The 53,322-nt window shown below is 64.1% G+C and carries 63 protein-coding genes; 35 read left to right on the top strand and 28 right to left on the bottom strand.

Going from position 1 to position 53,322, the window contains the following annotated elements; genetic code table 11:
* Positions 1–239: 239 nt before the first annotated feature.
* Positions 240–1,412, bottom strand: coding sequence for a cell division protein ZapE (zapE, locus tag AC5I5I_RS10660; RefSeq protein ID WP_495972719.1), 1,173 nt, complete (start codon positions 1,410–1,412; stop codon positions 240–242).
* Between the two features lie 262 nt (positions 1,413–1,674).
* On the opposite strand from zapE, the gene AC5I5I_RS10655 reads away from it, so the two are divergent.
* Both AC5I5I_RS10655 and AC5I5I_RS10650 read left to right on the top strand, forming a co-directional pair.
* Positions 1,675–2,256 carry a GNAT family N-acetyltransferase gene (locus AC5I5I_RS10655; protein ID WP_495972717.1) on the top strand — a complete coding sequence of 194 codons (582 nt, stop codon included), beginning with the start codon at positions 1,675–1,677 and terminating at the stop codon, positions 2,254–2,256.
* A 64-nt stretch (positions 2,257–2,320) separates the two neighbouring features.
* Positions 2,321–2,734: a hypothetical protein gene (locus AC5I5I_RS10650; protein ID WP_495972715.1), complete on the top strand. Its 414-nt coding sequence runs from the start codon at positions 2,321–2,323 to the stop codon at positions 2,732–2,734.
* Between the two features lie 30 nt (positions 2,735–2,764).
* Here AC5I5I_RS10650 and thpR read toward each other — a convergent pair whose 3' ends face one another.
* Positions 2,765–3,322 carry an RNA 2',3'-cyclic phosphodiesterase gene (gene thpR / locus AC5I5I_RS10645; protein WP_495972713.1) on the bottom strand — a complete coding sequence of 186 codons (558 nt, stop codon included), beginning with the start codon at positions 3,320–3,322 and terminating at the stop codon, positions 2,765–2,767.
* A 103-nt stretch (positions 3,323–3,425) separates the two neighbouring features.
* Positions 3,426–4,100, bottom strand: a complete 675-nt coding sequence (locus AC5I5I_RS10640) for an arylesterase (RefSeq protein WP_495972711.1) — start codon at positions 4,098–4,100, stop codon at positions 3,426–3,428.
* 63 nt (positions 4,101–4,163) lie between these two features.
* Here AC5I5I_RS10640 and AC5I5I_RS10635 point away from each other — a divergent pair, with 63 nt between their 5' ends.
* From AC5I5I_RS10635 to AC5I5I_RS10615, 5 genes are all read left to right on the top strand, one after another.
* Positions 4,164–4,892: an ABC transporter ATP-binding protein gene (locus tag AC5I5I_RS10635; protein WP_495972709.1), complete on the top strand. Its 729-nt coding sequence runs from the start codon at positions 4,164–4,166 to the stop codon at positions 4,890–4,892.
* A gap of 25 nt (positions 4,893–4,917) precedes the next feature.
* Positions 4,918–7,488, top strand: a complete 2,571-nt coding sequence (locus tag AC5I5I_RS10630) for an ABC transporter permease (RefSeq protein ID WP_495972707.1) — start codon at positions 4,918–4,920, stop codon at positions 7,486–7,488.
* A gap of 162 nt (positions 7,489–7,650) precedes the next feature.
* Positions 7,651–8,469: a Bax inhibitor-1/YccA family protein gene (locus AC5I5I_RS10625; protein ID WP_495972705.1), complete on the top strand. Its 819-nt coding sequence runs from the start codon at positions 7,651–7,653 to the stop codon at positions 8,467–8,469.
* Positions 8,470–8,665: 196 nt separating this feature from the next.
* Entirely contained in the window at positions 8,666–9,436 is a 771-nt protein-coding gene (locus AC5I5I_RS10620) for a Bax inhibitor-1/YccA family protein (protein WP_495972703.1), read from the top strand.
* Positions 9,437–9,537: 101 nt separating this feature from the next.
* Positions 9,538–10,080 (top strand): GNAT family N-acetyltransferase, encoded by a 543-nt coding sequence (locus AC5I5I_RS10615; RefSeq protein WP_495972701.1) that lies wholly within the window; start codon positions 9,538–9,540, stop codon positions 10,078–10,080.
* On the opposite strand, the gene AC5I5I_RS10610 is transcribed toward AC5I5I_RS10615, so the two are convergent.
* The 3 genes from AC5I5I_RS10610 to acnA form a co-directional block, all read right to left on the bottom strand.
* A complete protein-coding gene (locus AC5I5I_RS10610) occupies positions 10,061–10,432 on the bottom strand; it encodes a DUF2794 domain-containing protein (protein ID WP_495972699.1) in 372 nt (123 codons plus the stop codon). The genes AC5I5I_RS10615 and AC5I5I_RS10610 overlap by 20 nt on opposite strands.
* 389 nt (positions 10,433–10,821) lie before the next feature.
* Positions 10,822–11,568: a DUF1223 domain-containing protein gene (locus AC5I5I_RS10605; protein ID WP_495972697.1), complete on the bottom strand. Its 747-nt coding sequence runs from the start codon at positions 11,566–11,568 to the stop codon at positions 10,822–10,824.
* A gap of 193 nt (positions 11,569–11,761) precedes the next feature.
* Positions 11,762–14,467, bottom strand: coding sequence for an aconitate hydratase AcnA (acnA, locus tag AC5I5I_RS10600; RefSeq protein WP_495972695.1), 2,706 nt, complete (start codon positions 14,465–14,467; stop codon positions 11,762–11,764).
* Positions 14,468–14,703: 236 nt separating this feature from the next.
* Here acnA and ccmA point away from each other — a divergent pair, with 236 nt between their 5' ends.
* From ccmA to AC5I5I_RS10575, 5 genes are all read left to right on the top strand, one after another.
* Complete coding sequence (gene ccmA / locus AC5I5I_RS10595; RefSeq protein ID WP_495972773.1) at positions 14,704–15,306, top strand: heme ABC exporter ATP-binding protein CcmA; 603 nt, start codon at positions 14,704–14,706, stop codon at positions 15,304–15,306.
* Positions 15,303–15,971, top strand: coding sequence for a heme exporter protein CcmB (ccmB, locus tag AC5I5I_RS10590; RefSeq protein WP_495972693.1), 669 nt, complete (start codon positions 15,303–15,305; stop codon positions 15,969–15,971). The genes ccmA and ccmB overlap by 4 nt, the downstream gene beginning before the upstream one ends.
* A 155-nt stretch (positions 15,972–16,126) precedes the next feature.
* Positions 16,127–16,861: a heme ABC transporter permease gene (locus AC5I5I_RS10585; RefSeq protein ID WP_495972691.1), complete on the top strand. Its 735-nt coding sequence runs from the start codon at positions 16,127–16,129 to the stop codon at positions 16,859–16,861.
* Positions 16,862–16,869: 8 nt separating this feature from the next.
* Positions 16,870–17,091, top strand: coding sequence for a heme exporter protein CcmD (ccmD, locus tag AC5I5I_RS10580; protein WP_495758426.1), 222 nt, complete (start codon positions 16,870–16,872; stop codon positions 17,089–17,091).
* Positions 17,088–17,681 carry a DsbE family thiol:disulfide interchange protein gene (locus AC5I5I_RS10575; RefSeq protein WP_495758425.1) on the top strand — a complete coding sequence of 198 codons (594 nt, stop codon included), beginning with the start codon at positions 17,088–17,090 and terminating at the stop codon, positions 17,679–17,681. Before ccmD ends, AC5I5I_RS10575 begins: the two co-directional genes overlap by 4 nt.
* A 14-nt stretch (positions 17,682–17,695) precedes the next feature.
* On the opposite strand, the gene AC5I5I_RS10570 is transcribed toward AC5I5I_RS10575, so the two are convergent.
* The 3 genes from AC5I5I_RS10570 to ftsY are packed head-to-tail and all read right to left on the bottom strand — an operon-like array spanning position 17,696 to position 19,925.
* Positions 17,696–18,382 carry a DJ-1/PfpI family protein gene (locus tag AC5I5I_RS10570; RefSeq protein ID WP_495758424.1) on the bottom strand — a complete coding sequence of 229 codons (687 nt, stop codon included), beginning with the start codon at positions 18,380–18,382 and terminating at the stop codon, positions 17,696–17,698.
* 23 nt (positions 18,383–18,405) lie between these two features.
* Positions 18,406–18,975 (bottom strand): septation protein A, encoded by a 570-nt coding sequence (locus AC5I5I_RS10565; protein WP_495758423.1) that lies wholly within the window; start codon positions 18,973–18,975, stop codon positions 18,406–18,408.
* Between the two features lie 5 nt (positions 18,976–18,980).
* Entirely contained in the window at positions 18,981–19,925 is a 945-nt protein-coding gene (gene ftsY / locus AC5I5I_RS10560) for a signal recognition particle-docking protein FtsY (RefSeq protein WP_495972688.1), read from the bottom strand.
* 25 nt (positions 19,926–19,950) lie between these two features.
* Here ftsY and AC5I5I_RS10555 point away from each other — a divergent pair, with 25 nt between their 5' ends.
* Positions 19,951–20,697, top strand: coding sequence for an RluA family pseudouridine synthase (locus AC5I5I_RS10555; protein WP_495972686.1), 747 nt, complete (start codon positions 19,951–19,953; stop codon positions 20,695–20,697).
* On the opposite strand, the gene AC5I5I_RS10550 is transcribed toward AC5I5I_RS10555, so the two are convergent.
* The 3 genes from AC5I5I_RS10550 to dapF are packed head-to-tail and all read right to left on the bottom strand — an operon-like array spanning position 20,675 to position 23,242.
* Positions 20,675–21,091, bottom strand: coding sequence for a MaoC family dehydratase (locus AC5I5I_RS10550; protein ID WP_495972684.1), 417 nt, complete (start codon positions 21,089–21,091; stop codon positions 20,675–20,677). The genes AC5I5I_RS10555 and AC5I5I_RS10550 overlap by 23 nt on opposite strands.
* A 4-nt stretch (positions 21,092–21,095) precedes the next feature.
* Positions 21,096–22,367: a tRNA (N(6)-L-threonylcarbamoyladenosine(37)-C(2))-methylthiotransferase MtaB gene (gene mtaB / locus AC5I5I_RS10545; RefSeq protein WP_495972682.1), complete on the bottom strand. Its 1,272-nt coding sequence runs from the start codon at positions 22,365–22,367 to the stop codon at positions 21,096–21,098.
* Complete coding sequence (dapF, locus tag AC5I5I_RS10540; protein WP_495972680.1) at positions 22,364–23,242, bottom strand: diaminopimelate epimerase; 879 nt, start codon at positions 23,240–23,242, stop codon at positions 22,364–22,366. Before dapF ends, mtaB begins: the two co-directional genes overlap by 4 nt.
* A gap of 171 nt (positions 23,243–23,413) precedes the next feature.
* Between dapF and AC5I5I_RS10535 the strand changes: the two genes are divergently transcribed.
* The 7 genes from AC5I5I_RS10535 to leuC all read left to right on the top strand — a co-directional run bounded on the left by AC5I5I_RS10535 (position 23,414) and on the right by leuC (position 29,851).
* The gene (locus AC5I5I_RS10535) at positions 23,414–24,037 is read left to right on the top strand and encodes a GyrI-like domain-containing protein (protein WP_495972678.1); all 624 of its coding nucleotides are present in this window, start codon (positions 23,414–23,416) and stop codon (positions 24,035–24,037) included.
* A 160-nt stretch (positions 24,038–24,197) separates the two neighbouring features.
* A complete protein-coding gene (gene ffh / locus AC5I5I_RS10530; protein ID WP_495972676.1) occupies positions 24,198–25,733 on the top strand; it encodes a signal recognition particle protein in 1,536 nt (511 codons plus the stop codon).
* Positions 25,734–25,786: 53 nt separating this feature from the next.
* The gene (rpsP, locus tag AC5I5I_RS10525; RefSeq protein WP_495972674.1) at positions 25,787–26,143 is read left to right on the top strand and encodes a 30S ribosomal protein S16; all 357 of its coding nucleotides are present in this window, start codon (positions 25,787–25,789) and stop codon (positions 26,141–26,143) included.
* A 6-nt stretch (positions 26,144–26,149) separates the two neighbouring features.
* A complete protein-coding gene (gene rimM / locus AC5I5I_RS10520; RefSeq protein ID WP_495972672.1) occupies positions 26,150–26,755 on the top strand; it encodes a ribosome maturation factor RimM in 606 nt (201 codons plus the stop codon).
* A gap of 87 nt (positions 26,756–26,842) precedes the next feature.
* Positions 26,843–27,574 carry a tRNA (guanosine(37)-N1)-methyltransferase TrmD gene (trmD, locus tag AC5I5I_RS10515; protein ID WP_495972670.1) on the top strand — a complete coding sequence of 244 codons (732 nt, stop codon included), beginning with the start codon at positions 26,843–26,845 and terminating at the stop codon, positions 27,572–27,574.
* A 150-nt stretch (positions 27,575–27,724) separates the two neighbouring features.
* Positions 27,725–28,132: a 50S ribosomal protein L19 gene (gene rplS, locus AC5I5I_RS10510; protein WP_495972669.1), complete on the top strand. Its 408-nt coding sequence runs from the start codon at positions 27,725–27,727 to the stop codon at positions 28,130–28,132.
* 315 nt (positions 28,133–28,447) lie between these two features.
* A complete protein-coding gene (gene leuC / locus AC5I5I_RS10505) occupies positions 28,448–29,851 on the top strand; it encodes a 3-isopropylmalate dehydratase large subunit (protein ID WP_495972667.1) in 1,404 nt (467 codons plus the stop codon).
* Between the two features lie 80 nt (positions 29,852–29,931).
* Here leuC and AC5I5I_RS10500 read toward each other — a convergent pair whose 3' ends face one another.
* From AC5I5I_RS10500 to AC5I5I_RS10485, 4 genes are all read right to left on the bottom strand, one after another.
* The gene (locus AC5I5I_RS10500) at positions 29,932–30,348 is read right to left on the bottom strand and encodes a hypothetical protein (protein ID WP_495972665.1); all 417 of its coding nucleotides are present in this window, start codon (positions 30,346–30,348) and stop codon (positions 29,932–29,934) included.
* Positions 30,349–30,494: 146 nt separating this feature from the next.
* Complete coding sequence (locus AC5I5I_RS10495) at positions 30,495–30,803, bottom strand: hypothetical protein (RefSeq protein ID WP_495972663.1); 309 nt, start codon at positions 30,801–30,803, stop codon at positions 30,495–30,497.
* A gap of 181 nt (positions 30,804–30,984) precedes the next feature.
* On the bottom strand, positions 30,985–31,230 hold the full coding sequence (locus AC5I5I_RS10490; protein WP_495972661.1) for a hypothetical protein: 246 nt from the start codon (positions 31,228–31,230) through the stop codon (positions 30,985–30,987).
* Between the two features lie 103 nt (positions 31,231–31,333).
* Positions 31,334–31,642, bottom strand: coding sequence for a hypothetical protein (locus tag AC5I5I_RS10485; RefSeq protein WP_495972659.1), 309 nt, complete (start codon positions 31,640–31,642; stop codon positions 31,334–31,336).
* A gap of 75 nt (positions 31,643–31,717) precedes the next feature.
* Between AC5I5I_RS10485 and AC5I5I_RS10480 the strand changes: the two genes are divergently transcribed.
* The 4 genes from AC5I5I_RS10480 (at position 31,718) to leuD (ending at position 33,574) form a co-directional block, all read left to right on the top strand.
* Entirely contained in the window at positions 31,718–31,954 is a 237-nt protein-coding gene (locus AC5I5I_RS10480) for a hypothetical protein (protein WP_495972657.1), read from the top strand.
* Positions 31,944–32,384, top strand: coding sequence for a metallopeptidase family protein (locus AC5I5I_RS10475; RefSeq protein WP_495972655.1), 441 nt, complete (start codon positions 31,944–31,946; stop codon positions 32,382–32,384). Before AC5I5I_RS10480 ends, AC5I5I_RS10475 begins: the two co-directional genes overlap by 11 nt.
* A 36-nt stretch (positions 32,385–32,420) precedes the next feature.
* On the top strand, positions 32,421–32,819 hold the full coding sequence (locus AC5I5I_RS10470; protein ID WP_495972653.1) for a GlcG/HbpS family heme-binding protein: 399 nt from the start codon (positions 32,421–32,423) through the stop codon (positions 32,817–32,819).
* A 149-nt stretch (positions 32,820–32,968) separates the two neighbouring features.
* Positions 32,969–33,574, top strand: coding sequence for a 3-isopropylmalate dehydratase small subunit (gene leuD, locus AC5I5I_RS10465; protein WP_495972651.1), 606 nt, complete (start codon positions 32,969–32,971; stop codon positions 33,572–33,574).
* A gap of 132 nt (positions 33,575–33,706) precedes the next feature.
* Here leuD and AC5I5I_RS10460 read toward each other — a convergent pair whose 3' ends face one another.
* Both AC5I5I_RS10460 and AC5I5I_RS10455 read right to left on the bottom strand, forming a co-directional pair.
* On the bottom strand, positions 33,707–34,321 hold the full coding sequence (locus AC5I5I_RS10460) for a LysE family translocator (RefSeq protein ID WP_495972649.1): 615 nt from the start codon (positions 34,319–34,321) through the stop codon (positions 33,707–33,709).
* Positions 34,322–34,325: 4 nt separating this feature from the next.
* The gene (locus tag AC5I5I_RS10455) at positions 34,326–35,204 is read right to left on the bottom strand and encodes an HpcH/HpaI aldolase/citrate lyase family protein (protein ID WP_495972647.1); all 879 of its coding nucleotides are present in this window, start codon (positions 35,202–35,204) and stop codon (positions 34,326–34,328) included.
* Between the two features lie 76 nt (positions 35,205–35,280).
* Here AC5I5I_RS10455 and AC5I5I_RS10450 point away from each other — a divergent pair, with 76 nt between their 5' ends.
* The 4 genes from AC5I5I_RS10450 (at position 35,281) to AC5I5I_RS10435 (ending at position 38,183) form a co-directional block, all read left to right on the top strand.
* Positions 35,281–36,054: a DUF429 domain-containing protein gene (locus AC5I5I_RS10450; protein WP_495972645.1), complete on the top strand. Its 774-nt coding sequence runs from the start codon at positions 35,281–35,283 to the stop codon at positions 36,052–36,054.
* A gap of 46 nt (positions 36,055–36,100) precedes the next feature.
* Positions 36,101–37,087, top strand: a complete 987-nt coding sequence (locus tag AC5I5I_RS10445) for a sodium-dependent bicarbonate transport family permease (protein ID WP_495972644.1) — start codon at positions 36,101–36,103, stop codon at positions 37,085–37,087.
* Between the two features lie 14 nt (positions 37,088–37,101).
* Positions 37,102–37,413, top strand: coding sequence for a DUF190 domain-containing protein (locus AC5I5I_RS10440; protein WP_495972642.1), 312 nt, complete (start codon positions 37,102–37,104; stop codon positions 37,411–37,413).
* A gap of 62 nt (positions 37,414–37,475) precedes the next feature.
* A complete protein-coding gene (locus tag AC5I5I_RS10435) occupies positions 37,476–38,183 on the top strand; it encodes a carbonic anhydrase (protein WP_495972640.1) in 708 nt (235 codons plus the stop codon).
* Between the two features lie 125 nt (positions 38,184–38,308).
* Here AC5I5I_RS10435 and AC5I5I_RS10430 read toward each other — a convergent pair whose 3' ends face one another.
* A complete protein-coding gene (locus tag AC5I5I_RS10430; protein WP_495972638.1) occupies positions 38,309–39,343 on the bottom strand; it encodes an aspartate-semialdehyde dehydrogenase in 1,035 nt (344 codons plus the stop codon).
* A 292-nt stretch (positions 39,344–39,635) separates the two neighbouring features.
* Between AC5I5I_RS10430 and AC5I5I_RS10425 the strand changes: the two genes are divergently transcribed.
* Positions 39,636–40,556, top strand: coding sequence for a hypothetical protein (locus AC5I5I_RS10425; protein WP_495972636.1), 921 nt, complete (start codon positions 39,636–39,638; stop codon positions 40,554–40,556).
* Between the two features lie 31 nt (positions 40,557–40,587).
* Here the strand turns inward: AC5I5I_RS10425 and AC5I5I_RS10420 are convergent, their stop codons facing one another.
* The 3 genes from AC5I5I_RS10420 to AC5I5I_RS10410 form a co-directional block, all read right to left on the bottom strand.
* On the bottom strand, positions 40,588–41,685 hold the full coding sequence (locus tag AC5I5I_RS10420; protein ID WP_495972634.1) for a sulfite oxidase: 1,098 nt from the start codon (positions 41,683–41,685) through the stop codon (positions 40,588–40,590).
* A 102-nt stretch (positions 41,686–41,787) separates the two neighbouring features.
* On the bottom strand, positions 41,788–42,195 hold the full coding sequence (locus AC5I5I_RS10415) for a hypothetical protein (RefSeq protein WP_495972632.1): 408 nt from the start codon (positions 42,193–42,195) through the stop codon (positions 41,788–41,790).
* A 4-nt stretch (positions 42,196–42,199) separates the two neighbouring features.
* Positions 42,200–43,549, bottom strand: a complete 1,350-nt coding sequence (locus AC5I5I_RS10410; protein ID WP_495972630.1) for a sulfite oxidase — start codon at positions 43,547–43,549, stop codon at positions 42,200–42,202.
* A 215-nt stretch (positions 43,550–43,764) separates the two neighbouring features.
* Between AC5I5I_RS10410 and AC5I5I_RS10405 the strand changes: the two genes are divergently transcribed.
* Positions 43,765–44,130 carry a hypothetical protein gene (locus tag AC5I5I_RS10405; RefSeq protein WP_495972628.1) on the top strand — a complete coding sequence of 122 codons (366 nt, stop codon included), beginning with the start codon at positions 43,765–43,767 and terminating at the stop codon, positions 44,128–44,130.
* Positions 44,131–44,218: 88 nt separating this feature from the next.
* On the opposite strand, the gene AC5I5I_RS10400 is transcribed toward AC5I5I_RS10405, so the two are convergent.
* From AC5I5I_RS10400 to leuB, 3 genes are all read right to left on the bottom strand, one after another.
* Positions 44,219–44,653, bottom strand: a complete 435-nt coding sequence (locus AC5I5I_RS10400; RefSeq protein WP_495972626.1) for a hypothetical protein — start codon at positions 44,651–44,653, stop codon at positions 44,219–44,221.
* Between the two features lie 118 nt (positions 44,654–44,771).
* Positions 44,772–46,244: a caspase family protein gene (locus AC5I5I_RS10395; RefSeq protein WP_495972624.1), complete on the bottom strand. Its 1,473-nt coding sequence runs from the start codon at positions 46,242–46,244 to the stop codon at positions 44,772–44,774.
* Positions 46,245–46,331: 87 nt separating this feature from the next.
* On the bottom strand, positions 46,332–47,444 hold the full coding sequence (leuB, locus tag AC5I5I_RS10390) for a 3-isopropylmalate dehydrogenase (protein WP_495758316.1): 1,113 nt from the start codon (positions 47,442–47,444) through the stop codon (positions 46,332–46,334).
* Positions 47,445–47,571: 127 nt separating this feature from the next.
* Here leuB and AC5I5I_RS10385 point away from each other — a divergent pair, with 127 nt between their 5' ends.
* Entirely contained in the window at positions 47,572–47,889 is a 318-nt protein-coding gene (locus AC5I5I_RS10385; RefSeq protein WP_495758315.1) for a hypothetical protein, read from the top strand.
* A gap of 35 nt (positions 47,890–47,924) precedes the next feature.
* On the opposite strand, the gene AC5I5I_RS10380 is transcribed toward AC5I5I_RS10385, so the two are convergent.
* Both AC5I5I_RS10380 and AC5I5I_RS10375 read right to left on the bottom strand, forming a co-directional pair.
* The gene (locus tag AC5I5I_RS10380; protein ID WP_495972621.1) at positions 47,925–48,419 is read right to left on the bottom strand and encodes a DUF421 domain-containing protein; all 495 of its coding nucleotides are present in this window, start codon (positions 48,417–48,419) and stop codon (positions 47,925–47,927) included.
* Positions 48,420–48,543: 124 nt separating this feature from the next.
* Positions 48,544–49,074 (bottom strand): fasciclin domain-containing protein, encoded by a 531-nt coding sequence (locus AC5I5I_RS10375; protein ID WP_495972771.1) that lies wholly within the window; start codon positions 49,072–49,074, stop codon positions 48,544–48,546.
* A 332-nt stretch (positions 49,075–49,406) separates the two neighbouring features.
* Between AC5I5I_RS10375 and AC5I5I_RS10370 the strand changes: the two genes are divergently transcribed.
* A complete protein-coding gene (locus tag AC5I5I_RS10370) occupies positions 49,407–50,456 on the top strand; it encodes a MaoC family dehydratase (RefSeq protein WP_495972619.1) in 1,050 nt (349 codons plus the stop codon).
* Between the two features lie 20 nt (positions 50,457–50,476).
* Here AC5I5I_RS10370 and AC5I5I_RS10365 read toward each other — a convergent pair whose 3' ends face one another.
* Entirely contained in the window at positions 50,477–51,361 is an 885-nt protein-coding gene (locus AC5I5I_RS10365) for a LysR family transcriptional regulator (RefSeq protein WP_495972617.1), read from the bottom strand.
* Between the two features lie 240 nt (positions 51,362–51,601).
* Between AC5I5I_RS10365 and sdhC the strand changes: the two genes are divergently transcribed.
* From sdhC to AC5I5I_RS10350, 3 genes are all read left to right on the top strand, one after another.
* The gene (gene sdhC / locus AC5I5I_RS10360; protein ID WP_495972615.1) at positions 51,602–52,018 is read left to right on the top strand and encodes a succinate dehydrogenase, cytochrome b556 subunit; all 417 of its coding nucleotides are present in this window, start codon (positions 51,602–51,604) and stop codon (positions 52,016–52,018) included.
* 14 nt (positions 52,019–52,032) lie between these two features.
* Complete coding sequence (sdhD, locus tag AC5I5I_RS10355) at positions 52,033–52,404, top strand: succinate dehydrogenase, hydrophobic membrane anchor protein (protein ID WP_495972769.1); 372 nt, start codon at positions 52,033–52,035, stop codon at positions 52,402–52,404.
* Positions 52,405–52,408: 4 nt separating this feature from the next.
* Positions 52,409–53,322 (top strand): FAD-binding protein (locus AC5I5I_RS10350; RefSeq protein ID WP_495972613.1); only part of this gene is annotated, 914 nt, incomplete at its 3' end.

Here is a 53,322-nt window from a genome sequence, read left to right as displayed (position 1 = left end):
ACTGCGACCGGGCGGTGGTTAACGTGTCCTGCCATCGGCGACAAGCTTGCGAAAGGCGAAGGTCGCATGGATCAGCCTCACTGCTGATATACATTATTCCAGTGAGGTGGGCCGTTGCCAAGGGCGAAGACGCCCAACCATACACAATTCGACATTGCAGCGCACAAGGGGGTGCCGCGGCAGCGAGATCGCGAGAGCCGGGATGAGGCCTTTTCCCTTTCGCCCGTGGGCGAGGGACGTCACGTATCGATGATCCGCCCGCCGCGCGTATCGGCATCGCGGCGCGGTCCGTGCGGAAGCGCCAGGTAGCTCTGCGAACCCATCTCGATCAGGCGCGAGACCGTGCGCTGGAATTCGAATAGTTCGAGCCCCTGGTCGGCGACATACAGTTCGTGCGGTTGCGCCTGCGCGGATGCAATCAGCTTCACCGCATTGTCGTAGAGCGAGTCGATCAGGATGATGAACCGCTTGGCCTCGTTGCGCTGGGCAAAGCGCATCACCGGAATGCGCTCGATCACGAGCGTATGGTATTCATGCGCGAGCCGCAGGAAATCCGCCGAGCCGAGCGGCAGCACACACAAATCCGGAAACGAGAAGCGCGCCGCACCCATCGCCGCCTGCGGCACATGCAGCTTGCGGCCCTTCACGACGAGATCCTGCGGTGAACCGCCCTGCCCGAGCGTGATGCGCGACCACGCTTCGTCGATCTCGCGATCGGCACGCTCGTCCGCCGGCACATACCAGACCCGGCCTTTGACCAGCTTTTCCAGCCTGAAATCGGTGCGCGCATCGAGCCGCACCACATCCATCTTCTCGTCCAGCAGCCTTATGAAGGGGAGAAAAAGCGCCCGATTCAAGCCGTCCTTGTAGAGATCGTCCGGCGCCACATTCGACGTCGCCACCACCACCATGCCGCGGCTGAAGAACTGCGTGAACAGCCGGCCGAGAATCATCGCATCGGCGATGTCGGTGACATGGAATTCATCGAAACACAGCAGTTCGGCGTCGTCGGCGATCGCATTCGCGGTCAGCACGATCGCGTCTTCGTCGGGTATCTCGCCGGCTTTCGCTTTCTGGCGAAAATCGTAGATGCGCTCATGCACCTCGGACATGAACTCATGGAAGTGCACGCGACGCTTGTTCGATATCCGGCTCGATTCGTAGAACAGGTCCATCAGCATGGTCTTGCCGCGCCCGACCTTGCCGTAGATGTAGAGACCCTTCAGCGGCGATTTCTTCACGCGACTGCCGAACAGCCAGCCGAGCGAGGATGATTTCGACGCGCGCCGCTGTTCGACGAGCCGCTGTTCCAGCGACCCGAGCTTCTCGACCGCCGCGGCCTGCGCTGCGTCGGGCGAGATGGCGCCGTCCGCGATCAGGGCGGCGTAGCGGTCGCTGATGGATGAAATCATGAGGATCGGCGGGCGAGGCGGAAATGAAGCCGAGGCATAGCCGCCGCAGCGCAGGCGCCGCAAGACCGCGTGGGCGCGGTTAACGAAGGTTTAACGGCGGCAGCCAGCCGATGCATGGCTGCTGCCGAAAAATGCAGCTTGGCCCTGTCTTAAAAATGCTGCATCGCAACATTATCTTTCGAATCGCCGCCTTGGCCGCTACCGGCCGCGCGGCGCGTCTCTGGGGAGGGACGAGGAGGGTCTCGCTAAGTCAGGAGACCGAATGACCGTACTCGACCCGCTCCCCGATGGGGGCCTGATCCGCAAATTGTGGATCGGGGAAGCTTATAAATATCGCGACCACCTGCTGCGGCTCGATCCCGAGAGCCGCCATCGCCGGTTCGGCGGCGGCGTGTCGGACACCTATATCCGCAACTTCGTCGACACCACGATGTGGCTGGACGCGATCGTGCACGGCTTCTTCGTCGACGGACAGATGCACGGCGCGGCCGAACTGCGCCCGATCGGCGGGCGGTTCACCAAGCAAGCCGAAGCCGCCTTCAGCGTGGAAAACGAATGGCAGAGCCACGGCGTCGGCTCCGCGCTGCTGGAGCGCACCCTGCTGACCGCGCGCAACCGGGGCATCGCTCATCTGCATATGGCCTGCCTTGCCGACAATCGCAGGATGCAGCAGCTGGCGCGGAAATTCGACGCCGAACTGAGTTTCGATTTCGGCGAAGTGGTCGCCGAAGTGGAGGCGCCGCATCCGACGCCGCTGTCCGTGGTGCGTGAGATGGTGTCCGACGGCCAGAGTTTCGCAACCGCGATCCTCGACGCGCAATCCCGCCTTTTGAAATCAACCTGACGTTAACCAGCCGGTATCCGTTCCCGGCGCAAGCTGTCGCCCTCTCAAGGGAAAAGGGCGCAGCATGACCAGCAACGGCTATGACATCAGGGTGCTGCCCGCCTGCAGCATGGAAGACCATCACGCGCATCTGCTGCGTCTAGATTATCTCGACCGCTGCCTGTTCTTCGCGAACGGCAACGACGATCATGCGGTCGACGCGCATTGCCTGCGGCTCTTGTCCTCGCAGGCGATCGTGATCGGCGCCTATGAGCAGGGGCGCCTGCGCGCCAGTGTCGAGATCATCCCGGACCGCGGATGCAAGCGCGCCGCGGCGACATTGATCGCGGAACCCGATTATCAGACCGACGATCTCGCCCAGGTGATGATGAAGCGCGCCAGCGACGAAGCGAGGAAGCACGGCCTCGACCGTCTCGATATGGTCGCCATGACCGGCGAGCCGCATACCATCCGGTCGCAGATGGCAAGGTTCGGCTGACACCCGGCGGTCGTTGCCGGGCCTGACCAGTCAAACCGCCCGCTTCGCCGGCATCGCCACGAGCGGATAGGCTTCTTCGACCACATACGGCCCGCCGCCGACCGAGTCGCGCGACGAATACAGCACGAAGCGCTCCACGCTAAACGGCGCCGAGCGGAACGATGCCCGTTCGGTCAGATAATCCGCGACCTGCCGGCTCGACGAATCGCGCAATCGGGCGAGCGTCACATGCGGCGTGAATTTGCGGCCCTCGGGCGCGAGGCCGACCCGCTGCATCAACCGCTCGATCTCGGCCTGCAGATCCATCAGCGCCTGCGACGGCGCGACATTGGCATATACCGATCGCGGCTTGCGGCCGCCGAACGCGGCCAACCCGTCGAGCCGCAATTCGAACGGCGTTCGATCCACGCCATCGAGGATCGAAGCCACGTCGTTCGCCACACTGGCGTCGATGTCGCCGATGAAGCGCAGCGTGATGTGATAATTCTCGGGATCGATCCAGCGCGCACCCGGAAGTCCGCCGCGCAGGAAGGACAGCATCTGCCCGACATTCGCGGGAATCTCGATCGCGGTGAAAAGGCGCGGCATCGAGAACCTCCCATTTCCGTCACGTGCTGGACGTGACAATCGCGTGACAAAACGCAGCAGGGCTGCGCACAACAAGAACGGATTCGCCGAAGCGGCGCAAGCGTTAGCTTGGCGCCCGCGTTTTCGCGCGCGCGATCAGCTCTTCGACTTTCGGCAGTATCCCATCGACAATGATCTGCACGCCGGCTCCGTTCGGATGAACGCCATCGCGCAAGGCAAGCTTGGGATCGGCGGCGACGCCCTCCAGAAAGAACGGATAGAACACCACGTCATATTTCTGCGCGAGCGCCGGAAAGATCGCTTCATATTCGCGGACATACTCGGCGCCCATGTTGGGGGCGGCGCGCATGCCGCTCAGCAGCACCGGAATATTGCGCGCCTTCAGTTTCGCAAGAATGTCGTCCAGCGCCTGCCGCGTTACCTTGGGCTCGACCCCGCGCAGCATGTCGTTCGCGCCGAGTTCGACGATCACCGCATCGGTTCCGTCGGCGATCGACCAGTCGACCCGCGACAATCCGCCCGACGCGGTGTCGCCGGAGACCCCGGCATTCTCGACCTCGACATTGTGGCCCTTGGCCTTCAGCGCGCGTTCGAGCGCCGCGGGGAAGGCGTCCTGCGCGGACAGGCCGTAGCCGGCGGTGAGCGAATCGCCGAAAGCCACGATCTTCAGAGGCGATCCTTTTGCAGGCGTCTGCGCGGCAACCGGCGTCGCGAGTGTGGCAGCGAAACCAGCCAGCGCGAGTGCCGTAACTTTGAGCCTATGGACTAAACTCGTCATCGCACCATATGGACCTGATCGGACCCGGATCCTGCCATATCGTCCTGCGAAGCAAAGATTTCAATGCAGCAACACCAAGCGCCTGCCGGAACCGCCGTCACCCTGTCCGGCGTCAATCTGTCGCTCGGCAGCGGTGCAGCCCGGGTTCACATTCTCAAGGATATCGATCTGACCATCGGCCGCGGCGAGGCAATCGGCCTGGTCGGGCCCTCGGGCTCGGGCAAATCGACGCTGCTGATGGTGCTCGCCGGCCTGGAGCGCGCCGATACCGGATCGATCGTGGTCGCCGGCGAAGACCTGCGCCGCCTGAACGAGGATGCGCTGGCGCGCTTTCGCGGCCGCAATGTCGGCATCGTCTTCCAGTCCTTTCATCTGATCCCGACCATGACGGCGCTCGAGAATGTGGCGGTGCCGCTCGAACTTGCCGGTGTGCCGGACGCCCATGACCGCGCCGCCGCCGAGTTGGCCGGCGTGGGACTGAAGGAGCGGCTGTCGCATTATCCCGCGCAACTGTCCGGCGGCGAACAGCAGCGCGTGGCGCTTGCGCGCGCGCTGGCTCCCAATCCCGCAATCCTGGTCGCCGACGAACCGACCGGCAATCTCGACGAGAAGACCGGGTCGCAAGTGGTCGAGCTTTTGTTCAAGGGTCACGTCGATCGCGGCATGACCCTGATCCTGGTCACGCATGATCCCTCGCTCGCGCGCCGCTGCCGGCGTGTCGTGCGGCTGCGGTCCGGCCGCATCGAAAACGATGCCGCGCCGGAAGCAGTGCGCGAGGCCGCAAGCGCATGAGCCTGACCTTGATGAGGCCGAACCCGTGAGTCTGGTTGCGACTCCAGCGCGGCAGAGCGGCTGGTCGTTGCCGCTGCGATTTGCCATGCGCGAATTGCGCGGCGGGTTGCGCGGATTCTACGTTCTGATCTTCTGCATCGGACTGGGCGTGATGGCGATCGCGGGCGTCGGCTCGCTGGCCGAAAGCCTTGCCGGTGGGCTTGCGCGTGAAGGCCGCACCATTCTCGGCGGCGATGTATCCTTCGCGCTGTTTCATCGCGAAGCCAATGCAGAGGAACGCGCTCTGCTGGCGCGCTACGGCCGCGTGTCCGATGCAGCAACCTTGCGCGCGATGGCCCGCGCCTCCGGCAACCGCCAGGCGCTGGTCGAGATCAAGGCGGTGGACGGCGCCTACCCGCTTTACGGCACACCGGTGCTGGAGCCTGCGATGCCGCTTTCCGACGCGCTCGCCACTCGCGGTGGTGTGTTCGGCGCGGCCGTCGATATCGCGCTGCTGACGCGTCTCGATCTCAAGGTCGGCGACCGTATCGAGGTCGGCAAGGCGCCGATCGAAATCCGCGCGGTGTTGCGCGGCGAACCGGACAAGCTGGCCGGCGGCATTGGCTTTGGCCCACGCCTGCTGGTGAACATCGACGCGCTGCGCGCCACCGATCTGCTGCAGCCCGGCAGCCTGGTACGCTGGCATTACCGCGTTGCGCTCGACGGCAATGACGCGAGCGATGCCGCTGTCAAAACGCTGACCGCCGACGCCGAGAAACAATTTCCCGATGCCGGATGGGAAATCCGCTCGCGCGACAATGCCTCCCCGCAGCTCGAACGCAATATCGAGCGCTTCACCCAATTCCTGACGCTGGTCGGTTTGACCGCGCTTCTGGTCGGCGGCGTCGGTGTTGCCAATGCCGTGCGCAGCCATCTCGAACGGCGCCGCGATACCATCGCCACCATGAAGTCGCTGGGGGCGACCGGCGGCCGCATCTTCGCGATCTATCTGGTGCAGGTGATGGCGATCGCCGCCATCGGCACCGCCGCCGGACTCGCCATCGGGGCCGCGCTGCCATTCGTGATCGCCTGGACGTTCGGCGCGATCCTGCCGCTGCCGGTCGACCCGGCTCTGCAATGGACGCAGCTCGCGCTCGCCGCGATGTTCGGATTGCTGACCGCGCTGGCCTTCGCGCTGTGGCCGCTCGGCCGCGCGCATGACATCCCGGTCTCGGCGCTGTTCCGGGAAGCGGTCAGCGGCCGATGGAGCCTGCCGCGCAGGTCCTATCTCGTCGCCGCCACGGCGGTAACGCTGGCTCTGGCTGCGCTCTCGATACTGCTTGCTTATGACAAGCGGATCGCCACGTTTTTCGTAGTCGCATCGGCCGCGACGTTCCTCGTTCTTTACGTGATCGCCTGGTTGATCATGCGGCTTGCGGCGAAGCTGCCGCACTCGAAGATCACCGCGCTACGGCTCGCGGTCGCAAATATCCACCGCCCGGGCGCGCTGACGACGTCGGTCGTGCTTTCGCTTGGCCTAGGTCTCGCGGTGCTGGTGATCGTTGTCCAGATCGACGGCAATCTGCGACGGCAATTCCAGGACGCCTTGCCGGAACGTTCGCCGGCTTTCTTTTTCGTCGACATTCAGAACGCCGATGCCGCCCGCTTTGACGACTTCATCCGCAAGACCGTGCCCGATGCCACACTCGGACGCGAGCCGATGCTGCGCGGACGCATCGTCGCGGCCAACGGCGTCAAGGCCGAGGAATTGAAGGCGTCCCCACAGGCCGCCTGGGCGCTGCAGAGCGACCGCGGCATTACCTATGCGGCCGACGTCCCGAAAGGCTCGCGGGTGATCGAAGGCGAGTGGTGGCCGGCCGATTATCAGGGCCCTCCCCTACTCTCGATGGAAAAGCGTATCGCTGACGGTCTCGGCCTGAAGATCGGGGATACGCTAACCGTCAACGTGCTCGGCCGCAACATCACCGCCAAGATCGCCAATCTGCGGATGGTCGACTGGCAGAGCCTCGGCATCAACTTCGTGCTGGTCTATTCGCCGAACGCGTTTCGCGGCGCGCCGCACACCCATATCGCCACCCTGACGTTCCCGGGCGACACCACGGCGCAGCAGGACGCCGCGATCCTGCGCGAGATGGCGACGGCGTTTCCGGCGGTGACCACGGTGCGGGTCAAGGATGCGATCCAGGCGGTGGGATCGGTTGTTTCAAATCTTGTGCTGGCGATCCGGGGCGCCAGCGTGATTACCCTGATCTCGGCGGCGCTAGTGCTGGCGGGCGCGCTAGCGGCGAGCCACCACAACCGGGTTTACGACGCCATCATCCTCAAAACGCTGGGCGCCACCCGCGGCCGGCTGATTTCGGCCTATGCCCTGGAATATACCCTGCTGGGGCTGGCGACCGGGCTGTTCGGCGTCCTGGCCGGGTCGGTGGCGGCCTGGCTGGTCGTCACCCGGATCATGAACCTGTCATTTGTCTGGCTGCCGGGCCCGGCGCTGGCGGCCGCGGCCGGCGCGCTGGCGGTCACGGTGGTATTCGGGCTGGCCGGCACCTTCAGCGCACTTGGGCAGAAGCCCGCATCGGTATTGCGAAACCTGTAGCTTTGCGACATCTAGCCGCGTCGGTTGGTCTGATCTGCGACGTTCGCGACAGAGTATTTTTACCGCAATCCCCTGTATCATCAGGAAAGCTTCGCCATATGAGCGACTGACGTCGCGCGATAGGGCGATGAATTTTGGGGCGACAACTCAGGGAGTTCGATGATGTCGGACTTTGATCGAAACGCGGCCACCTATGACAGGGCCGCCGGGCGCGCAACAACCGCGGTCATTGACCAAGGTCTGCGCTCCTACATGCTGCACGTCTACAATTACATGGTGCTCGGCCTGGCCATCACCGGCTTTGCCGCGCTCGGCATCTACATGCTGTCGGTTACCGGCGACGCCGCGGCGGCCGCCAAGGTGATGCGAAACGGCGCGGAGCTGCCGGCTGCCATCCGTGGCGGCCTGTTCCTGACGCCGATCGGCTACACCATCTTCGTCAGTCCGCTGAAGTGGGTCATCATGCTGTCGCCGCTGGCGCTGGTATTCGCGCTCAGCTTCGGCATGGAGCGGATGCGTCCGGCCACGGCGCAGATGCTGTTCTGGGTGTTCGCGGCGCTGATGGGCATCTCGCTCGGCTCGATCTTCATGGTCTATACGCAGACCTCGATCACCCGGGTGTTCTTCATCACCGCGGCGACCTTCGGCGCACTCAGCCTGTGGGGCTACACCACGCAGCGGGATATTTCCGGCTGGGGCTCGTTCCTGTTCATGGGCCTGATCGGCGTGATCCTTGCCTCGCTGGTGAACCTGATCTGGCCGAACGGCATGCTGCAGTTCGTGATTTCGGTCGTCGGCGTCCTGGTGTTCGCAGGCCTCACCGCCTACGACACCCAGCGCCTGAAGAACGAGTATGTCTACGGGCAGATGGAAGGCGAGGCACGGGAGCGGTCGGCCATCATGGGCGCGCTGTCGCTGTACCTCAACTTCATCAATCTCTTCACGCTGCTGCTGCAACTGCTCGGACAGCGCGAGGAATAGCGGCCCGTCGGCTGCGCCGACCGATACCACGTTACAAAGAGTTAAGGGGCCCGGACGATTCCGGGCCCTTTTTCGTTGCAAAGGCCAAGCGCCGCTGGAAACCGGGGCCAAGGTTCCTTATGTTCGCGGCGAGTGTGGCCGCCCGCCGGGTGGCCTGCCGGCCCGGCGGTATCCGGGCTTTTGAAAGGGTTTTCCCATGTCCGATTTCGATCGGAATGCCGCCGCCACCCGCGGTGGCTATGCGGACCGCACGGTCGCCTATGATGCCGGCCTGCGCGCGCACATGATCCGCGTCTACAACTACATGGCCTCGGCAGTCGCACTGACCGGTGTCGTGGCGTACCTCACCTTCCAGATGGTCGGCGGCAATTCCATCTCCGTCGTTGGCGGAAAGATCAGCGGGCTCACCCCGCTCGGTCAGTTCCTGTTCGGCGGCCCGTTCATGTGGGTGCTGATGCTGGCGCCGCTCGCGATGGTGCTGGTGCTGAGCTTCGGGATCCAGCGGCTGTCCGCCGGCACCGCGGCGCTGCTGTTCTATGTCTATGCCGGCATCCTCGGCGTGTCGCTGGCGACGATCTTCATCGTCTACACCGCGAACTCGATCGCCAACGTGTTCTTCATCTCGGCGGCGGCATTCGGTGCGCTCAGCCTGTATGGCTACACGACCAAGCGCGACCTCTCGCCGATCGGCTCGTTCCTGATCATGGGCTTGTTCGGGGTGATCATCGCCTCGCTGGTGAATATCTGGCTGAAGTCGGACGCGATGTCGTTCATCATCTCGATCGTCGGCGTGCTGGTGTTCGCCGGGCTGACCGCCTGGGACACCCAGAAGATCAAGGAGATGTACTCAGCCTCCGACGACGCGCAATCGGCCGGCCGCAAGGCCGTGATGGGCGCGCTGTCGCTCTATCTGGACTTCATCAACCTGTTCCTGATGCTGTTGCGCCTGTTCGGTGGCCGCCGCTAAGGCGGACAGCACAAACCGAAACGCAAAACGCCCCGGCTCCTGCCGGGGCGTTTTCGTTTTTGCTATGCTGACCTGAACCCGGTTCGACCTCCGCCGCAACCATGTCGCCGATCACAATCCGGCCGGTTCAACCGGACGATATCCAGGGCATCACCGCGATCTATGCGCATGCCGTCACGCACGGCACCGCGTCATTCGAGACCGAGCCGCCAAGCGAGTCCGAGATGGACCATCGCCGCAGGACGCTGGAAAACGGCGGCTTTCCGTATGTCGTCGCCGACATTGCCGGCCGGATCGCCGGCTATGCCTATGCCGGACCCTACCGGACGCGGATCGCCTATCGCTACACAGTCGAGGACAGCGTCTATATCCATCAGGATGCTCAGCGGAAGGGGATCGGCCGCATGCTGCTGACCGAGCTGCTGACCCGGGCCGAGGCGCGGGGTTTTCGTCAGATGATCGCGGTGATCGGCGATTCGGCGCAAACCGCCTCTATCGCGTTGCACCGTTCTCTCGGCTTCACAGCCGTCGGCACCTTCACCGATATCGGCTTCAAGCACGGTCGCTGGCTGGACTCGGTTCTAATGCAGCGCGCGCTGGGAGACGGTGCCAGCACGCCTCCCGTCACCCCGCAACCAGACTGAGCTTCTTGTCGAACACCCGCAGGACGCGGTCGAGTTCGTGCCCGCGCCGCATGATCAGCCCGGTGGCCGAGATCACGCTGAAAGCGCCCTGCCGGCGCGACAGCTTCGGGTTTTTCTCGATACGATAGATCGGAACTTCGGACGAGCGCCGGAACACCGAGAACACCGCGCGGTCCTTCATGAAATCGATGGCGTAATCGCGCCACTCACCGTCCGCGACCATGCGCCCGTACACCTGCAGGATCCGGTCGAGTTCGCGGCGGTCGAACCTGACCTCTGCGGGAGCCGATGCCGTCGCGCCGGGCACGCCCCCCGATCGCGCGCTGGGTTCGGTATCGCCCGTCAGACTCATGGGCGCCTCCTTCCTTCTGTGACAGGATGATGATTGCCGCTGGCGCGCGTGACCGCAAGACCCGCATCCGGAAGCCGGCGCGTGTCAGCGAATAAATTTGCGCAAGCCTTTCAATCGATGCGCTGAGAAGCCGCAGTCACGGCTTCGTGCAGGGAACCACAATAAGGCCCAAATTCGGTCCAGCGCCCGCCCCTAAGGATAGCGATCTTGGATACTCAAGACCCGATCCGGAACGAGCTCCGGATCCTCAGCCCCCCAGCCCCCCGGGGTTCCAACGGATCGGGTCGTTTGTATCGCGTACGTTTTGAGTACCGCGTACGGTTCAATCCCCAACGCTTCAAGGCCGGCTTCGCGCCGGCCTTTTTTTCGCGCTGCCTGCTGACAGATCGTTATTGCAGAGACGCCGTGGTCGCGCCGTGGACTCCACCCGGCGCATCGGGCTTGCCGGCCTGCACCAGGATCGCGACCGCATCGAATTTCCCCTTCGCGAGGATCTCGGACACGGATTTGGACAGGACCAGTTCTTCGCCCTTCCAGTCGCCGAGCTTGATCCAGCCACGCACGACATTGGTATAGGTCACGCTCTGCCCGCGGTTCTCACCGCGCCCGATATGCACGGCAACTGTCTTGGCCAGCGGACATAACCAGACTTCGCCGGACTGCCCCGGCTGACTTGCCGCCGGGATCGATACCTGAAGCTTGCCATCGGCAACGGTCGCCTTCACCGGCAGTTGCTGACGCTGTGCATTGGTGCGTGCCTGCTTGATGGCGCGCTCAATGGCACCCTTGTCGCTGCCAAGCACATGCGTGGTGCCGTTGATCACGACCTGCGGCGTATAGATCGCACGGTCGCCGCGTACGCCCGCATAACCGCGTTGCCGCTTGACGTGTCCCGGCAGCGCCAGCGTGTCCTTCCAGCCGAGATAGTCCCAATAATCCACGGACAGACTCATCGGCAGGATCGACGGATCCTGGGAGAGCTCGCTGAGCAACTTGTCGGCGGCAGGGCAGGAGGAGCATCCCTGGCTCGTAAACAGCTCGACCACCACCTTCGAGTCACCTGCGGCAACCGGCGTACCGGTCATCCAGGCCGCGCAAACGGCAACGACGACAGCAAGGGAATTGCGCTGGATCATGCTGACTTTCTGGTTTCTTGGCCGGCTTGTTCTTGGCCGCACGTGCCCCGCACTGGCAATTTGATGATGCGCCCACTTAACCGGCTGGGGCGCCATCCGCCACTCAATTTGGAGTGACATCGTTAAGGAGAAATTCCGTTGCCGGAACAGTGAATAGAGCGGTCCGGCGCCCGATGGCGCCGGACCTTGCCCGTCAGGCCGCGAGCTGCCGCAGCACGTATTGCAGAATGCCGCCGTTTTTGAAGTATTCGAGCTCGTCCAGCGTGTCGATGCGGCAAATCAGCGGCACGGTTTTCACACTGCCGTCAGCCATCTTAATTTCTGCGGTCACCTTCTGGCGCGGCCGCAAATCTTCAAGCCCGCGGATCGTGACGGTCTCGCTGCCCTTCAGTCCAAGCGTCTGCCATGACGTCCCCTCTTCGAACACGAGTGGGAGAACGCCCATGCCAACCAGATTGGACCGATGGATGCGCTCGAAGGACTGCGTGATCACCGCCCGGATGCCGAGCAGAACGGTGCCCTTCGCCGCCCAGTCACGCGAGGAACCGGTGCCATATTCCTTGCCGGCGAAGACAACGAGCGGGACCTTCTCCTGCTTGTAGCGCATGGCGGCGTCGTAGATCGGCATCTGCTCGCCGTCGGGATAATGAATCGTCACGCCGCCTTCGACACCCGGCACCATCTGGTTCTTGATGCGGATATTGGCGAAGGTGCCGCGCATCATCACCTCGTGATTGCCGCGGCGGGTGCCGTACTGGTTGAAGTCGATCGGCTTCACGTTGTGATCGATGAGGTACTTGCCGGCCGGCGAGGCCTGCTTGATCGAACCGGCCGGGGAGATGTGATCGGTCGTGATCGAGTCGAGGAAGAGCCCGAGGATATGCGCGTTCATCACATCGGTCAGCGGCGTCGGACGCGGCTGCAATCCGACGAAATACGGCGGATTCTGCACATAGGTGGAGTTGTTGTCCCACGCATAGGTCAGGCCGCCTGGCACGTCGATCTTGCGCCAGTTGGCGTCGCCCTTGAACACGTTGGCGTATTTCTTCGCGAACACTTTCTTGGTGACGTTCTTGCGGATGAACGTGTCGATCTCCTTGGTGGTCGGCCAGATGTCCTTGAGCATGACCTTCTTGCCGGCCTTGTCGAAGCCGATCGGCTCCTTGGCAAGATCCTTCTGCATCGAGCCGGCGATGGCATAGGCGACGACCAGCGGCGGCGAGGCGAGATAATTGGCGCGCACATCCGCATTCACGCGGCCTTCGAAGTTGCGGTTGCCGGACAGCACAGCCGCCGCAACCAGATCGTTGTCGTTGATGGCTTTCGAAATCTCCTCCGGCAGCGGGCCTGAATTGCCGATGCAGGTGGTGCAGCCATAGCCGACGAGATTGAAGCCGAGCTTGTCGAGGTCCTTCTGCAGTCCCGAGCTTGCGAGATATTCGCCGACGACCTGGGAGCCAGGCGCGAGCGAGGTCTTCACCCAGGGCTTCGACGTCAGACCCTTGGCCGCCGCCTTCCGGGCCAAAAGACCCGCGCCGATCATCACGCTCGGGTTGGACGTGTTGGTGCAGGACGTGATCGCGGCGATCACCACGTCGCCGTTGCCGAGATCGTGCTCGCGGCCGTTCACCGGCACGCGGGTCGAGAGATCGCCGGCCTTCTTGAATTCCTTGTCCATCGCCGCCGCGAATTCGGTCTGCACGGCTTTCAGCGGCACGCGATCCTGCGGACGCTTCGGTCCGGCGAGCGAGGGCTCGACCTTGCCGAGATCGAGTTTCAGCACATCCGTGAAGGCCGGGTCCTTGGTCTCGGGCGTGAGATACATCCCCTGCGCCTTGGAATAAGCGGCGACCAGCTTGACCCGCTCTTCGTTGCGGTTGGTATCGCGCAGATACTTCACGGTCTGTCCGTCGACCGGGAAGAAGCCGCAGGTCGCACCATATTCCGGCGCCATGTTGCCGATGGTGGCGCGATCCGCGATCGACAAATCGAGAACGCCGGGGCCGAAGAATTCCACGAACTTTCCGACTACGCCGCGCTTGCGCAGCATCTCAACCACGGTCAGCACGAGGTCGGTGGCGGTCACGCCTTCCTTCAACTTGCCGGTCAGCTTGAAGCCGACCACTTCCGGCAGCAGCATCGACAGCGGCTGACCCAGCATCGCGGCTTCCGCCTCGATGCCGCCGACGCCCCAGCCCAGCACCGCCATGCCGTTGACCATGGTGGTGTGCGAGTCGGTGCCGACCAGTGTGTCGGGATAGGCGATTTCGGCTGTGACCGGCTTGCCGCCGACCTTCAGCTTGCTCTTCTTGCCGGTCCAGACAACCTGGGAGAGATATTCGAGATTGACCTGGTGGCAGATGCCGGTGCCGGGCGGCACCACGCGGAAATTGTCGAACGCCTTCTGCGCCCATTTCAGGAATTTGTAGCGTTCCTGGTTCTGCTTGTATTCCTCATCGACATTCAGCTTGAACGCGGAATTGTTGCCGAAGAAATTCACGATCACCGAATGGTCGATGACCAGATCGACCGGCACCAGCGGGTTGATCTTCTGCGGGTCGCCGCCGAGCAGATTCATCGCATCGCGCATCGCCGCGAGATCGACCACCGCCGGCACGCCGGTGAAGTCCTGCATCAGCACGCGCGCCGGGCGGAAGGCGATTTCCCGGTCGGAGGATTTGGACTTGAGCCAGGCCGCCACCGCCAGGATGTCCTCCTTGGTGACCGTCCGACCGTCCTCGTTGCGCAGCAGATTTTCCAGCAGCACCTTCATCGAGAAGGGCAGCCGGGAAATTCCCTTCAGCCCGTTCTTTTCGGCGACGGGCAGGCTGTAATAGGCGTAGGTCTTGGCGCCGACTTTCAGGGTTCGGGCACAATTGAAACTGTCGAGCGAGGTCATGGATGGATCTTCCGTTTGGCGTTCCAGCTCTCACGAATCGGAGCTAACGTGCTGGGAACACGAAGCTTTTTCCGGGCGCGCCGGCGCGGCACCAAGGATTGGCGAGAAGCGGTCTAATCTGCGAGCTTATAAATTCTTTTTCGGCGATCTGCCATATGAACCCAAGGCTTCAACAACAATGCGGCGCATGTGTCGCGCCCTCGCCGCAGCCGGATGTCGCATAAGTGGCTGATACGATGATCCTTTCGGCGGAGGCCCTGTGCTGCCAGCGGGGCGGACGCTCGATTTTCGAAGGGCTCGGATTTTCCGTCGCGGGCGGCGAAGCGCTGCTGGTGACCGGGCGAAACGGCGCCGGCAAGTCGTCGCTGCTGCGGATGATCGCAGGCCTGCTGCGAATCGCCGGCGGCACCCTGTCGCTTGCCGGCGGCGATGCCGAGCGCAGCATCGGCGAACAAGCGCATTATCTCGGGCACAGCGACGCGCTGAAGCCGGCGCTCACGGTCGAGGAAAATCTCGTCTTCTGGACCGCATGGCTCGGCGGTGGCGGAGAGCCGCACGAATCGCTGGCCGCAGTCGGGCTCGATAGCCTGTCCGGGTTGCCGGCGGCCTATCTCTCGGCCGGGCAGAAACGCCGCCTCTCGATCGCGCGTTTGGTCGCGGTCAAACGTCCGCTTTGGCTGCTCGACGAGCCGACGTCCGCGCTCGATACCGCGTCGCAGGCGGTGCTGCTCGAGCTGATGCGCGGGCACCTGGCGGGCGGCGGGATGATCATCGCCGCCACGCATCTTCCGCTCGGGATCGAAGGCGCACGCGAGCTTCGGCTGGAGCGCGCCGCATGAGCGCGCTCAGGGCCCTGTTCATGCGCGACATCCGGATCGCGATCCGGATCGGCGGCGGCGCGATGATAGGCGTCCTGTTCTTTATGACAGTTGTGACGCTGATGCCGTTCGCGATCGGTCCCGATCTCGCGCTGCTGCAGCGCATCGGGCCGGCGATCCTGTGGCTGGGCGCATTGCTGGCCAGCCTGCTGGCGCTCGACCGGCTGCTCTCGGCCGATCAGGAGGATGGATCGCTCGACCTGCTGGTGATGGGGACGGCGCCGCTCGAACTCGCGGTCGCAGTCAAGGCGCTGGCCCATTGGCTCACCACCGCGCTGCCGCTGGTCGTGGTGTCGCCGCTGCTGTCGCTGTTTCTCAATCTCGATCTCGCAGCGACCGGTGCGGTCGCCGCCACGTTGCTGGTCGGAACCCCGGCGCTGACCTTCATCGGGCTGATCGGGGCTGGCCTGACCGTGACGCTCCGCCGCGGCGGCCTGCTGCTGCCGGTGCTGATCCTGCCGCTGGCGGTGCCGGTGCTGATTTTCGGGGTATCGGCCTCGAATGCCGCAGTGATCGGCCCGGTACCGTTTGGCACGCCGTTCACGATCCTCTGCGCGCTGACGCTGATGTCGCTGGTGGTCGGGCCGTTCGCCGCGGCGGCGGCGCTGCGTGCGGGGCAGGAATAACGTTCCCGACCGCGAGCGATCACGAATCCGTGTTCGGAGGCAGCGTCCGGTCCTGCCACTGCGACACAGGGTGGCAGGGCCCGGTGTGACACAGTTTGGCAGGACGCCGGACAGGTCATGACGGCCGATTGGATTGTGTATAAATAGCGGACACCATGGCCCTGATCGACCTCGCCAATCCGACCCGCTTCCTGTCGCTGTCCGGGCGTATCCTGCCCTGGCTCGCGGCGGCGACTGCGCTTTGTTTCGCTTGGGGTTTCTGGCTCGCCGCCGGTGCGCCGGACGATTACCAGCAGGGCGCGACGGTCAAGATCATGTTCATCCACGTGCCGTCCGCCTGGCTCGCCATGATGGGGTGGATGGTGATGAGCGTTGCGGCGCTCGGCACGCTGGTGTGGCGGCATCCGCTGGCGGACATGGCCGGCAAGGCCGCAGCCCCGATCGGCGCCGCCTTCACCCTCATCTGCCTGATCACCGGCTCGCTCTGGGGCCGGCCGATGTGGGGCACCTATTGGGTGTGGGACGCACGGCTGACGTCGGTCTTCGTGCTGTTCCTGATGTATCTCGGCGTCATCGTGCTTTGGCGCACCGTCGAGGATCCGACCCGCGCGGGCCGCGCCGCTGCGATCCTGACGCTGGTTGGCGCCATCAACATTCCGATCATCAAGTTTTCGGTCGATTGGTGGAACACACTGCACCAGCCGGCATCGGTGGTGAAGATGAGCGGCCCCGCCATTCATCCGACCATTCTCATGCCGCTGCTGGTGATGGCGCTGGCATTCACGCTTTTGTTTTTCACGCTGCATTTTGGGGCAATGCGCAATGAAATCCTCAAGCGCCGCGTCCGCTCGATGCAGTTGATGCAGGCGGAAGCCGCACCCGGACGATGAGCTGAGCAATGATCATGGATCTCGGACCGCACGCCACGTTCATCATCGCTTCCTACGCCGCGAGCGCCATTATTCTGGCGATCCTGATCGGCTGGATCGTGATCGAGAATCGCACGCTGAAACGCACCCTGGCGGATCTCGAATCACGCGGCATCAGGCGCCGCTCCGACGAGTCGAAGTCCGGATCGAAGCCCGACGCCCGCAAGCCCGTGGCACATTCCCTCGCATGAGCACGGCATCCGAACCCGCCAGCGGCGGGATGCGCCGCAAGCTTCTTGTCGCGCTGCCGCTGATCCTGTTCCTCGCACTCGCGGCCTTGTTTCTTTACCGCCTCGGCGCCGGCGATCCCTCGCGCATTCCCTCCGCGCTGATCGGCCGCGAAGCGCCGGTTGGCGAACTTCCGCCAGTGCTCGGGCTGGTGTCGGACGGCAAGCCGGTCCCCACGCTCAACGGGGCGGACTTCAAGGGCAATGTCACGCTCGTGAATGTGTGGGCGTCGTGGTGCGTGCCCTGCCACGACGAGGTGCCGCAACTCGAGGAACTGGCGAAGGACAAACGCATTCGCCTGGTCGGCATCAATTACAAGGATCAGCCGGACAATGCGCGCCGCTTCATCGGCCGCTATGGCAACCCGTTCGCCGCGGTCGGCGCCGATCCGAATGGACGCGCGGCGATCGAATGGGGCGTCTATGGCGTGCCGGAAACATTCGTTGTCGGCCGCGACGGCCGCATCTCATACAAGCTGGTCGGGCCGATCACCGAGCAGAATCTGAAAGCGGTCCTGATGCCCGCGATCGAGAAGGCGCTGGCAGCGAATTAACTCTGGTGGGTTGTTCAGCCCTGTCTCGCCTTGAGCGCTTGCGCAGCTTGCACCACCAATGCTTCGCGCCTTTCGCGTCGGGGCCGGCCCATCTCCCTCGCCGCGGCGACAATATGCGGCGGTGAGGTAAAAGGCGTCCCGCCGGCGAATGGCGGCGCCGGATCGTATTCGATCATGAGCTGGATCTGCTGCGCGACGTCCTGCCCCTTTACATCGGCGACGACCTTGAACGCCGCGTCGATCCCGGAGGTCACGCCACCCGACGTGTAGAATTTGCCATCGACGGTCATGCGCTCGTCGGAAGGAATCGCACCAAAATGCGCGAGCAGATCGCGCGCTTGCCAATGCCCACCGGCACGGCGACCCGTGAGCATTCCGGCGGCTGCGAGCAGGAACGAGCCCGTGCAAATGCCGAACACGTATTTGGCGCGTTCGGCTTCGCGACGGACATAAGCCAGCCATGTCTCGTCCAGCATCGCGGTGTCGATCCCGGTGCCGCCGGGAATGACAAGGATATCGCTCGGCTTCGCGGTGTCGCGGGTCTGGGTCGGCAGCAGGGTGAGCCCGCGATCGGTGCGCACCGGGTCCATCGACGCCGCCACGAGATCGAGCGTCCAGCCCGGCACAAGCGCCAGCACCTGATGCGGGCCGGTGATGTCGAGCTGCACCATATCCGGCACGATGACGATGTTGACCTGCATGATGCGGCTCCTTTCGCGGGCGATCAGCCCTGCGCCTCGTCCGGCTTGGCGTATTTCTGCAAGACGGGAAACTGCGCCAGCGCGTACACAAGCGTCAGCGGGATAAAGCCGAACGTCTTGAAGGCGACCCAGAAGTCCGTGGTCTGAGTCCGCCACACGATCTCGTTCACGATCGCCATTGCGACGAAGAACACGATCCAGCGGATGGTGAGAATACGCCAGCCTTCTTCGGTGAGGTGGAAGGCGGAATCGAATGCGATTTCCAGAAACGGTTGCTTCAGGATCAGGCCTGCGGTCAGCACACCGGCGAACAGCAGATAGATGATCGTGGTCTTGAGTTTGACGAAGGTCGGGTCGTGCAACCAGATCGTGAGCCCGCCGAACACCAGCACAACGGCGCCCGTCACCAGCGTCATCACCGGGAAGCGCCGGATGAGCGCATAGGAGACCGCGACCGATAGCACGAAAGCGGCCATGAAAGCCGCCGTCGCCCAGAAAATTCCGGCGCGTCCGTTCACGACAAAGAACAGGATCAGCGGCCCGAAATCGAGCGCGAGCTTCACAAACGGATTGAGCTGGGCTTTCTGTTCCATGACCTTCAGTCCTCAATCCCCGCCATCGCCCGCGCAAAATCTCGCGCCGTGAACGGCTGCAGATCGTCGACCCCTTCGCCGACGCCGATGAAATGAACCGGCATTTTGAATTTTTCGGCGATCGCGACAAGGATGCCGCCGCGCGCGGTGCCGTCGAGTTTGGTCATCACCAGGCCGGTGACATTCGCGCTCTTGCCGAAGGCCTCGACCTGCGAAATCGCATTCTGTCCGACGGTCGCGTCGAGCACCAGCAACACGGCATGCGGCGCGGTGGCGTCGACCTTCTTCATCACGCGGATTACCTTCTCCAGCTCCTCCATCAGCTCGGTGCGATTCTGCAGCCGCCCGGCGGTGTCGATCAGCAGCACGTCGACGCCTTCGGCCCTGGCGGCGGTGACCGCATCGAAAGCGATGCCGGCGGCGTCCGCCCCCTGCTCCCGCGCAATAACCTTGGCGCCGACCCGGCCGCCCCAGATTTTCAGTTGTTCGATCGCCGCCGCGCGAAAGGTGTCACCGGCGGCCAGCATCACCGTGCGGCCTTCGGCCGCGAATTTCGACGCAAGCTTGCCGATGGTCGTGGTCTTCCCCGAACCGTTCACGCCGGCGACCAGAATGACGAACGGCTTCGCACCCTCGATCTTCAGCGGCTTCGCGACCGGCAGCAGCACTTTCTCGACTTCTTCGGCGATAATGGACTTGAGACCCTCGGCATCGAGATTCTGCGCGTAGCGGCCCTGCCCGATCACGTCGCTGATCCGCGCCGCGGTCGCGAGCCCGAGATCGGCGCCGATCATCGCCTCCTCGATCGCATCAAGCGAGGCATTGTCGAGCCGGCGCTTGGTGACGAGGCCGGTGATCGCGGTTCCGAGCGAGCCGGAACTCCGCTTCAGGCCGGAGCTGAGCTTCTTCCACCAGCTGGTGGGTTGTTCTTCTGTGCTGCTGTCATTCATGGGCGGCCGTGATAGCGGTTTACGCATGACACCGGAAGAGATGGTAACGCGGCTTCTGTACCGCGACGGGCTGATGCTGGTGCTCGACAAGCCGGCCGGGCTGCCGGTGCATCGTGGGCCGAAAGGTGCTGCAAGCAAGGCGGCCGGCATCGCGGGCGCGTTACAGGACCATTTCGACGCGTTGCGCTTCGGCCTGCCGCGGGCGCCCGAACTCGCACACCGGCTCGACCGGGAGACCGCCGGCTGCCTGGTCCTGGGCCGACACCGCAAGGCATTGGCGACGCTCGGCGATCTGTTCAAGGAGGGCAAGGTCGGCAAGACCTATTGGGCGGTGGTCGAGGGCGGTCCGGAAGCGGATCAGGGGACGATCGACCTCCCATTGGGCCGCAGGGACCAATCCCGCGGCTGGTGGATGAAGGTCGACCCGGCGGGACAGCCGAGCCTCACAACCTGGACGGTGATGGGGCGCGCGGCTGCGCCCGGAGCCCAACCCCTGACCTGGCTCGCGCTCGAACCGGTCACCGGCCGCACCCACCAACTCCGCGTCCACTGTCAGGCGATGGGCTGGCCGATCCTTGGCGACAGCATATACGGCACCGCGCCGCGTTCCGGAGGACCGGGACTACATCTGCTGTCGCGCGAAATCGTGGTCCCGCTCTACAAGAACCGCGATCCGGTTCGCGTCACCGCACCCGTGCCGCCGCAGATGCGCGACGCGTTGATGGCGTGCGGATGGAAAGAGGAAACGGCTACAGCTTGTCCGCCAGCATGACGCGGCCGGTAGCGGCGACAGCAAGTTCGCCCTTTTCGTTGGTCACGCGACCTTTCATGTCGACCACATCACGGCCCGCAGCGGTCGCATTTACCTCGACGACCTCCCAGGTCAGCGTGATCGTCTCATCGGCATAAACCGCCTTGTGAAAACGGATCGAGAAATCGAGCCCCACCGCTTCGCTGCGCGCGGTGAAATAGGTCGCAGGCAATGCCATCAGATGTGCGGCCATCTGCGTGCCGCTGACGATGAGTTTCTTGTAGCGGCTATTCGCGGCCGCATCCTCGTCGAGATGCAGCGGATTGAAATCCCGCGCGGCGCGCGAGAATGCCTTCGCCTCGCCGGGCGTCATGGTCAGTGTTTCGGAAAAGGTCTCACCGACACGCGCTCGCATGACGTCACGCCGCAATCAGATGGCGGCCGTCATGCGCGGAAATGCTCACGTCGACAATGCTGCCCACCGGCGCGCCGCCGCCAAAGCGCACTGGCGTGAACTGCGCGGTTCGCGCGATACCGCCGCGCTCGATCAGCACGCTGCGGATGTGACCGACTTCGCCGTCGAGATGGCGACGCAACGCGACCGCAGCCTTCTCACGCAGCCTGCGAGCGCGGTCCTTCACCATCTCGCGCGGAACCGGAGGCATGCGCGCAGCCGGCGTTCCCGGCCGCGGCGAGAATGGAAACACGTGCAAATGGGTGACGCCGCATTCGTCCACGATATCAAGTGAACGCGCAAACATCGCTTCGGTTTCGGTCGGAAAGCCGGCGATGATGTCGGCCCCGAACACCACATCGGGCCGCAACCGCCGCACCTGATCGCAAAATGCAATCGCGTCGCCGCGCAGATGCCGTCGCTTCATCCGCTTCAGGATCATGTCATCACCCGCCTGCAACGACAGATGCAGATGCGGCATCAGCCGCTGCTCCGCCGCCAGCGCATCGAGCAGATCGGAATCCGCTTCGACGGAATCGATCGAAGAGAGACGCAGCCGCTCGAGCTCCGGCACATGCTTCAGGATCTGCTTCACCAGTACGCCAAGCTTCGGCGCGCCGGGTAGCGTCTGGCCATAGCTGGTGATGTCGACTCCGGTGAGAACGATTTCGCGATAGCCGTTTTCGACCAGCTTGCGGACCTGCGTGACGATCTCTCCCATCGGCACCGAGCGCGAATTGCCGCGGCCATACGGGATGATGCAGAAGGTGCAGCGATGGTCGCAGCCATTCTGGATCTGTACCGTCGCCCGCGCGCGTCCCTCGATCCCGTCGATCAGGTGAAGTGCCGTTTCGCGCGCGGCCATGATATCGTTGACGACGATTTTTTCTTCCGCGTCGATCCCGAAGGCGCCGCGCGCGAAGGCCGCCTGCGTCTCGCGCCAGGCCGAAAGGTCGAACTTCTCGGTGTTGCCGACGACGCGATCGACCTCCGGCATCGCGGCGAAGGTCGCAGGTTCGGTCTGCGCCGCGCAGCCGGTCACCACGATGCGCGAATCGGGCTTCTCACGGCGAAGCCTGCGGATAGTCTGGCGGGCCTGCCGCACCGCTTCCGCCGTCACCGCGCAGGTATTCACCACCACCGCATCGGTCAGCCCGGCCTCATGCGCCTTGTTGCGCATGATTTCGGATTCATGCGTGTTCAGGCGGCAGCCGAAGGTGACGATCTCCACGCTCATGCGGGCGCCTTTGCCGCGAACAGCGCCGGATCGAAGGTGCCGTCGTATTCGAACGCGACGCCGCCGGTCATCAACACATGGTCGTCGCGCTCGCGCCACTCGATCATCAGTTCGCCGCCCGGCAGCGACATGCGGACCTTGCGGTCCGTTCGCTTGAGGCGGGCGGCGGCGACGGCGGTCGCGCACGCCGCCGAGCCGCAAGCTTTCGTCAGGCCGGCGCCGCGCTCCCACGTGCGCATGACTATATGTTGTGGCGACTTGATCGCGGCCAACGTGATGTTGGCGCGTTCGGGAAAAACCGGATGGTTTTCGAGCAGCGGACCCAGCTTTTCAAGCTCGTAGACGTATGGATCCTCGACCCAGAACACCGCGTGAGGATTGCCCATATTGACCACCGAGGGCGTGTGCAGGACCGGAGCATCGATCGGCCCGATCTGCAATTCGATCCCCCGCGTGTCGCGGAACTCCTCGGCCAGCGGAATCTCCTGCCAGCCGAAGCGCGGCTTGCCCATGTCGACGGTGAAGGTGCCCGGCTCCGGCCCGCGCCAGCAATTGATTAGCCCGGCTTTGGTCTCGAAGGTCAGCGCGTCCTTGCCGGTTTCCTCAAACATGATCGAGGCGACGCAGCGCATGCCGTTACCGCAGGCGCCGGATTCCGAACCGTCATTGTTGAAGATGCGCACGAAGCTCTCGGTTCCGGCCGCGCGCGGCGGATAGAGCGCCATCAGCTGGTCGTAGGGCGCGCCGGCGGGCGAAGCGACCGCCCGCGCATCCTCGGCCGTGATCGGCTGCGCCTGCGCGCGCATGTCGACCACGACGATCTCGTTGCCGATGCCGTTCATCTTGACGAAGGGTTTGTTGGCGAGCGCGCTCATGCCGGATGCCGCTGGAATGCCTGAATGCTGCCTATATGGGGCAATCGGCCGCTCTTGACCACCCGCGCGGTTCCATGCGGCCGGTGCGGAATGGCCGGCGCCGTGGCGGGGTTCGACATGAAAAGGTCTGCATCCGCGCCATAAGGGTGAAGCCCTCAAGGAGATCATGACATGCTGTCCCGCCGTTCGCTGGCCGCCGCCGCCCTGGCACTGGCGCTCGCGATCCATCCGGGGCTGGCCGCTCAGGCGCAGCAGGAGGATGTGTTCGGCGCCGAGATCACGCTGCCGGAGCAGACCGTCGTCTATCTGCAGGGCACCGGCACCTGGGACACCGCCTATGAGACGGTGGTCGAGGCCTTCAAGACGGTGCACGAATATATCGACAAGCGCGGGCTCAAGCCCGACGGCGCCGCGATGATGGTCTATACCGGCGCCGACGATACCGGCTTCGATTTCCGCGCCGCGGTGCCGGTGATGGGTCCGTTCGACAATCCGCCCAAGGGCGACATGGCGGTCGGCACCTCGCCCACCGGCAAGGCCTACAAGTTCGTCCATCGCGGCGCCTATGACGGGATGGAAAACCTGTACGAGGCGATCACCAATTTCTTCGACGAGAAGAACCTGGAACCGGGCGACCTGTTCATCGAGCGCTATGTCACCGATCCGCGCACCACGCCGGAAGACGAACTGGTGATCGAGGTGATTTTCCCGGTGCGGAGCGAAGGCCCGGCCGAGGCCCCGAGCTCCCCGGAGACCGTGCCCGCGCCGGATGAAACCCAGCCGAAGCCGCAGTAACAAGCCTGTTTGAGCGGTTTCCTTGACTTCGGGGGCCCCCGCCCCTAGTTTCCGCCCGTTCTCGCAAGAGATGGACGTCTGAACCGCCGACCGGTCCCATGAGGCCGGAGGTCCCCGCCCGACAGCGCTGTGCGCCCTCGGGCGTAAAGGTGTTTTTGTAATGTTCGACAATCTGTCGGATCGGCTGAGCGGAATTCTCGACAACCTGACGCGCCGCGGCGCGCTGCAGGCCGAGGATGTCGACGCCGCCATGCGCGAAGTGCGGCGCGCGCTGCTCGAAGCCGACGTGGCGCTGGACGTCTCGCGCGGCTTCATCGAGCGAGTGCGCGAAAAGGCGGTCGGCGAGATCGTCGTCAAGTCCGTCACCCCCGGCCAGATGGTGGTGAAGATCGTCCATGACGAGCTGGTCAATACGCTCGGCTCGGACGCAGACCCGATCGACCTGAATGCGCCTGCCCCGGTCGCGATCATGATGGTCGGCCTGCAGGGCTCCGGTAAAACCACCACCACCGCCAAGGTGGCGAAGCGCCTCACCGATCTCTCCAAGAGCAAGGTGCTGATGGCCTCGCTCGATACCCGCCGTCCGGCGGCGATGGAGCAGCTTGCCATCCTCGGCAAGCAGGTCGGAGTCGATACGCTGCCGATCGTTGCCGGCCAGACGCCGCCGCAGATCGCCAAGCGCGCCATCGAAGCCGCGAAACTCGGCGGCTATGACGTGGTGCTGCTCGATACCGCCGGCCGCATCACGCTCGACGAAGCGATGATGGCGGAAGCCGCCGAGGTGAAGCGCGCCGCAGCTCCGCATGAAGTGCTGCTCGTCGCCGATGCGCTGACCGGCCAGGACGCGGTCAATCTCGCGCGCTCGTTCGACGAGCGCGTCGGGCTCACCGGCATCGTGATGACCCGCGTGGACGGCGACGGCCGCGGCGGCGCGGCGCTGTCGATGCGCGCCGTCACCGGCAAGCCGATCAAGCTGATCGGCACCGGCGAAAAGATGGATGCGCTCGAGACCTTCGATCCGCAGCGCATCGCCGGCCGCATCCTCGGCATGGGCGACATCGTCTCGCTGGTCGAGAAGGCCGCGGCGAATATCGATGCCGAGAAGGCTCAGCGCACCGCCGAGCGCATGCGCAAGGGCACGTTCGATCTCACCGACCTGCGCGAGCAGCTCAAGCAGATGCAGAAGATGGGCGGCCTCGGCGGCCTGATGGGCATGATGCCCGGCATCGCCAAGATGAAGAACCAGCTCGCCGCCGCCAATCTCGACGATTCCATCCTGAAGCGGCAATGCGCGATCATCGATTCGATGACGCCGCAGGAGCGGCGCAATCCGGACATCCTCAAAGCCAGCCGCAAGAAGCGCATTGCCGCGGGCTCCGGCACCTCGCCGGAACAGATCAACAAGCTTCTGAAAATGCATCGCGGCATGGCCGACATGATGAAGGCCATGGGCGGCGCCAAGCGCGGCCCGCTGGCGGGTCTTGCCAATGCGCTCGGCCTTGGTGGCGGCATGCCCTCGCCGGAAGAGATGCAGAAGATGGCGGAGAAGATGCAACAGCAGGGCGGCGGTTTGCCGCCCGGCATGCCCGGACTGCCGCAGAACATGCCGGGAATGCCCGGCGGATTGCCCGGCCTCGGCGGCGGCAAATTGCCTGGTCTCGGCGGCGGCTATCACGGCATCGGCAAGAAGAAATAACCGACACACTCACTCACAACCACTCACGACATTCGAACGAAAGGAAACTGAAAATGCCCGTCGTCCTGCGCATGGCCCGTGCCGGCACCAAGAAGCGCCCGGTCTATCATATCGTCGTCGCCGACTCGCGTTCGCCGCGCGACGGCCGCTTCATCGAGCGGCTCGGCCATTACAATCCGCTGATGCCGAAGGATAACGAGAACCGGCTCAAGTTCGATGTCGAGAAGGCGAAGGCCTGGATGGCCAAGGGCGCGCAGCCGTCCGACCGTGTCGCCCGTTTCCTCGACGCCGCCGGCGTGATGAAGCGCGAGAAGCGCAACAACCCGGAAAAGGCGATCCCGCGCAAGGAACGCAAAGCGATGGCGGAAGAGGCCGCGAAGGCTGCCGCCGCTGCTCCCAAGGCGAGCTAATCGCGCATGTCGCGTCCGAGCGACGGGCGCGAAACACGAGTCTGCGTGGCGCAAATCGGCGCCGCGCACGGCCTGCGCGGCGGCGTGCATCTGCGCTCCTTCACGCAGGATCCGCTGGCCTTTGCGGATTATGGTCCGCTCGAAACCGAAGACGGATCGCGCCAGCTTGAGATCGACAGCGTCAAGCCGTCGAAGGACGGCTTCACCGTCCGCTTCGTTGGTGTCACCCGCCGCGAACAGGCCGAAGCGCTTCGCAACATCAACCTCTATGTCGATCGCGACCGGCTGCCCGCAGCCGACGAGGACGAGTTCTACTTCGCCGACCTGATCGGTCTTGCAGCGGTGGACCCGGGCGGCGAGACGCTTGGCGAGGTGATCGCCATGCATAATTTCGGCGCCGGCGATATCCTAGAATTGAAGCTTGCGGCGCACGGCGCCACCACGATGCTGCTGTTCGACAAGGCGACGGTGCCGGAGGTGAACATCGCCGGCGGCCGGATCGTCGTGGTCATGCCGGAAGAGATTGTGGTGCAGGAGGATGACGCAAACTCCGACTCTTCACCTCCCCCCTTGCGGGGGAGGTCGGACGCGAAGCGTCCGGGAGGGGGGTGAATTGCGCAGGTTCATTTCTTGGTCACCCCCCTCTCCAACCCTCCCCCGCAAGGGGGGAGGGAGCGCGGCTGCGCCAGCGGCGAAACCATGACCTTCCGCGCCACCGTGCTCACCATCTTCCCGGACATGTTTCCGGGGGCGTTGGGCATGAGCCTTGCCGGCAAGGCCCTGGCGGCCGGAGTCTGGTCGCTGGAGACGATCGACATCCGCGATTTCGGCATCGGCATCCATCGTCAGGTCGACGACACCCCGGCCGGGGGCGGCCCGGGCATGGTGATGAAGGCCGACGTGCTGGCCCGCGCCATCGACTCGGCCGGGGCGGACGACCGGCCCCGCCTGCTGATGAGCCCGCGCGGTCGGCCATTGACCCAGCAGCGGGTCATCGAACTGGCAGGCGGGCCCGGCGCGCTGATCCTGTGCGGGCGGTTCGAGGGGGTGGACGAGCGGGTGATCGAGGCGCGCGGTCTTGAGGAGGTGTCGATCGGCGATTACGTGCTGTCCGGCGGGGAGATTGCGGCGCTGGTGGTGCTCGATGCCTGCATCCGTCTGCTGCCGGGGGTCATGGGCAAGGCGGTGTCCGCGCAGGAGGAGAGTTTCGCGCAGGGCCTACTCGAATACCCCCATTATACACGGCCGCAGGTCTTCGAGGGGCGCGCCATTCCCGAGATCCTGACCTCGGGAGACCACGCCAAGGTGGCGGCCTGGCGTCGGTCAGAGGCCGAGCGGCTCACGCGGGAACGCCGGCCCGACCTCAAGACCCCGGAACCTGACCCGGCCAGCCGCGAAAATCGTTCCAGAAAGCGGCCAAGTGATGGGTGACAAGTCACTGTCTTTCGACTAGAACCCGCCCCGGAACCGGACCAAGCGTCCTCCTTCTGCGCCCCATTTTGCCGTGCCGTGCATGTCGGTGATGCGAGCGTTTTCGCGCACCGAGACCCGGCGCCGCCGACCGAACCGGAGATTACCGTCATGAACATCATCGAGCAGCTCGACCAGGAACAGGTGGCGAAACTCTCCGCCGGCCGTGAGATTCCGGATTTCGAGCCGGGCGATACCGTGATCGTCAACGTGAAGGTGAAGGAAGGCGAGCGCTCGCGCGTGCAGGCCTATGAAGGCGTGTGCATTGCGCGGAACGGCGGCGGGCTGAACGAAAGCTTCACCGTGCGCAAGATCTCCTACGGCGAAGGCGTTGAGCGCGTGTTCCCGCTCTATGCGCCGATGATCGACTCGATCAAGGTGGTGCGCCGCGGCAAGGTCCGCCGCGCCAAGCTGTATTACCTGCGCGAACTGCGCGGCAAGTCGGCCCGTATCGCCGAAGCCCAGACCCGCCACGGTGCCAGCACCAATACCGGCGCCGCGAAGGTCGCCGCGGAATAATCTAATCGTCCATTGCCGGATGAATCATGGCCGGGCTTGCGCCCGGCCATTTTCGTTTCGGAGCGCTGCCGCATTCGCTTTCATTGCGGCTTCAGTCTGGAATTGTTATATCGCCGCCATGAGCTTGAGCGGTTTCATAGGGCCTTTCGCCTTCGTGCTGCGGGATCACGACCGCCTGCCCGGCCGGTTTTTCGGCCGCATGACCGCATGCATTCAGGCCGGTCTTTGAGGCGTCCGGCGCTGCGCATCGCGCGCGCCCTTCAGCATTCGTCTGCATCCGCTTAACCGACATCACGACACGCCGAGAGTCGAAACATGAAACCCCGTACCCTCTACGACAAGATCTGGGACGACCACCTGGTCGACGAACAGCCGGACGGCACCTGCCTCCTGTATATCGACCGCCACCTCGTGCATGAGGTGACGTCGCCGCAGGCCTTCGAGGGACTGCGCAATACCGGCCGCAAGGTTCGCGCGCCGCAAAAGACGCTCGCCGTGGTCGACCACAACGTGCCGACCACCGATCGCAAATTGCCCAATCCCGATCCGGAAAGCGCCGAGCAGATCGCGGTGCTGGCCGAGAATGCGCGCGACTTCGGCCTCGAATATTACAACGAGTTCGACAAGCGGCAGGGCATCGTCCACATCATTGGGCCGGAACAGGGCTTCACGCTGCCAGGCACGACCATCGTTTGCGGCGACAGCCACACCGCAACGCACGGCGCGTTCGGGGCGCTCGCCTATGGCATCGGCACCTCGGAGGTCGAGCATGTGCTCGCGACCCAGACGCTGATCCAGAAGAAATCCAAGAACATGCGCGCGATCGTCGACGGGCAGTTGCCACCCGGCGTCACCGCGAAGGATATCATCCTCGCGATCATCGGCGAGATCGGCACCGCCGGCGGCACCGGCTATGCGCTGGAATATGCCGGCGAGGCGATCCGGTCGATCTCGATGGAAGGCCGCATGACGATCTGCAACATGTCGATCGAGGGCGGTGCCCGCGCCGGCATGGTGGCGCCGGACGAGAAGACCTACGCCTATCTCAAGGATCGTCCGAAATCGCCGAAGGGCGCCGACTGGGATCGCGCGCTGCGTTACTGGGACATGCTGCGCTCGGACGAGGGCGCGCATTTCGATCACGAGATCCGGCTCGATGCCGCCAAGCTGCCGCCGCTGGTCACGTGGGGCACGAGCCCCGAAGACGTGATCTCGATCACCGGCAAGGTGCCGAATCCCGACGACATCGCCGACGAGGCCAAGCGGCTCTCCAAGAAGCGAGCACTGGAATATATCGGCCTGCAGCCGGGGACGAAGATCACCGACATCAAGCTCGACCGCGTGTTCATCGGCTCCTGCACCAACGGCCGCATCGAGGATCTTCGCGAAGTCGCGCGCATCGTGAAGGACAAGAGCGTCAACGCCAATGTCAACGCGATGATCGTGCCGGGATCAGGCCTTGTGAAGGAGCAGGCGGAAGCCGAAGGCCTCGACAAGATTTTCCTGAAGGCCGGTTTCGAATGGCGCGAGCCGGGCTGCTCGATGTGCCTGGCGATGAATCCGGACAAGCTGCGTCCGGAAGAACGCTGCGCCTCGACCTCGAACCGCAACTTCGAGGGCCGTCAGGGCTTCAAGGGCCGCACCCATCTGGTGTCGCCGGCGATGGCCGCAGCGGCTGCGGTCGCGGGCCACTTCGTCGACGTGCGTGAATGGAAATAGCGCCGCTCGCCTTGCGGCGCTGCTGACCCACAAGAAAGGCCCGCTCTCGCGAGCCTTTCTTTTTCAGACGAGACGTTGCGTTACCACCACCAGCGCGGACCGAAACCGACGCTGATGACCGGACCGCCCCAATAGGCGCGCGGTCCCCAATAGACCGGGGCTGGGGCGAAGTAGACCGGCCGCGGCCGCCACGCCGCATATCGCGGACCCCACCATACGCGGCGCGGGCCCCAATAGGCTCGACGCGGGCCCCAATAGGCCGGAGGTCCCCAGTAAGCACGGCGCGGCCCCCAATAGGCGCGACGCGGCCCCCAATAGGCACGACGCGGGCCGTAATAGCGACGGTGATAGCGGCGCTGCGAGGATATTTCCGAGTTTTTTGCCGCGGTGTCGGCACTATTCAATCCGGCAGTCTTCGCCCGAATTTCCGCATGAGCCGGCATGGCCAGCATCAGGGCGAAACATGCTGCTGCCACGGCGATGAGGGGCTTGTTCATGATCGACCATCCTTTGCACGAGAACGCACAAGTGGGAGTCATCAACGCATCGGCCTGAAAGCGGTTCGCTTCGAGCAGACCCGTGTGCACAAAAGATTAGGCCCGCCTTTCGGCGGGCCTTTGACCTTTCGCAAAATGTGACGGGATCAGAACCACACGCCGAAGCGCGGTCCGCCCCAGAAGCCCAGGCTCACGCCCGGCCGGTAATAGTAAGGATAAGGCCGAGCGTAGCGATACGGCCGGTAATAGCCATAACGCGGTCCGCGATAATACGGCCGATAGCGATAACCGTAATGACGCCGGTAATGACGCCGCTGCGAACTCACATCGGTGTGCTGGACCTGCGCCGCCGGGTTGCTCGCGCCTTGTGTCCTGACGGTTCCCTCAGCCTGCGCAGGCATCGAGAAAACGGCCGCGAAGCCGGCGGCTGCCAGAGTTGCAACAATCGCTTTCATACGCGCACTCCTTTGTTCCGTGTCGCCTCTCATCCCATTAACGCGCCAACGCCGGTTCCGTTTCAGCGGCGCTGCGACGATCTGGCTGACGAGCCATGCACGCGCGAACGCGCTTCGCGCCACGAAAACAAAAGGCCCGCCTTGCGGCGGGCCTTTCTCGTCGATCCTTGAGATCGCGCGATCAGTAGTAGCGGTAATACCGATAGGGCCGGTACGGCCGGTAATAATAGCGCGGGCGATAGTAATACCGGTACGGCCGATAGTAGCGATAAGGCCGATAGTACCGGTAATAGCGGCGCGCGCTGATCTCGTCGTGTACGACGGTATTTTCCGCATTACGTGCACCGTCCGCAGCCGCGCTCGCCGGCGCGGGCGTCAGCGCAATCAGCACACCGAACAGGGCGAGGAAGCCAAGACTTTTCAGCATGAGGGTCTCTCCAAGGTGAACCTGCCTCTCCACCAGATAGACGCCCTGAGGCATTCGTTGCAATCGTCCCCGACGCACAACATAGCGCAATGGAGAATGAAAGTTAACCCCGCACCCAGCGGCAGCGCATCTGCGGCGTCATTACGGTTCCGCTCGGCCGGTACTCGGTCGCGTACCAGTCCACGCATTGCCGCACGTAGCCAGGTCCCGGCGGCGCATAAGGGCCGGGACGCGGATAGTCATAGGCCGCTGGCTGATCCCGCTCGATCCGGATGCGAGGACGCTGACGCGTTTGTGACGAGAATTCGGTTCCCTCAACGCGTGCGTTTTCGTCCGATGAAATCGGCACGACGACCGCCGCAGCCGGCGCCAGCAGCGCTGCAGCGAGTATGAGGCAAGACAACCTGTTCATGCCGGAACGCTCCCTCATTCGGAACGGGTCGTCAACCATTTGAATCCGGAACGCGAAAGCGCCTAGGGTGCGGTCATGGAACCGCGATCCCGAACCGACAAGGAACAGGCGGCGCTGGCCGATCTTGCGCGGCTGCAGCGCGAGGGCGACGCGCTGGCCGGCTTTTTCGGACGTCCGCGGGATCATTTCGCCGCAGCCGACGCACCCGCCGACGATTCGATCGAAAGGTGGGGCCGTCGGATCGGGCGCGCGCTCAGCGCCATCGCGTTCGTGGCGCTGGCCGTCTATCTGTACCTGACCTATGTCCGCTGACGATCCTGAAAACCCGATCACCGATCCGCTGGGCTGGCGCGCCGTCAAGGCGCTGTCGCTCGCCGAGATGGAAGCGATTGCATCCGACGCTTACCGCCGGCTGCCCGATGGATTTCGCGCGCTGTGCGAGGACGTGATCATCCGCGTCGACGATTTTCCTTCCGACGACGTGGTGGCCGAGATGCGGCTCGAAAGCGAGTTCGACATCCTCGGCCTGTTCCAGGGCGTCGGCCTGCCGTTCCGCTCCGAAAGCGCATCGGGCCAGATGCCGAACATGATCTGGCTCTATCGGCGGCCAATCCTCGATTACTGGGCGGAGCACGACGAGACCCTGGGTGCGATCATCACCCATGTGCTGGTGCACGAGATCGGCCACCATTTCGGCCTGTCGGACGACGACATGGAAGCGATCGAAGCCAGCGTTCAATGACCCTGTAACACCGTCTTTCCGAAGGGGAGAACCACCATGCGCAAGAAGCCGTGCCTGCAAGCAACCGACGTTCGCAAAATGGCCGACGCCTGCCGGGCCGAGGCCGAGAAGAACAAATGGGTCGTGACCATCGCCATCACCGACGATGCGGGCGTTCTGCTCTATCTCGAACGCATGGAGGGCGCCGGCCCGACCAGTGCCGAGGTGGCGGCGCTGAAGGCGAAGACCTCCGCGATCACCCGGCGGCCCACGAAATTCTGGGAGGAACGCGTCAAGGAACGTCCGGTTTTCATGAATTTCCCCGGCGTACTTCAAATCCAGGGCGGGCTGCCGATCATGTATGAAGGCGAATGCGTGGGCGCGATCGGGGTATCGGGCGTGCAATCGCACGAGGACGAGCAGATCGCCAAGGCGGGTATCGACACGCTGGCGTGAGACCTGGTGGTCGGATTCTAACGTTTGCATCCCATTTCGGCGACCTTGCCGCCGGCCCCGGCTCATCGACTTGACCGGCGGCCGGTCCGGCGGCATGACAGGCGCAATTCCGGGCTGCCTCCGGGCGGCCGGCCAAGGATCAAGACATCATGGATAAATTCACGGTTCTGGAAGGCGTCGCGGCGCCGCTGAAAGTGGTCAATGTCGACACCGACATGATCATCCCGAAGCAATATCTGAAGACCATCAAGCGCACCGGCCTGGGCAAGGGCCTGTTTTCCGAGAAGCGCTTCAATGACGACGGCAGCGAGAACCCGGATTTCGTTCTCAACAAGCCGGCCTATCGCAATGCCAAGATCCTGGTCGCCGGCGACAATTTCGGCTGCGGCTCCTCGCGCGAGCATGCGCCCTGGGCGCTGCTCGATTTCGGCATCCGCTGTGTGATCTCGACCTCGTTTGGCGACATCTTCTACAACAACAGCTTCAAGAACGGCATCCTGCCGATCCGCGTGACGCAGGAGGAACTCGACAAGCTGTTCGACGATGCCGAGCGCGGCGCTAATGCCACGCTCACCATCGACCTCGAGAAGCAGGAAATCCGCGGCCCCGACGGCGGCGTGATCAAGTTCGAGATCGACGCCTTCCGCAAGCATTGCCTGCTGAACGGCCTCGACGATATCGGACTGACGATGGTGAAGAAGGACAAGATCGACACCTTCGAGAGCAAGGTCGCCGAAGCGCGTCCGTGGATGTGACACGAGGCGGAGCCTTTGGCTCCGTTCGCTCCCGCGAAAGCGGTAGCCCATCTCTTCAGTAGTCTTTCACCTTGGTAAATCTGGGTCCCCGCTTTCGCGGGGACGAACGGGAAATGAGATGGCTCGTGGCGATCACCGCGTGCGTGTCAGCGCCAGCCACACACCGCCGCCGATCAGAAACACGCCGCTGACCTTTGAGACCAGCCGCACGCGCGCCTGCGTGAACATGCTGCGCGCGCTGCCGGTCAGCACCGCATAGGCGGCATCGGTCACCGCAGCGGTCAGCATCGCGGTCGCGCCGAGCAGGATCACCTGCAGCACATAATCACCCGCCGTATCGACGAATTGCGGGATGAAGGCGCCGAAGAAGATCAGCACCTTCGGGTTCGACAGCATCACTAGGAAGCCCTGCAGGAAAAAGCCGCCGCGCGGCTTTGGCGTCTGTCCCGGATCGTCGAGACGGCCGGTCGAGCGCCACATCTTGATGCCGATCCAGATGAGGTAAGCCGCGCCGAAAAAGCGGATCCAGTCGAACCACACGCCCATGGTCTCGATCACCGACGCGAGCCCGATCACCAATACGCCGACGAACACGGCGAGCCCGGCCTGGGTGCCGGCGACATTGGCGAGGCCTGCGCGCGTGCCGTGCGTCAGCGAATTGGCAACAATCAGCGTCACCGTCGGGCCTGGCACGAGAGTGAAGACGACGCAGGCTAGCAGATAGGCGGCGAAGAGTTCGAGAGGCATGGCCTTACCCTTTTGCCGCGATCGCATCGGCGATCGCGACGGTGCGGCGCGCGATGTCGGCATGCATGCGCTCGACCATGCGGCCGTCGAGCATGATCGCACCCTTGTCGGCATTTTCCGGCAGGTCGAAGGCGGCGATGAATTTGCGCGCCTGCGCGATCTCCGCCTCGCTCGGCGAGAAGGCGCGATTGCACGGCTCGATCTGGTTCGGATGAATCAGCGTCTTGCCGTCCATGCCGAGATCGCGGCCCTGTTCGCATTCGGCGACGAAGCCCTCGGCGTTGCCGATGTCGTTGTACACGCCGTCGAGGATCGCAATGCCATAGCAGCGCGCCGCCAGCACGCAGGTGGTCAGCCAGGGCAGCATCGGCGCACGGCCGGGAACAAGGCGCGCCGAGGTTTCCTTGGCGAGATCGTTGGTGCCGAGCACGAAGCCGGCCAACCGGGTCTCGGAATCCTTCGCGGCCGCGGCGATGTCGATAATGTTGAGGATCGCGGCCGGGGTCTCGATCATCGCCCAGATCCGGATCTTGCGGTCGGCTTTCATGTCCAGCAGACGCTGACCGAGAATTTCAAGCTGCTCCGACGAATTCACCTTCGGCACCAGGATCGCGTCGGGCGCCGCCAGCGCCGCCGCGGTCACATCGTCGGAATGCCAGGGCGTGTCGAAGCCGTTGACGCGAATGAAGACCTCGCGCGATCCGAACCCGCCCTGCTTCACCGCGGCCGCGACCTGGTCGCGCGCCGCCGCCTTGGCGTCGGGCGCCACGGCATCTTCGAGATCGATGATCACGCCGTCGGCCGGCAGCGTGCGCGCCTTTTCGATGGCGCGGGCATTCGAGCCCGGCATGTACAGCACGGATCGGCGCGGTCGGTTGGTCATCGGTCCCCCCTTGTTCCTGAACCCTAGCGAGACGGCGTTTCTCATGCCAGCGTAAGCCATGGGCGACAATGGTCGAATGAACGGCAACGATGTCTGGCTTGCCGGGGTGGATGGCTGCCGCGCCGGCTGGCTGGTCGCGTTCGTTCGGCCCAGCGGGGATGAACTCCGCGTCCGCGTCGTGCCGGACTTTCAGGCCATATCCTCCGCTCCCGAAAATCCGGCGATCATTGCGGTCGACATGCCGATCGGCCTGCCGGAACGCGCCGGGCCCGGTGGACGAGAGGCCGAGGCGGCGATCCGGCCAAAGCTCGGCATGCGGCAGTCTTCGGTCTTTTCGATCCCTTCACGTGAGGCCGTCTATTGCCAGCCCGGGCCCTTCGCCGATCAGGCCGCGACCTATGCCGCGCATCGGCAATGCAGCGTGGTTGCCCGCGAGACGTCCGATCCGCCCCGCGGCGTGGCCATTCAGAGCTTCATGATCTTCCCGAAAATCCGCGAGCTCGACGCGACCTTGCGCGCCGATTCGGCGCTGGCGAAGCGGGTCTTCGAGACGCATCCCGAGGTCGCCTTCTGGCGGCTCAACGGCGAACGGGAAGTGACGATTCCGAAAAAGGTCCGGGGCCGCCCGAATCCCGACGGCATGGCGATGCGCCGCGATCTTCTGGTCGCAAGCGGAATGCCCCGCGAGGTCCTGACCGCGCAGCAGCCGCGTGGCGCGGGCGAGGACGATCTGCTCGACGCCATCGCCTGCGCGGCGATCGCGCGGCGCATCCATGCCGGGCTCGCAAAGCCGTTTCCGGATTCGCCGCCGGTAGATCGTTACGGGTTGCGGATGGCGATCTGGGCGTGATATTGCACCGCCGCGAAAACGACAAGGCGGTGTTGCGGAGCGCCCATTGAGCGACGTTCTCGGACTTGCTGCACAGAACCTGCTCTCGCCGATGGTTCTGTTTTTCGTTCTGGGCCTCCTCGCCGCGCTTTCAAAATCCGATCTTGCCGTTCCCGAAGCGATTGCCAAAGGCATCGCGCTCTATCTGATGCTGGCGATCGGCTTCAAGGGTGGCGTGCAGGTCGCGGTCTCCGGCGCCGACCTGCGCATGGCCGGCGCGATCCTTGGCGGCATCGCGCTGTCGGTCGTCATTCCGGTCATCGCCTTTTTCATCCTGCGCGTGACGAGTTCGCTGTCGGCGATCGATGCCGCTGCGACCGCGGCGCATTACGGCTCGATCTCGATCGTGACGTTTATCGCCGGCACGCAGGCCTTGCAGGCGATGGGACTTTCATTCGAAGGCTATCTGGTCGCGGTGGCCGCCAGCATGGAAGCGCCGGCGATCGTGGTGGCGCTGCTGCTCGCCCGGCGCTATTCGCGCAGCGCGGACGAGGACGAGCCGCTCGGCCGTGTGCTGCGCGAGGTCGCCGGCAATCCTTCCATCGTCATGCTGGTCGGCGCCTTCGTCATCGGCTGGATCACCGGCGCGCGCGGCAACGAGATGATCAAGCCCTTCGTCGGCGATCTGTTTCTCGGCGTGCTCTGCCTGTTCCTGCTCGACATGGGACTCGTGGCCGGACGCGGCATGCGCGACGGGCGGCGTTATCTTACCGCGCCCGTCATCGCTTTCGCGCTCTACATGCCGCTGATCAGCGCCGCACTGACGCTGCCGCTTTGCCTCGCGATCGGCCTGTCTGCCGGCGGCGCGGCGCTGCTGATGACGCTCGCGGCGTCGGCGTCCTATATCGCCGTGCCCGCCGCGATGCGCCTTGCCTTGCCGCAGGCGAATGCGTCGATCTATCTGACGCTGTCGCTCGGGGTTACCTTCCCCTTCAATCTGATGATCGGCATTCCGATCTATGTGTGGATCGCGCAGACCGCGATCCGGTCATAACGGGCGAGGCAACGATGGAGATGCACGCCAAGAAGCGGGTCGAGATCGTGGTCGAAGCGCCGCTGCTCAACCGCCTGCTTGCCTTGCTCGATGAGGCCAGCGTGTCCGGCTATACCGTGCTGCCGGCCATTGCCGGACGCGGCCATCACGGCTCCTGGAACCGTGAAGGACTGGCGACCGATGCGGGCCGGATGGTGGTCGTCGTGCTGATCGTCGGCGCCGACGCGGTGTCCGGCCTGATGGACCGAATTTTTCCGCTGATCGCCCGGCAGATCGCGATTGTCACGGTTTCCGACGTCCAGGTGGTTCGCGGCGACCGCTTCTGATCTTCTGCCCCCGCCGTCCCCGGCGTTGATTTCGAAGCCCGCATGCCATATCGGGACCGGTCATGGGCTCAGCTTCGAACGACCAGCAGAACCTGTCCGCCTGTTTTCCGGCGCGCCTTCTTGACGGGTACCAGCAGTTCCGCTCCGGCCGGCTGGTCGAGGAACAGATGCGTTATCAGGAACTGTCCGAAATCGGACAGTCGCCCGAAATCATGGTGATCGGCTGCTGCGACTCGCGGGTCTCGCCCGAGGTGATTTTCGACGCCAAGCCCGGCGAATTGTTCGTGGTGCGCAATGTCGCCAACCTCGTGCCGCCCTACACGCCGGACGGCGCGCAGCGCGCGGTCTCCGCGGCGCTGGAATTCGCGGTGCAGGCGCTCAGGGTCAAGCACATCGTGGTGCTTGGCCACGCGCAATGCGGCGGCATCCGCGCCTTTGCGGAAGAGGGCAAGCCGCTGTCGCCCGGCGACTTCATCGGCCGCTGGATGGAAATGATCGCGCCGGCCGCGGCCATGCTCGGCGCGCGCGGCAACGAGCCAATGGGAACTTACCTTGCCCGGCTGGAACAGGCGTCGATGGTCAAGACGCTCGAAAACCTGATGACGTTTCCCTGCGTGCGCATTCTGGTCGAGCGCGGCAAGCTGCAGCTTCATGCTGCCTATTTCGGCGTCGCCACCGGCGGGCTTTCAGTGCTCCATAACGAAAGCGGCGCGTTCAGACCGGTGGCGCAGGCCGAACACGCTAACGTGCTGGCGGAGCCGCGGTTTTAACAGCGAAGCGGATCAAGGTCGGGTAAGGGACCGGTCAGGGCCCTGCGGCAACCATGCCCCTCACCCGGCTCGCATCTTCGATGCTCGCCACCCTCTCCCCGTAAGAACATGGAGAGTGAAAAGACCTAAGCCGCTTTCTTCTTCGCGGTGATCAGCTTGCGGTTGATCAGGCTCTCGGCGATCTGGATCGCATTCAGCGCCGCGCCCTTGCGCAAATTATCCGACACGCACCACAGCGCGAGCCCGTGCTCGACCGTCGGATCCTCGCGCACGCGGCTGACATAGGTCGCGTCATCGCCAGCGGCTTCGTACGGCGTGGCGTAGCCGCCATTCTCGCGCTTGTCGACGACAAGCACGCCCGGCGCATTGCGCAGGATCTCGTGCGCCTGATCGGTGGTGATCTCGCTTTCGAATTCGATATTCACCGCCTCCGAATGCCCGATGAACACCGGCACGCGCACGCAGGTCGCGGTCAGCTTGATCTTGGGATCGAGAATTTTCTTGGTCTCGACCACCATCTTCCACTCTTCCTTGGTGTAGCCGTCATCCATGAAGACGTCGATATGCGGGATGACGTTGAAGGCGATGCGCTTGGTGAACTTCTTCACCTCCAGTTCGCCGAGCGAATAGACGTTCTTGGTCTGGCGATCGAGCTCGTCCATGCCGTCCTTGCCGGCGCCCGACACCGACTGATAGGTCGACACCACGACACGTTTGATCTTGGCAAAGTCATGCAGCGGCTTCAGCACCACGACGAGCTGCGCGGTCGAGCAGTTCGGATTGGCAATGATGCCCTTCTTGCGAAAGTCCTTGATGGCGTCGGCATTCACTTCAGGCACGATCAGCGGCACGTCCGCGTCGTAGCGCCAGGCCGACGAATTATCGATCACCACCGCGCCTTGAGCCGCGATCTTCGGAGACCATTCCTTCGACACCGACCCGCCGGCCGACATCAGGCAGATATCGATGTCCGAGAAGTCGTAGTGCTCGAGCGCTTTCGCCTTCAGCGTCTTGTCGCCATAGGAAACCTCGACGCCCATCGAACGGCGCGACGCAAGCGCTACGACCTCGTCGGCGGGAAACCGCCGCTCGGCCAGGATATCGAGCATTTCGCGGCCCACATTGCCTGTGGCGCCGACCACTGCGACCTTGTAACCCATCGTTCACTCTCCGAGGGAAAATTGCCGGTATTTCGCTCCTGCAGAAACCCGGACGGAGGGGCTTCTAAGCGAGAAATACAGCCGTGACAACGCCGACCTGAAAGGCCGTCGAGGGAGGCTGTGCTTGCGCGTCGTTGAAACTACTCCGGGGGCCGGAAGCGCCCCGCGGCAGCCTTTCGGTCGCGCCGACGGTACTGCCCGCACCGCCCAGGCGGTGCCAGCGCGGAGCGCGCTGCGCCGCCGCCTGTCGGTCTTGTGGCTGCGCGCGCAGCTCCTTTGCAACCATCGGCGAGTGGCGGAGCTCTGGCCGGGACTGACCAGTCTGGCGGTCGGCTTGTTCGACCGCGCCGGCCGCGCGATCGACGCCCTCGGCTGGCAGACGGGCAAGGCTGCGATCCGGGCGCTCGAGTGGCGGCGGGTCGTGCTCGTAGCCAGCGCGCCGTTCGTCCTGCCGACGGAATTCCGCGCCGCGATGGTGCGTATCCTTGCCTATCTCGGCGCCATCGGAGCCATGACGCTGATCGCCACGGAAATGGTCCGACAGCCACAGACCACGGGAATGTCCGAGCCGGCGCCGCGGCCCGCCTGGATCGAGGTCGACAAGCCATGGCCGGCATTCGAGCTGTCGATGCCGGGTTTCGGCGACGATGATGTGCGTTATGCGATCCGCCGGCACGCCGAGGGCGGCGGCCGCAAGGACATCCTGTCATTCGGCGAACTGGGCCGGACGCAGCGCTTTGTCAGCTTTGAGATCTATCGCGCCGGACGCGAGATCGGCAGCTTCGGCCGCGCCGCAGATGATGTCCGCAAGCTCGGCGCCGAGCATGGCCGGGTGACCGGCCTGCAGAGCGCGATGCCGATCGAATCCAAGTTCGGCGAATTGCAGACATTCGAATTCGGAATCGGTCCATTCAGCGGCTACAATTGCATCGGGTTCCTGCGCAACTTCAACACTGCCCGGGTGCAGATCGGCGGCCTCTCCTGCAACATGAAGCTGCTGGTGGATCGGTCGGCTATCTCCTGCGCGCTCGACCGGATGGCGCTGATGTCTGCCGGCAGCGATCCGGATATCGCGCGGCTGTTCGCGAGGGCCGAGCTGAAGCGCAATTTCTGCGGGCTTCGCGATCATCTGCTCTATGCAACGCCGAAGCGACCGGGGGATTTGTCTTCCGCGGAGCCGAGGCCGCGCCTGCGCGGACGCCTGGCGCGCTAGCCGGACCTTCTGCAATCCGCGCCGGCCCGGCTCAGCCAATCCGGAGCTTGATGCGGTGAATGGGATTTCCGCCATAGCCCTCCGGATTCCAGAGGCCGGCAATGTAGGGCTGCGAGATGTCGCGCGTGTCGGTCGCCCGCGACCAGATTTCATAATAGCCGTCCGACGGGATTTTGAGGCATGACGTCCAGCGCTGCCAGTCGTAACGGTTCTTCGGCGCATCGAGCTGCGTGGTCTGCCAGGTCGCTCCGTAATCGATCGACACGCTGACATCCTGCACAGCGTAATCGCCGGCCCATGATGCACCACGCAGCATCACCTCGCGCGTGCCGGACGGACGTCTCGCACCGCTTGCCGGACTGGTGATGATCGAACGCACCGGCATCGATTCCAGATCGCGGAAATTCGACTCGTCGGCCGGCTCGCCCGGCTCCATCGGCCTGATCGGAACGCGATACGACAGGCCGCCCATACCGGGCCCGTCATGCACGCGATCGCGAATCCAGATCCGCTTCAGCCATTTGGTCGAAAGCGAAGCGGGCCAGCCGCCGATCACAAGGCGGAGCGGGAAGCCGTGAATGGTTTCGAGCGGCTTGCCGTTCATGCCCCACGCAATCAGGTTGTGCTCTTCCATCAGCTTGGCGATCGGCACGCCGCGCGACATCGCCTGACGATCAGTGGCGCCGGACAGATGCGGATCGGCGCCGAAATGTCCGCTGAACACGGCGGATGGTTTCACGCCTGCCGCCCGCAGCACATCGGCCACACGCACGCCGGTCCACTCCGCACAACCGATTCCGCCATTGGTCCAGCGAACGCCGGGCACCGGCGGCTCAAAGAAAGAGCGGCCGTTGCCGCCGCATTCCAGCACCATGCGCAGCGTGACGGTTTCGAATTTCGCTTTGAGTTCGGCCGGCGTCACGACCAGCGGATTGTGAACTTCGCCATCGATCGTGAGCGTCCAGCCTTCCGGACCGCGCACCCGTTCGGGGACCCGTCCGTTATTGCGAATGTAGAATTTTTCGGTCGGCGTGGTGTCGTCGTCGAGCAGGCTTTCCGGTGTCTCCATGACCAGCGGCTCGTCGCCGAGCGTGACGAGCCCGTCGCTCTTGTTGGCAATAATCGACATCGGTCCCTCGGCCTGCGCGTGCGGCGTTTGACTAACACCGATCGCGCTGAAATTCGCGGCGAATCTGGCCGCGTCTTTCGGACGCGGGGACATGCCGGAGCTTTATTTCAGGAACGGATTTTTCCAGCCGCCGCCGCTTGCCGGCTTTCCTGGCGGATAGGTCTTCTCCAGATAATCCAGCACGAGTTCGCGATCGGAGCCGTCGATCTTCGCCATGCCGTGCTTGTCAATCATGAGCTGGAACGACTCGTCCCATTGGCGGCGGTTGAGACCCTGCGCGGCAACGAGTTTGAAGTTGTGACACGCCGTGCAGAGATAGAATGTCTCATCGCGGCCCGGCCCGTCCGGGAATTCTTCCGGCGTTTCGTCGCGCGGCACGAATTGCTTCTGCGTGTGAAGCTGCGCAACCGCGGTGAACGAAACAATGCACACGGCCAGAACGGCCGCGTAAAGAGAAATCCGCCGCGCAAGACGCGCGGCGGCGCTTAGCACATCGGGTATCAGGTCCATTCCGTCAGCCCACCAGGACCGCGACGCGGTGCATGGCGTTGCCGCCATACCCTTGCGGATTCCAGTCGCCGGTGATGTGCGGCTGCATGGCGCCGTTGGAATCGGTCGCCCGCACCCAAAGCTCGTAGTAACCGTCGGTCGGGAAATCGACCGACGCGGTCCAGCGCTGCCAGTCGTATTTGTTCCTGGGCTGCCCGAGATTGGCCGGCTTCCAATGCGCACCATAATCGGTGGAGACGTCGACCGCCTTCACCGTGTTGTCGCCGGCCCAGGACGCGCCGCGCAGATCGAGCTTGCGGGTACCGGCCGCAAGCTTCGCTCCGTTCGCAGGATTGGTGATGATCGAGCGCACCGGCATCGATTCGAGAATCTTGAAGTTCTTCGGATCGCCCTTGTCGCCCGGAATCATCGGCTTGATCGGCGTGCGATAGGAGAACTCGGTCATGCCGGGCCCGTCATGCTCCTTGTCGCGAATCCAGATGCGCGTCAGCCATTTCTGCGAGGCCGATCCGGTCCAGCCCGGATAAAACACCCGCACCGGACCCCCGTGAATGTTCGGCAGCGGCTGCCCGTTCATGGCGAATACGATCATGCTGTTGGGATCCATCGCCTTCTCGATGCGAACGCCGCGCGACAGCGGCACCCGCTTCGGATCGCCTGACAGATGTTCGTCCGCACCGTAATGCGCGGTGTAAATCCCGGACTGTTTCAGTTCTGCCATTTTCAGGACATCGGCGAGCGACACGCCGGTCCATTCGGCGCAACCGGCGCCGCCGGTGGTCCATTGATTGCCGCGGGCCGGCGGCTGGAAGCCAGAGCGGCCGTTGCCGCCGCATTCCAGCACCGCGCGCATCGTCTGCGGCTTGAACTTCGACTTCAGTTCGCCGAGCGTGATCTTGAACGGCTTGTTGACCTCGCCGTCGATGGTGATTTCCCACTTGTCCGGGTCCTTGGCTTCTTCCGGAATCTGGCCGTTGTTGCGGATGTAGAATTTGCCGAACGGCGTGGTGTCGTCGTCGAGCAATTCGGCAGGGGTCTCCGCCACCAAGGGGCGATCGCCGAGCAGCGTCAGCCTGGGATCCTTGCCCGGAAACTCGAACGGCTTCGGTCCCTTGTCGGCGGCCGCAGCCGGCGCCGCCGGTTTGTCCTGCGCCATCGCCGCCGGGATCAGTCCGCCCGGCATGTTGGCGGCGAAGGGAATCGTACCGCCCACCGCGGCCCCCATCGCCGCGAGTCCGGCCCCGCCCAGAAATCCGCGCCGGTCGACCCCGGTCTTGCGGCCGAATGCCACCGCATCCGCACGCTCCGGATCGTCCGCATAAAGCTCCTCGATCGTTCGCTCGATCTTCGCCATATCGTCCTCCCTGCGGGCACCATCGTGCCGCTTTTTTTGCCGCGGCACCGCCGTGCCACGTATTCATTAATCCTAATGCGTTACGCTCCGTGGTCAATCGGCCACACGGTGGCGTTGCGACGCGGTTGCGGGAGGTCAAGGCCGGCCGAAAGTCTTGTTGGCAGGAACCAAAGCTGCGTAAAGTGATTGGAAATCTGAATCACCCAGAGGACGGCATGCGCCTGACCATACTATCGACTCTGGCCACGACCGCGCTGGCAGGCGTGCTGCTCGTGACCGCGGACACGGCGGACGCCCAGACCCGCAAGCGGCAGGCAGACGACATGTTCTTCGTGACCGCGCAGCAGCGTGAGGCGCGGTATCGTGTGCGCCCGCGGGTGGTGGTGCGGTCGCGCTCGTATCTCGATCCCGGGCCGGAACTGCTGCCGGGCGAGTACAAATACCGGGAATATGCCGAGCCCTACGGTTATTCGGCGCTCGACAACGCAGTTCCCAACCTGACCTGGAACCGCAATCCGCTCAACGGCCCGTTCGACACGCCCGGCGGGCGTCCGTGGCCGGGCCGGGTCGACTGGTGGTAGACCCAGCCGGAATTTCGATCTGAGCAAAGCGCGGGCAAGGTCCCGCGCTTTGCTGTTTCAGGCACGTGCCGGCGCGCCACAGCCACCGCTACTGGCGGACCGACGTCCAGCGGCCGGTGCACCCGTCATTCGTCCGGAAACCGCCGGAACCGCGGTTGCCAGACACCCGCCCCCAGCCGACAGAGACGGAGGTGCGCGTGCTGACACTTCCGTTCGAGTTGACGCTCCCGGTCACGCCGCCATCGCCGCTGATCCGGCCGCCGGAGACCCAGACGCGGCCCGCGGTGCCACCGCACCCGATATTGTTCACCAGCCAGGCGCCGTCATAATTCGCAGGACGACCTGCGGGCTTCGGCGCCGCGCGCTTGGGTTCCGGTGCGCTGCGCTGCCGGGGCGGCGCCGAGGGCGCGGATCGCGGCGGCTCGCGATCGCCGGAGACCGACTTCTCCTGCACGCCGATCGACCCACCCATGCTTCCCTGCGCCTGAGCCGGCTGCGCCAACGCCAACAGGAGACAGGTCATCATGAAACCCTTAGCGCAGAGACCGAACGTCATCGCGATGTCATCTCCCCATTCACGCCGAAACCCAGATCACGGTCGGACGGCTGCAAACCATTTGTGCCGGCAGTTCGGACGCGGTTCAACGTGCCGCCAGTCTGCCTTCGCCATCGGCGCATGATGCCGCAATGATGCGGCAGGTCTTTCCGCGTTTGCCGCAATCGCTGAGCGCGGCATCTTTCGCGCGCTGCATGTCGTCTCGCGTCGAAAGCGCCCAGCTCGCATCGGACGACGCAAACGCTCCGCAGGATGTGCCGAAGAAGCTGACCTCGACCGTGCAGGTGTCCATCCCGCAGGTCTTTCGGGCATCCTCGACCGCGGCCTTGCGCGTCTGATGATCCCACGACATGCCCCACCGGCCATCGGCCTTACTGTAGACGATCGCGCCCCACGGCTTCAGCCCGCCAAGCTCGCGCAGGCGGCTCAACAGCCCCTGCGTCGGAACGCCGGTCTGCGCCAGTTTCACCCGGTCTTCGAACTGACGGATCGCCGCGCGCATCCGCTCGCCCGACGCGCCGGCTTCGGTATCGAAGTTCAGTTCGTAGAGACGATCGTTGATCTCATTGAGCAGACCGGAATCCTGCAGCGGCCGTTTCTCGTCCTTCGCGATCGGCACCGCCGCGGCCACCTTCACCTCCTGCAGATTGATCCTGGCGATCTCTGCAAAGGAGCCGTTCGGATAGCGCCGCAGATAAGCCTCGTAGAGTTGCGGATTGCGGCTGCCCTGAATCGAATTCCAGAATGCCAGCTCGAGTCCATTCTGATCGGCCGAGGCTGCCGAACCGGGTTCGGCCGGCTTGAAATAGAACTGTCCCGTCAACGACGAATGTTCCCACGGAAGCTGCTTGCCGCCCGTGGTCTTCAGCACCTCGTTGCGGACCGAAATCATCACCTCGCTGAGCGGCAGGCCGGGCCGCTCCATAATCGTCAGGAGCGCGGACGTGAACGGACTGTTGCGGCCCTCACCGTCGAGCGCGACATTGCCCGGCTGGGTCGCGAAGGCGATCAGCGTGCCAACGCCCGACGCGACCTGAGCGAGACCGCGGCCAACGGAGGCAGAGCGCGTCCCGCGCGTCAGCTTCGTACCCATCGGATTGTCACGGCAGGCGTCGAGGAAAATGATGCTGGTCTTGGCCTGCCCTTCCATGAAGCTCAGCAGGAGATTGAGATCGATCGATCCGAATTCGAGATCGGCCCGCGTCTCGATCTGCGCGTCGACGGGCAGCAGATAGTTCTTGCCGTCGACCTGCAGCCCGTGGCCGGCGTAAAATACCAGCGCCACATCGGCGCCAACGACCTTCTGGCTGAACGTCCTGATGACGTCGCGCATGCCGGCATGGCTGACGTCGATGCCACGCAGCACATCGAAGCCGAGCCGCTCCAGGGCAGCCCCCACATCGCTGGCATCGTTGACCGGATTCGTCAGACGCGCGGTGTGTTTGTAATTGCCGTTGCCGATCACCAGCGCCACGCGCTTCTGGGCGGCTGCGGATCCGGCGGTGAGAAATGCCCCGCACAGGACGAGTGCGGATAGCAGAGCGGCCAGTCGAATCAATGGCTTACCCCAAATCGCTCGTGGCAATCGGAGGTATTATAACCGCTCCTGCGAGGGCGCGCGAGGCGTGCGCCCCCGGACCGATGGTCACGCCGCCGCTTTTTCGATCTCCTCGGCGATGGCATCGCCCATCTCGGCGGTGCCGACGGTCTTCTCGCCCTTTGCAGCGATATCGGCGGTGCGAAGCCCGCGCGCCAGCACGGCCGAGATTGCCGCGTCGACCATGTCCGCTTCCTTGCCCATGCCAAACGAATAGCGCAGCGCCATGCCAAACGAGGCGATCATCGCGATCGGGTTGGCGATGCCCTTGCCGGCAATATCCGGCGCGGAACCATGGACCGGCTCGTACAGCGCCTTGCGCTTGCCCGTCTTCGGATTGACCTCGCCGAGCGAGGCGGAGGCCAGCATGCCGAGCGAGCCGGTCAGCATCGCAGCGATGTCGGACAGCATGTCGCCGAACAGATTGTCGGTGACCACCACGTCGAACTGCTTCGGATTCTTCACGAGCTGCATGCCGCCGGAATCGGCGAGCTGGCTCTCGAACTGCACGTCCTTGAATTCGCGCGCATGCAGGTCGGTCATCACCTCGTTCCAGAGCACGCCCGTCTTCATGACGTTGCGCTTCTCCATCGAGGTGACCTTGTTGCGGCGCTGGCGCGCCAGCTCGAAGGCAACGCGTCCGATCCGCTCGATTTCGTAGGTGTCGTAGACCTGGGTATCGACCGCGCGCTTCTGGCCGTTGCCGAGATCGGTGATGGTCTTGGGCTCGCCGAAATAGACACCGCCGGTCAGTTCGCGCAGGATCATGATGTCGAGACCCTCGACCAGCTCCCGCTTGAGCGACGAGGCGTCGGCCAGCGCCGGATAGGTCACCGCCGGGCGAAGATTGGCATAGAGCGCGAGGTCCTTGCGCAGCCGCAGCAGGCCGGCTTCCGGCCGCACCTCATAGGCCACCTTGTCCCATTGCGGGCCGCCGACCGCGCCGAAGATCACCGCGTCCGCCGCGTCCGCCTTGGCCATGGTCGCGTCGGTGATCGAGACCTGGTGGGCGTCGTAGCAGGAGCCGCCGACCAGCCCTTCCTCGTACTTGAATGTCGCTATCCCCTTCCGGCCGAACAGATCGATCAGCTTTTTGACCTCGGCCATGACCTCGGGGCCAATGCCGTCGCCGGGAAGCAGAAGGAGATTGTAGCTGGCCATAAGGGACGCCTCGCGGAATGGGGAAGTGGCGGAGTGCTAAAGGCCTCCACCGAAAATGACAAGCCGCACCGGGGATCTTCGAACCGCATGGCGCCCCGGCCCGACCAAGGGCCAGATGGAGGGTGCGATGCAGAAATTTGTCCCGGTCCTGAAGATCGTGTTGCTGGTTTGTGTGGTCTTTCTCACGGCCGTGACGATCCTCGGTGTCGTGTTCGGCACGGAGAAGCCGTTTTGGGCGGCAATGCCCATTTTCTTCGGTCTTTTCGCTTTCCACGCGCTTTCGACCTGGGCCTGGTCCACGCCGGATTGTCCGACCTGCGGCACGCAGCAGCCGGCGCGGCGCAAACCGACCTCCCTGCGTCAACTCATATGGGGCGGCTGGACCTGCAGTAATTGCGGGACCGAGATCGACCGGCACGGCAAGGCGACGACGACCACGACCTGATCCGTCAGACTGGGCCGGCAAGCGGGCGAGACCAATCAGACCGGTATGGTCGGACGCTCCGCGGCCGGAGACGTCATGACGCTCACCGATCCGTCCGATTCCAAAACCGCGGCTTCGGCGAAACTGACATCGCCCACGCCCTGAGAGCGCAGCGCCGCCATCACCTCATCTTTGGTGATGCGTTCGCGTCGCATCGCGTCATCGAGAAACCGCCCGCGATACAGGAGCAGCGTCGGCTCCGACTTGACCATCGATTCGACCCGCCTGGACCGAACCGACAGATACGCGACGATAAACTGCAGGCCACACAGTAGCAGAAGCGCGAGAAGTCCTTCGGCTAGAACCACATCCTTGCTGAGCAATACCGTGGCGAGTGTCGAGCCGAGGGCTACGGTCACCACGAAATCGAAAGCGTTCATCTTCGACAGCGTTCGTTTGCCGAAAAGCCGGATGAAAACGACCAGCGCCGCGTAGGCTGCGGCGCCGACCACGATAACCCTTAACAAGCTGAACCAGCTTTCGAAAAACATTGTCACAACTTTTGTGGGAGGCTCCCTGGTGACAACAGGGGAAAGGGGTCGATGTTCCGGCGCTCAGCAACCTGGCCGGATTGTCGCGCCGGGGATAGCGAAGTCCCCGGCGCGAAGTGTCGGGTTAGCTGGCCGGCAGCAGAACGGTGTCGATCACATGGATGACGCCATTCGACTGGCGCACGTCGGCGATCGTCACGGTGGCGACGCCGCCCTTCTCATCCGTCAGAGTGATCATGTTGCCCTTCTTCTTGGCTTGCAGCACGCAACCACCCACGGTCTTGACCGGATGCGTTCCCTTGTCGTCGGCGATCATCTTGTTGATGGCTGACGACATCGCGTTGGCGGCGACCACATGGCAGGTCAGGATCTTGGTGAGCGTCGCCTTGTTCTCGGGCTTCACCAGTGTCTCGACGGTGCCGGCCGGAAGCTTTTCGAAGGCGGCATTGGTCGGCGCGAACACCGTGAACGGACCCTTGCCGGACAGCGTATCGACGAGACCTGCTGCCTTCACCGCCGCGACAAGCGTGGTGTGATCCTTCGAGTTGACCGCATTTTCGACGATGTTCTTGCTGGGGAGCATCGGGGCCCCGCCGACCATCGGATTCTTGTCTTGCGCGCTTGCCGAAGCGACGAACGCGAATGAGGCCGCCATAGCGAGGAATGCGATACGCTTGGACATGGTAGTGACTCCCTTCGATGAGGTTTGATTGCGATGGGTTCTGCCCATCAAGACGCGCGACAGGATTCGCCCAAAGCGGGGGCGTGCGAGCGGTGTTGATGATGTCGTCGTCAGATCGAGTTACGGCGCGTGATGGCTCCGGTTTCCCGGCATCGCGCGTTCACGGCCTCGTGAGACCTGTTCAGCGGCAACTTGCCGAAACTCTGAGCGGAACACGCTTGCACTTTCGTCAGCGCCGGACTTGACGCCAGTTCCGGCGCGTCCATAACCACCGGTAAAACAACAATGCCAGCGCGGGATCTCGCATGACCAAAACGATTGCAGGAAATTTCTTCGAGGACTTTCGGGTCGGACAGACCATCCGTCACGCCACGCCGCGCACAATCACGACCGGCGATGTTGCCATCTATAACGGATTGTTCGGCGCACGTTTTGCGGTCCAGTCATCCGATGCCTTCGCCAAGGCGATCGGCTATCCGCGTTCGCCAATCGACGATCTGCTGGTGTTTCACATGGTGTTCGGCAAGACCGTGCCCGACATCTCGCTGAATGCGGTCGCCAATCTCGGTTACGCCAATTGCCGGTTTCTCGCGCCGGTCTATCCGGGCGATACGCTCAACGCCGTGTCCGAAGTGATCGGCCTCAAGGAGAATTCCAGCCGCAAGACCGGCATCGTGTTTGTGCGCTCGGTCGGCTATCGCGCCGATGGCACGCAGGTTCTCGAATATGTCCGCTGGGTGATGGTGCGAAAGCGCGACGAAAGCGCCGCCGTGCCGGGTGAGCATGTCCCCCGGCTGCCGACAGCCCTCGATCCGAAGATGCTGGGAGACGCCTGCCCGCCGATCGACGCTGGCGCCTACGACAACGTGCTGGCCGGCAGCAAGGATCGCTTCAGCGACTATCAGGTCGGGGAGAAGATCGATCACATCGACGGAATCACCGTCGAGGAAGCCGAGCACATGATCGCGACGCGGCTCTATCAGAACACCGCGAGGATCCACTTCAACCAGTTCGTCGAAGGACAGGGCCGCTTCGGCCGCCGCCTGATCTATGGCGGACACGTGATTTCGCTGGCGCGCGCGCTATCATTCAACGGTCTTGCGAATGCCTTCCACGTCGCCGGCATCAATGGCGGCCGTCACGTCGCGCCGTTGTTTGCAGGCAATACCGTGTTCGCGTGGTCGGAAATTCTTGCCAAGGCGGAATTGCCGCAGCGGAGCGATCTCGGCGCGCTCCGCCTGCGCACGGTGGCGACGAAGGACAAGCCTTGCGCCGGCTTCCCGCTGAAGAGCGGCGACGAGGACGATCCGGCGGTGATCCTCGACCTGGATTACTGGGTGCTGATCCCGCGCTAAGTCCGGCGTCAGGCGCAGCGTCATCCCTTGCGCATGTGCTCGACAAGTTGTCGCGCGAACGGCGACAGCGCGGCCACATCGCGTACGCAGATCGTCAGGTCACGGACAGCCCAGGTGTCGGTGAGATCGACCGCCTTGATCGCCATCGAGCGCGCGGCCCAACTGACCGTGGTCTCCGGCACGATGCCGATGCCGGCATTGCGCTCCACCAGCCGGCACACGCCGTCGAACGAGCGAAGCTGCACCCGCAGCTTCAGCGGACGGCCGATCCGGCTCGCCTTGTCGGCGAGAAAGCGCTGCAGGGCGCTGGCGCGGTCCAGACCGACAAAATCGTAATCGAGAACCTCGGCGAACGCGGCCTTCTCGCGCCGCGCCAGCGGATGATCGCGGGACACCACCATCACGAAGCGGTCGCTGCGGAACGGGAAAGTCACCAGCCGGCTGGTATCGACGGTGCCGGCCACGATCCCGATATCGCCGACGCCTTCGCCGATCAGGCCGACGATCTCGTCCGACAGCCGCTCCTCGAGGTCGACGCTGACATGCGGATGCGCCGCCAGGAACGGGCTCAGCACGTCCGGCAGGAACTCGGTCAGGGCATTGGTATTCGAGAGAATGCGGACCTGGCTGAAAAAGCCGCCGGAATAGGCGCCCAGATCCTCGCGCAGCCGCTCGGCCTGGGCGAGGATGGTGCGGGCATGCTGCAGCAGCGTCCGGCCGGCCTGGGTCGGCGTCACGCCCTGACGATTGCGGATCAGGAGCGGCGCTCCGATCGCGTCTTCCATATTTCGGATACGGGTCGAGGCAGCCGCCAGTGCGAGATTGGCGCGGGCCGCGCCCTGGGTGATGCTGCCGGCTTCGACCACATGCCGGAACAGGCTCAGATCGGGGATATCGAAACGCAAAGGGCGCTCCCTGGAACGCTTTCAATTGTGGCGTCAGCCTTCGGAAATTGCGAAGGCACCCTACTCCAATTGCTTATTGTCCGGAATGAAAATCGGGATATTGGTTCGCGGTTTCCGAAATTTGACTGCCTCTAAGGCAGCCAGATCCGAGGTTCCCGGCGTCCGAACGGTGCTTGTTGTCCCGCTTCGGGTCACGCTCGGGGAGCCAAGCTATTCCGGCCCCTTGGGCCGCTGGAGTTGATGCGAATGGCAGATACGCGCCGCGCCGTGGAAAGACCCCTGTCGCCCCATCTCAGCATCTACAAGCCGATGCTGACGATGATGATGTCGATCGTCCATCGCATCACCGGGGCGGCCCTGTTTTTCGGCACCCTACTGATGACTTGGTGGCTGCTCGCGGCCGCATCCGGGCCCACTGCCTACGCCAAGGTCCAGGCCTTCATGGGCTCGATTTTCGGGCTGCTGATCCTGTTCGGATACACGTGGGCGCTGATCCACCACATGCTGGGCGGGATTCGCCACCTGATCTGGGACACCGGCCGCGGCTTCGGCCCGGTCGAGCGCGAATGGCTGACGCTGGCCACGATCGTCGGTTCGGTCGGCCTCACGCTGCTGATCTGGATCGTCGGATTCTTCTTCATTGGAGGCGCCCGATGAACAAGCACCGGTCCATGCGCACGCCGCTGTCGCGGGTGCGCTTCCTCGGTTCGGCGCATTCCGGCACGGATCATTTCTGGAAGCAGCGGGTGTCCTCGGTCGCGCTTGTGCCGCTCACCATCATCTTCGTCTTCGTCGTGATCGGCCTGCTCGGGCGCAATCATGCCGCCGCCGCCCAGATTCTCGGCTCCCCCTTCGTTGCGATCAGCGTCATGCTGTTCGTGATCGCCAGCGCCTATCACATGTGGCTCGGCATGCAGGTGATCATCGAGGATTACGTGCACAGCGATCTGAAGCTGACGCTGATCATGTGCAACACCTTCTTCTGTTTTGTCATCGCGCTGTCCTGCCTCTATGCGCTGGTGAAGCTGTCTTTCGGAGTTTGAGGCCATGAACGACAAGAGCAACGGCAGCAAACCGAACGGCGCGCCGGCGATCAATGGCGGTGCCTATCCGATCCAGGACCACACCTTCGACGTGGTCGTGGTCGGCGCCGGCGGATCCGGGTTGCGCGCGGTGGTCGGCTGCGCGCAGGCGGGTCTGCGCACCGCCTGCATCACCAAGGTGTTTCCGACCCGCTCGCATACGGTCGCGGCGCAGGGCGGCATCGCGGCATCGCTCGGCAATATGGGCCCGGACGACTGGCGCTGGCACATGTACGACACCGTCAAGGGATCGGACTGGCTCGGCGATCAGGATGCGATCGAATACATGGTGCGCAACGCGCCGGAAGCCGTGTACGAACTCGAACATTGGGGCCTGCCGTTTTCGCGCACCGAGGACGGCAAGATCTACCAGCGCCCGTTCGGCGGCATGACCACCGACTTCGGCAAGGGCATCGCGCAGCGCACCTGCGCCGCCGCCGATCGCACCGGCCACGCGATGCTGCACACGCTGTATTCGCAGTCGCTGCGCTATTCGGCGGAATTCTTCATCGAGTATTTCGCCATCGACCTGATCATGGACGAGGAAGGCCGCTGCGTCGGCGTGATCGCGCTCAAGCTCGATGACGGATCGATCCACCGCTTCCGCTCGAGCATGACCATCATGGCGACCGGCGGCTATGGCCGGGCCTATTTCTCCGCGACCTCGGCGCATACCTGCACCGGTGATGGCAATGCCATGGTGCTGCGTGCCGGCCTGCCGCTGCAGGATATGGAATTCGTGCAGTTCCATCCGACCGGCATCTACGGCGCCGGCTGCCTGATCACCGAAGGCGCGCGCGGCGAAGGTGGCTATCTCGTCAACTCCGAGGGCGAGCGCTTCATGGAGCGCTACGCGCCGTCGGCCAAGGACCTCGCCTC

The organism is Pseudorhodoplanes sp. (assembly GCF_059499825.1).
This window is presented reverse-complemented; position numbering and strand designations above follow the sequence as displayed.

Excerpts from the sequence above, each read along its gene's own strand:
- sdhD (WP_495972769.1), top strand. The coding sequence starts at position 52,033 with ATGCGCACGCCGCTGTCGCGGGTGCGCTTCCTCGGTTCGGCGCATTCC.
- AC5I5I_RS10475 (WP_495972655.1), top strand. The coding sequence starts at position 31,944 with ATGTCCGCTGACGATCCTGAAAACCCGATCACCGATCCGCTGGGCTGG.
- leuC (WP_495972667.1), top strand. The coding sequence starts at position 28,448 with ATGAAACCCCGTACCCTCTACGACAAGATCTGGGACGACCACCTGGTC.
- AC5I5I_RS10405 (WP_495972628.1), top strand. The coding sequence starts at position 43,765 with ATGCGCCTGACCATACTATCGACTCTGGCCACGACCGCGCTGGCAGGC.
- AC5I5I_RS10440 (WP_495972642.1), top strand. The coding sequence starts at position 37,102 with ATGGAGATGCACGCCAAGAAGCGGGTCGAGATCGTGGTCGAAGCGCCG.
- AC5I5I_RS10455 (WP_495972647.1), bottom strand. The coding sequence starts at position 35,204 with ATGACCAACCGACCGCGCCGATCCGTGCTGTACATGCCGGGCTCGAAT.
- AC5I5I_RS10555 (WP_495972686.1), top strand. The coding sequence starts at position 19,951 with ATGACACCGGAAGAGATGGTAACGCGGCTTCTGTACCGCGACGGGCTG.
- AC5I5I_RS10380 (WP_495972621.1), bottom strand. The coding sequence starts at position 48,419 with ATGTTTTTCGAAAGCTGGTTCAGCTTGTTAAGGGTTATCGTGGTCGGC.
- AC5I5I_RS10550 (WP_495972684.1), bottom strand. The coding sequence starts at position 21,091 with ATGCGAGCGCGTGTCGGTGAGACCTTTTCCGAAACACTGACCATGACG.
- AC5I5I_RS10420 (WP_495972634.1), bottom strand. The coding sequence starts at position 41,685 with ATGTCGATTATTGCCAACAAGAGCGACGGGCTCGTCACGCTCGGCGAC.
- AC5I5I_RS10585 (WP_495972691.1), top strand. The coding sequence starts at position 16,127 with ATGGCCCTGATCGACCTCGCCAATCCGACCCGCTTCCTGTCGCTGTCC.
- AC5I5I_RS10410 (WP_495972630.1), bottom strand. The coding sequence starts at position 43,549 with ATGGCGAAGATCGAGCGAACGATCGAGGAGCTTTATGCGGACGATCCG.
- dapF (WP_495972680.1), bottom strand. The coding sequence starts at position 23,242 with ATGAGCGCGCTCGCCAACAAACCCTTCGTCAAGATGAACGGCATCGGC.
- AC5I5I_RS10480 (WP_495972657.1), top strand. The coding sequence starts at position 31,718 with ATGGAACCGCGATCCCGAACCGACAAGGAACAGGCGGCGCTGGCCGAT.
- ffh (WP_495972676.1), top strand. The coding sequence starts at position 24,198 with ATGTTCGACAATCTGTCGGATCGGCTGAGCGGAATTCTCGACAACCTG.
- AC5I5I_RS10635 (WP_495972709.1), top strand. The coding sequence starts at position 4,164 with ATGCAGCAACACCAAGCGCCTGCCGGAACCGCCGTCACCCTGTCCGGC.
- AC5I5I_RS10460 (WP_495972649.1), bottom strand. The coding sequence starts at position 34,321 with ATGCCTCTCGAACTCTTCGCCGCCTATCTGCTAGCCTGCGTCGTCTTC.
- ccmA (WP_495972773.1), top strand. The coding sequence starts at position 14,704 with ATGATCCTTTCGGCGGAGGCCCTGTGCTGCCAGCGGGGCGGACGCTCG.
- AC5I5I_RS10370 (WP_495972619.1), top strand. The coding sequence starts at position 49,407 with ATGACCAAAACGATTGCAGGAAATTTCTTCGAGGACTTTCGGGTCGGA.
- AC5I5I_RS10615 (WP_495972701.1), top strand. The coding sequence starts at position 9,538 with ATGTCGCCGATCACAATCCGGCCGGTTCAACCGGACGATATCCAGGGC.
- AC5I5I_RS10575 (WP_495758425.1), top strand. The coding sequence starts at position 17,088 with ATGAGCACGGCATCCGAACCCGCCAGCGGCGGGATGCGCCGCAAGCTT.
- leuD (WP_495972651.1), top strand. The coding sequence starts at position 32,969 with ATGGATAAATTCACGGTTCTGGAAGGCGTCGCGGCGCCGCTGAAAGTG.
- AC5I5I_RS10640 (WP_495972711.1), bottom strand. The coding sequence starts at position 4,100 with ATGACGAGTTTAGTCCATAGGCTCAAAGTTACGGCACTCGCGCTGGCT.
- AC5I5I_RS10605 (WP_495972697.1), bottom strand. The coding sequence starts at position 11,568 with ATGATCCAGCGCAATTCCCTTGCTGTCGTCGTTGCCGTTTGCGCGGCC.
- ftsY (WP_495972688.1), bottom strand. The coding sequence starts at position 19,925 with ATGAATGACAGCAGCACAGAAGAACAACCCACCAGCTGGTGGAAGAAG.
- sdhC (WP_495972615.1), top strand. The coding sequence starts at position 51,602 with ATGCGAATGGCAGATACGCGCCGCGCCGTGGAAAGACCCCTGTCGCCC.
- AC5I5I_RS10470 (WP_495972653.1), top strand. The coding sequence starts at position 32,421 with ATGCGCAAGAAGCCGTGCCTGCAAGCAACCGACGTTCGCAAAATGGCC.
- trmD (WP_495972670.1), top strand. The coding sequence starts at position 26,843 with ATGACCTTCCGCGCCACCGTGCTCACCATCTTCCCGGACATGTTTCCG.
- rplS (WP_495972669.1), top strand. The coding sequence starts at position 27,725 with ATGAACATCATCGAGCAGCTCGACCAGGAACAGGTGGCGAAACTCTCC.
- AC5I5I_RS10385 (WP_495758315.1), top strand. The coding sequence starts at position 47,572 with ATGCAGAAATTTGTCCCGGTCCTGAAGATCGTGTTGCTGGTTTGTGTG.
- AC5I5I_RS10400 (WP_495972626.1), bottom strand. The coding sequence starts at position 44,653 with ATGACCTGTCTCCTGTTGGCGTTGGCGCAGCCGGCTCAGGCGCAGGGA.
- ccmB (WP_495972693.1), top strand. The coding sequence starts at position 15,303 with ATGAGCGCGCTCAGGGCCCTGTTCATGCGCGACATCCGGATCGCGATC.
- AC5I5I_RS10620 (WP_495972703.1), top strand. The coding sequence starts at position 8,666 with ATGTCCGATTTCGATCGGAATGCCGCCGCCACCCGCGGTGGCTATGCG.
- AC5I5I_RS10655 (WP_495972717.1), top strand. The coding sequence starts at position 1,675 with ATGACCGTACTCGACCCGCTCCCCGATGGGGGCCTGATCCGCAAATTG.
- AC5I5I_RS10430 (WP_495972638.1), bottom strand. The coding sequence starts at position 39,343 with ATGGGTTACAAGGTCGCAGTGGTCGGCGCCACAGGCAATGTGGGCCGC.
- ccmD (WP_495758426.1), top strand. The coding sequence starts at position 16,870 with ATGATCATGGATCTCGGACCGCACGCCACGTTCATCATCGCTTCCTAC.
- AC5I5I_RS10570 (WP_495758424.1), bottom strand. The coding sequence starts at position 18,382 with ATGCAGGTCAACATCGTCATCGTGCCGGATATGGTGCAGCTCGACATC.
- thpR (WP_495972713.1), bottom strand. The coding sequence starts at position 3,322 with ATGCCGCGCCTTTTCACCGCGATCGAGATTCCCGCGAATGTCGGGCAG.
- AC5I5I_RS10450 (WP_495972645.1), top strand. The coding sequence starts at position 35,281 with ATGAACGGCAACGATGTCTGGCTTGCCGGGGTGGATGGCTGCCGCGCC.
- leuB (WP_495758316.1), bottom strand. The coding sequence starts at position 47,444 with ATGGCCAGCTACAATCTCCTTCTGCTTCCCGGCGACGGCATTGGCCCC.
- AC5I5I_RS10535 (WP_495972678.1), top strand. The coding sequence starts at position 23,414 with ATGCTGTCCCGCCGTTCGCTGGCCGCCGCCGCCCTGGCACTGGCGCTC.
- AC5I5I_RS10435 (WP_495972640.1), top strand. The coding sequence starts at position 37,476 with ATGGGCTCAGCTTCGAACGACCAGCAGAACCTGTCCGCCTGTTTTCCG.
- mtaB (WP_495972682.1), bottom strand. The coding sequence starts at position 22,367 with ATGAGCGTGGAGATCGTCACCTTCGGCTGCCGCCTGAACACGCATGAA.
- AC5I5I_RS10485 (WP_495972659.1), bottom strand. The coding sequence starts at position 31,642 with ATGAACAGGTTGTCTTGCCTCATACTCGCTGCAGCGCTGCTGGCGCCG.
- AC5I5I_RS10375 (WP_495972771.1), bottom strand. The coding sequence starts at position 49,074 with ATGGCGGCCTCATTCGCGTTCGTCGCTTCGGCAAGCGCGCAAGACAAG.
- rimM (WP_495972672.1), top strand. The coding sequence starts at position 26,150 with ATGTCGCGTCCGAGCGACGGGCGCGAAACACGAGTCTGCGTGGCGCAA.
- AC5I5I_RS10565 (WP_495758423.1), bottom strand. The coding sequence starts at position 18,975 with ATGGAACAGAAAGCCCAGCTCAATCCGTTTGTGAAGCTCGCGCTCGAT.
- AC5I5I_RS10625 (WP_495972705.1), top strand. The coding sequence starts at position 7,651 with ATGTCGGACTTTGATCGAAACGCGGCCACCTATGACAGGGCCGCCGGG.
- AC5I5I_RS10650 (WP_495972715.1), top strand. The coding sequence starts at position 2,321 with ATGACCAGCAACGGCTATGACATCAGGGTGCTGCCCGCCTGCAGCATG.
- AC5I5I_RS10415 (WP_495972632.1), bottom strand. The coding sequence starts at position 42,195 with ATGGACCTGATACCCGATGTGCTAAGCGCCGCCGCGCGTCTTGCGCGG.
- acnA (WP_495972695.1), bottom strand. The coding sequence starts at position 14,467 with ATGACCTCGCTCGACAGTTTCAATTGTGCCCGAACCCTGAAAGTCGGC.
- AC5I5I_RS10610 (WP_495972699.1), bottom strand. The coding sequence starts at position 10,432 with ATGAGTCTGACGGGCGATACCGAACCCAGCGCGCGATCGGGGGGCGTG.
- AC5I5I_RS10495 (WP_495972663.1), bottom strand. The coding sequence starts at position 30,803 with ATGAAAGCGATTGTTGCAACTCTGGCAGCCGCCGGCTTCGCGGCCGTT.
- rpsP (WP_495972674.1), top strand. The coding sequence starts at position 25,787 with ATGCCCGTCGTCCTGCGCATGGCCCGTGCCGGCACCAAGAAGCGCCCG.
- AC5I5I_RS10500 (WP_495972665.1), bottom strand. The coding sequence starts at position 30,348 with ATGAACAAGCCCCTCATCGCCGTGGCAGCAGCATGTTTCGCCCTGATG.
- AC5I5I_RS10490 (WP_495972661.1), bottom strand. The coding sequence starts at position 31,230 with ATGCTGAAAAGTCTTGGCTTCCTCGCCCTGTTCGGTGTGCTGATTGCG.
- zapE (WP_495972719.1), bottom strand. The coding sequence starts at position 1,412 with ATGATTTCATCCATCAGCGACCGCTACGCCGCCCTGATCGCGGACGGC.